At 64.0% G+C, this 45,038-nt stretch carries 37 protein-coding genes; 13 read left to right on the top strand and 24 right to left on the bottom strand.

Annotated elements, in window-relative coordinates:
* The 6 genes from DBZ45_RS13170 to DBZ45_RS13145 form a co-directional block, all read right to left on the bottom strand.
* A partial coding sequence (locus DBZ45_RS13170; RefSeq protein WP_111904348.1) for a urocanate hydratase occupies positions 1-1,562 on the bottom strand: 1,562 nt, incomplete at its 3' end.
* 26 nt (positions 1,563-1,588) lie between these two features.
* Positions 1,589-2,497 (bottom strand): ABC transporter substrate-binding protein, encoded by a 909-nt coding sequence (locus DBZ45_RS13165; protein WP_111904347.1) that lies wholly within the window; start codon positions 2,495-2,497, stop codon positions 1,589-1,591.
* Positions 2,498-2,579: 82 nt separating this feature from the next.
* Positions 2,580-3,305, bottom strand: a complete 726-nt coding sequence (locus DBZ45_RS13160; RefSeq protein WP_223257070.1) for an ABC transporter permease — start codon at positions 3,303-3,305, stop codon at positions 2,580-2,582.
* On the bottom strand, positions 3,302-3,952 hold the full coding sequence (locus DBZ45_RS13155; protein ID WP_111904346.1) for an ABC transporter permease: 651 nt from the start codon (positions 3,950-3,952) through the stop codon (positions 3,302-3,304). The genes DBZ45_RS13160 and DBZ45_RS13155 overlap by 4 nt, the downstream gene beginning before the upstream one ends.
* Positions 3,949-5,055, bottom strand: coding sequence for an ATP-binding cassette domain-containing protein (locus tag DBZ45_RS13150; RefSeq protein ID WP_111904345.1), 1,107 nt, complete (start codon positions 5,053-5,055; stop codon positions 3,949-3,951). Before DBZ45_RS13150 ends, DBZ45_RS13155 begins: the two co-directional genes overlap by 4 nt.
* A complete protein-coding gene (locus DBZ45_RS13145; protein WP_223257069.1) occupies positions 5,052-5,738 on the bottom strand; it encodes an IclR family transcriptional regulator in 687 nt (228 codons plus the stop codon). Before DBZ45_RS13145 ends, DBZ45_RS13150 begins: the two co-directional genes overlap by 4 nt.
* Positions 5,739-5,994: 256 nt before the next feature.
* Between DBZ45_RS13145 and DBZ45_RS13140 the strand changes: the two genes are divergently transcribed.
* Both DBZ45_RS13140 and DBZ45_RS13135 read left to right on the top strand, forming a co-directional pair.
* Positions 5,995-7,194, top strand: a complete 1,200-nt coding sequence (locus tag DBZ45_RS13140) for an allantoate amidohydrolase (RefSeq protein ID WP_111904343.1) — start codon at positions 5,995-5,997, stop codon at positions 7,192-7,194.
* A complete protein-coding gene (locus tag DBZ45_RS13135) occupies positions 7,191-8,552 on the top strand; it encodes a formimidoylglutamate deiminase (protein ID WP_111904342.1) in 1,362 nt (453 codons plus the stop codon). The genes DBZ45_RS13140 and DBZ45_RS13135 overlap by 4 nt, the downstream gene beginning before the upstream one ends.
* Positions 8,553-8,770: 218 nt before the next feature.
* On the opposite strand, the gene DBZ45_RS13130 is transcribed toward DBZ45_RS13135, so the two are convergent.
* The 5 genes from DBZ45_RS13130 to catA all read right to left on the bottom strand — a co-directional run bounded on the left by DBZ45_RS13130 (position 8,771) and on the right by catA (position 13,433).
* Entirely contained in the window at positions 8,771-9,403 is a 633-nt protein-coding gene (locus DBZ45_RS13130) for a DUF429 domain-containing protein (protein ID WP_317616961.1), read from the bottom strand.
* Positions 9,404-9,592: 189 nt separating this feature from the next.
* Entirely contained in the window at positions 9,593-10,903 is a 1,311-nt protein-coding gene (locus DBZ45_RS13125) for a benzoate/H(+) symporter BenE family transporter (RefSeq protein ID WP_111904341.1), read from the bottom strand.
* Positions 10,904-11,004: 101 nt separating this feature from the next.
* Positions 11,005-11,283, bottom strand: a complete 279-nt coding sequence (gene catC / locus DBZ45_RS13120; RefSeq protein WP_111904340.1) for a muconolactone Delta-isomerase — start codon at positions 11,281-11,283, stop codon at positions 11,005-11,007.
* Positions 11,284-11,307: 24 nt separating this feature from the next.
* Entirely contained in the window at positions 11,308-12,408 is a 1,101-nt protein-coding gene (locus tag DBZ45_RS13115) for an enolase C-terminal domain-like protein (RefSeq protein ID WP_111904339.1), read from the bottom strand.
* Positions 12,409-12,536: 128 nt separating this feature from the next.
* Positions 12,537-13,433 (bottom strand): catechol 1,2-dioxygenase, encoded by an 897-nt coding sequence (catA, locus tag DBZ45_RS13110; RefSeq protein ID WP_111904338.1) that lies wholly within the window; start codon positions 13,431-13,433, stop codon positions 12,537-12,539.
* A gap of 320 nt (positions 13,434-13,753) precedes the next feature.
* Here catA and benA point away from each other — a divergent pair, with 320 nt between their 5' ends.
* The 5 genes from benA to DBZ45_RS13085 all read left to right on the top strand — a co-directional run bounded on the left by benA (position 13,754) and on the right by DBZ45_RS13085 (position 21,140).
* Positions 13,754-15,136, top strand: coding sequence for a benzoate 1,2-dioxygenase large subunit (gene benA, locus DBZ45_RS13105; protein WP_111904337.1), 1,383 nt, complete (start codon positions 13,754-13,756; stop codon positions 15,134-15,136).
* Positions 15,137-15,173: 37 nt separating this feature from the next.
* Entirely contained in the window at positions 15,174-15,710 is a 537-nt protein-coding gene (gene benB, locus DBZ45_RS13100; RefSeq protein WP_111904336.1) for a benzoate 1,2-dioxygenase small subunit, read from the top strand.
* A gap of 135 nt (positions 15,711-15,845) precedes the next feature.
* On the top strand, positions 15,846-17,420 hold the full coding sequence (gene benC, locus DBZ45_RS13095; protein WP_111904335.1) for a benzoate 1,2-dioxygenase electron transfer component BenC: 1,575 nt from the start codon (positions 15,846-15,848) through the stop codon (positions 17,418-17,420).
* The gene (locus tag DBZ45_RS13090; protein ID WP_111904334.1) at positions 17,420-18,247 is read left to right on the top strand and encodes a 1,6-dihydroxycyclohexa-2,4-diene-1-carboxylate dehydrogenase; all 828 of its coding nucleotides are present in this window, start codon (positions 17,420-17,422) and stop codon (positions 18,245-18,247) included. Before benC ends, DBZ45_RS13090 begins: the two co-directional genes overlap by 1 nt.
* A gap of 61 nt (positions 18,248-18,308) precedes the next feature.
* Positions 18,309-21,140 (top strand): AAA family ATPase, encoded by a 2,832-nt coding sequence (locus DBZ45_RS13085; protein ID WP_111904350.1) that lies wholly within the window; start codon positions 18,309-18,311, stop codon positions 21,138-21,140.
* A gap of 34 nt (positions 21,141-21,174) precedes the next feature.
* Here the strand turns inward: DBZ45_RS13085 and DBZ45_RS13080 are convergent, their stop codons facing one another.
* Complete coding sequence (locus DBZ45_RS13080) at positions 21,175-22,095, bottom strand: LysR family transcriptional regulator (protein ID WP_111904333.1); 921 nt, start codon at positions 22,093-22,095, stop codon at positions 21,175-21,177.
* A 150-nt stretch (positions 22,096-22,245) separates the two neighbouring features.
* Positions 22,246-23,637 (bottom strand): MFS transporter, encoded by a 1,392-nt coding sequence (locus DBZ45_RS13075; RefSeq protein WP_111904332.1) that lies wholly within the window; start codon positions 23,635-23,637, stop codon positions 22,246-22,248.
* Between the two features lie 325 nt (positions 23,638-23,962).
* On the opposite strand from DBZ45_RS13075, the gene DBZ45_RS13070 reads away from it, so the two are divergent.
* Both DBZ45_RS13070 and DBZ45_RS13065 read left to right on the top strand, forming a co-directional pair.
* On the top strand, positions 23,963-24,661 hold the full coding sequence (locus DBZ45_RS13070) for a maleylpyruvate isomerase family mycothiol-dependent enzyme (protein WP_111904331.1): 699 nt from the start codon (positions 23,963-23,965) through the stop codon (positions 24,659-24,661).
* Between the two features lie 412 nt (positions 24,662-25,073).
* On the top strand, positions 25,074-25,349 hold the full coding sequence (locus DBZ45_RS13065; RefSeq protein ID WP_111904330.1) for a hypothetical protein: 276 nt from the start codon (positions 25,074-25,076) through the stop codon (positions 25,347-25,349).
* A gap of 972 nt (positions 25,350-26,321) precedes the next feature.
* Here DBZ45_RS13065 and DBZ45_RS13055 read toward each other — a convergent pair.
* The 5 genes from DBZ45_RS13055 to DBZ45_RS13030 form a co-directional block, all read right to left on the bottom strand.
* The gene (locus DBZ45_RS13055) at positions 26,322-27,464 is read right to left on the bottom strand and encodes a low temperature requirement protein A (RefSeq protein WP_223257068.1); all 1,143 of its coding nucleotides are present in this window, start codon (positions 27,462-27,464) and stop codon (positions 26,322-26,324) included.
* A 480-nt stretch (positions 27,465-27,944) separates the two neighbouring features.
* The gene (locus DBZ45_RS13045) at positions 27,945-30,308 is read right to left on the bottom strand and encodes a transketolase-like TK C-terminal-containing protein (RefSeq protein WP_111904328.1); all 2,364 of its coding nucleotides are present in this window, start codon (positions 30,306-30,308) and stop codon (positions 27,945-27,947) included.
* Between the two features lie 141 nt (positions 30,309-30,449).
* Positions 30,450-31,484, bottom strand: a complete 1,035-nt coding sequence (locus tag DBZ45_RS13040; RefSeq protein ID WP_317616960.1) for an NAD(P)-dependent alcohol dehydrogenase — start codon at positions 31,482-31,484, stop codon at positions 30,450-30,452.
* Positions 31,481-32,302 carry an iron-sulfur cluster assembly protein gene (locus tag DBZ45_RS13035; protein WP_111904327.1) on the bottom strand — a complete coding sequence of 274 codons (822 nt, stop codon included), beginning with the start codon at positions 32,300-32,302 and terminating at the stop codon, positions 31,481-31,483. The genes DBZ45_RS13040 and DBZ45_RS13035 overlap by 4 nt, the downstream gene beginning before the upstream one ends.
* A complete protein-coding gene (locus tag DBZ45_RS13030) occupies positions 32,299-33,345 on the bottom strand; it encodes an amidohydrolase family protein (RefSeq protein ID WP_111904326.1) in 1,047 nt (348 codons plus the stop codon). The genes DBZ45_RS13035 and DBZ45_RS13030 overlap by 4 nt, the downstream gene beginning before the upstream one ends.
* A gap of 162 nt (positions 33,346-33,507) precedes the next feature.
* On the opposite strand from DBZ45_RS13030, the gene DBZ45_RS13025 reads away from it, so the two are divergent.
* On the top strand, positions 33,508-35,013 hold the full coding sequence (locus DBZ45_RS13025) for a helix-turn-helix domain-containing protein (protein WP_111904325.1): 1,506 nt from the start codon (positions 33,508-33,510) through the stop codon (positions 35,011-35,013).
* A gap of 80 nt (positions 35,014-35,093) precedes the next feature.
* Here DBZ45_RS13025 and DBZ45_RS13020 read toward each other — a convergent pair whose 3' ends face one another.
* From DBZ45_RS13020 to DBZ45_RS12995, 6 genes are all read right to left on the bottom strand, one after another.
* Positions 35,094-36,188, bottom strand: a complete 1,095-nt coding sequence (locus tag DBZ45_RS13020; RefSeq protein ID WP_111904324.1) for a hypothetical protein — start codon at positions 36,186-36,188, stop codon at positions 35,094-35,096.
* Between the two features lie 228 nt (positions 36,189-36,416).
* Positions 36,417-38,132 (bottom strand): FAD-dependent oxidoreductase, encoded by a 1,716-nt coding sequence (locus tag DBZ45_RS13015; protein WP_223257067.1) that lies wholly within the window; start codon positions 38,130-38,132, stop codon positions 36,417-36,419.
* A 51-nt stretch (positions 38,133-38,183) separates the two neighbouring features.
* Positions 38,184-38,447, bottom strand: a complete 264-nt coding sequence (locus DBZ45_RS13010; protein WP_111904322.1) for a UBP-type zinc finger domain-containing protein — start codon at positions 38,445-38,447, stop codon at positions 38,184-38,186.
* Positions 38,448-38,483: 36 nt separating this feature from the next.
* Positions 38,484-39,056: an HdeD family acid-resistance protein gene (locus DBZ45_RS13005; protein ID WP_111904321.1), complete on the bottom strand. Its 573-nt coding sequence runs from the start codon at positions 39,054-39,056 to the stop codon at positions 38,484-38,486.
* A gap of 65 nt (positions 39,057-39,121) precedes the next feature.
* Complete coding sequence (locus DBZ45_RS13000) at positions 39,122-39,991, bottom strand: S1C family serine protease (RefSeq protein ID WP_111904320.1); 870 nt, start codon at positions 39,989-39,991, stop codon at positions 39,122-39,124.
* Positions 39,992-40,362: 371 nt separating this feature from the next.
* Positions 40,363-41,904 (bottom strand): PucR family transcriptional regulator, encoded by a 1,542-nt coding sequence (locus DBZ45_RS12995; RefSeq protein ID WP_223257065.1) that lies wholly within the window; start codon positions 41,902-41,904, stop codon positions 40,363-40,365.
* Between the two features lie 399 nt (positions 41,905-42,303).
* Here DBZ45_RS12995 and dnaK point away from each other — a divergent pair, with 399 nt between their 5' ends.
* The 3 genes from dnaK to DBZ45_RS12980 all read left to right on the top strand — a co-directional run.
* Positions 42,304-44,202, top strand: coding sequence for a molecular chaperone DnaK (dnaK, locus tag DBZ45_RS12990; protein WP_111904318.1), 1,899 nt, complete (start codon positions 42,304-42,306; stop codon positions 44,200-44,202).
* 8 nt (positions 44,203-44,210) lie between these two features.
* Positions 44,211-44,756 (top strand): nucleotide exchange factor GrpE, encoded by a 546-nt coding sequence (locus tag DBZ45_RS12985; RefSeq protein ID WP_111904317.1) that lies wholly within the window; start codon positions 44,211-44,213, stop codon positions 44,754-44,756.
* Positions 44,749-45,038 (top strand): DnaJ domain-containing protein (locus DBZ45_RS12980; protein ID WP_148667772.1); only part of this gene is annotated, 290 nt, incomplete at its 3' end. The genes DBZ45_RS12985 and DBZ45_RS12980, both read left to right, overlap by 8 nt.

Here is a 45,038-nt window from a genome sequence, read left to right as displayed (position 1 = left end):
GCGGCGAGATCGGTGCCGTCGGCAACGGAGACCTGGCCGGCGTGGATGGAGCGGCCGATGCCTACTCCGCCGCCGTGGTGGAGGGAGACCCAGGTGGCGCCGGAGGCGGTGTTGAGGAGGGCGTTGAGCATGGGCCAGTCGGCGATCGCGTCCGAGCCGTCGGCCATGGCTTCGGTCTCCCGGTACGGTGAGGCAACGGAGCCGGAGTCCAGGTGGTCGCGGCCGATCACGATGGGGGCCTTGACCTTGCCTTCCTTGACCAGTTGGTTGAAGAGCAGCCCGGCCTTGGCGCGTTCGCCGTAGCCCAGCCAGCAAATGCGGGCCGGCAGGCCTTCGAATTCGACGCGCTCGGCGGCGGCGTCGATCCAGCGGTGCAGGTGCTGGTTCTGCGGGAAGAGCTCCTTGATGGCTTTGTCGGTGACGGCGATGTCCTCGGGGTCACCGGAGAGGGCGACCCAGCGGAACGGGCCCAGGCCCTCGCAGAACAGCGGGCGGATGTAGGCCGGGACGAAGCCGGGGAATTCGAAGGCCCGGCTGTACCCGCCCTTGCGGGCCTCGTCGCGGATGGAGTTTCCGTAGTCGAACACCTCGGCGCCGGCGTCCTGGAACTCGACCATGGCCTGGACGTGGCGGGCCATCGATGCCTGGGCCTTTTTGGTGAAGCCCTCCGGGTCAGCCTCGGCTTCGCGGTGCCATTCGTCCACGGAGATGCCTTCGGGCAGGTAGGACAGGGGGTCGTGGGCGGAGGTCTGGTCGGTGACGATGTCGATGGTCAGCTCACCGGCCTTGTGCCGGCGAAGGAGTTCGGGGAAGACCTCGGCGGCGTTGCCCACATAGCCCACGGACCAGCCGCGGCGCTCCTCCTTGGCCTTGAGGACCTTGGCGATCGCGGCGTCGAGGTCGGTCTCCACCTCGTCCAGGTAGCGCTTGCCGGCCCGGCGGCGCAGGCGGGTCTCGTCGACGTCGATGATCAGGCAGGCGCCCTCGTTCAGGGTGACGGCGAGGGGCTGGGCGCCGCCCATGCCGCCGCAGCCGCCGGTCAGCGTCAGGGTGCCGGCGAGCGTGCCGTTGCTGTCCCCGGTGAGCTTCCGGGCGATCGCGGCGAAGGTTTCGAACGTGCCCTGCAGGATGCCCTGCGTGCCGATGTAGATCCAGGACCCGGCCGTCATCTGCCCGTACATCATCAGGCCCTCGGCCTCGAGCCGGCGGAACTCGGGCCACGTGGCCCAGTCGCCCACGAGGTTGGAGTTGGCCAAAAGCACCCGCGGCGCCCACTCGTTGGTGCGGAAAACACCCACCGGCTTGCCGGACTGGACCAGCAGGGTCTCGTCCTTCTCCATGGTTTCCAGGGTGTGGGTGATGGCATCGAACGCGGCCCACGAGCGCACCGCCCGGCCGGTACCGCCGTAGACCACCAGGTCATCCGGGCGTTCGGCGACCTCGGGATCGAGGTTGTTCATGAGCATGCGCAGCGGCGCCTCGGTCTGCCAGGACTTGGCGGTGAGCTCGGTGCCGCGGGCTGCTTTGACCGGGCGGGCACCGGTGGTGAAATCGGCTGTCATTGTGTACTCCTAATATCCGGCGCGGCCTAGGCCAGGTTCTTGGACTTGAGCCAGTCCTTGGCGATCTCTCCGACGTCCTCGAACTTCGCCGTGCGGCCGTTCATGTCGATCAGGTCTTCGGTGGTGAGCGCTGCCGAGACCTTGTCCAGGACCTCCTTGACCGTGTCCGTGGACTTCTTCGCGTTGATGACCGGGACGATGTTCTCGGAAAGGAACAGGTTCTTGTCGTCCTCCAGCGCAATCAGGTTGTTGGTCGCCAGCGCCGGGTCGGTGCTGAAGAGGTCGGCAACCTGTACCTGGCCGGAAAGGAGGGCGTTCAGCGTCAGCGGACCGCCGGCGTCGAGCGCCGAGAATTCCTTGAATTCCAGACCGTAGACGGACTTCAGGCCGGCAACACCGTTGACGCGTGTCTTCCACTCCGGCGGTCCGCCCAGGACGAGCTCCTTGGCCGCAGGCTTGAGGTCGCTGATGGACTTGAGGTTGTACTTGTCGGCAGTTTCTTTTTTGACCGCCAGCACGTCCTTGTCCTGTGCCTTGGATGCTGTCAACTGGGTCAGTCCGGCAGGAATCTTGGCGCCCAGTTCCTTGGTGACTTCCTCGGAGGTTACTGCCTTTGTCTTCGGGTCGAGATACTGCAGGAGGGCCCCGCCGTATTCGGGCATGAGGTCGATCGAGCCGTCCTTGAGCGCAGGGATTGTGACCTCGCGGCTGCCGATGCTGGGCTTTTCTGTCACTTGGACACCCTTGGCCTTGAGGGCTACGGCGTAGATCTTGGCGATCAGCTGGCTTTCCGGGAAGTCCGCGGAGCCCACGATGATGCTGTCGCCCGAGCCTGCGGCCTGGGTGTTGGAAGTGCTCATGGGGTCCCCGCCGCAGGCGCTGAGGGCGAGGGCGGCCACGGCCGCGACGGTGAAACCGGTCAGGTACTTTTTCATGTCAATGCTCTCTGGGAGGCTGGCGCGGGGCATGCAGCGGCCAGCTGGGGTGGATTAATACGTGGGGGATGCCGGCGGTGGTTCAGACCGTGATGGGGGCCGGTGGGACGTCCGCCGCCAAGGCCGGTGGGGCGGTCTTGAGGTTCCGCCGGGTCAGCCCTGGGGAGACCACCCGGCGGGTGACGAAGGCGAGCAGCTGGTCGAAGAACAAGGCCATCAGGGCCACCAGCACGGCACCGGCCACCATCTGGCCGTAGTCGTTTTGCGCCTTGCCGTCGATCAGCAGGCGGCCGAGGCCGCCGAGCGAAATGTACGCCGCGATGGTCGCCGTCGAGATGATCTGCAGCAGTGCGCTGCGGACGCCGGACAGCACCAGCGGAAGCGAGCAGGGAAGCTGGACATCCGTGAGGATCTTCATGGTGCGGAAGCCCATGCCTTTGGCGGCGTCGACGGCGGCGGCATCCACTGCCCGGATTCCGGCGTAGGTGTTGGTCAGGATGGGCGGCACCGCGAGGAGCACCAGGACGATGAGGCTCGGGAGGATGTAGCCCATCTTGGATGGGAAGGCGGGGGAGATCATCAGGACCAGCAGAATGAGCAGGCCCACGCTGGGAAGGGCACGGAGGGCGTTGGCCAGGCCGGCAATCATGAAGACGCCCTTGCCTGTGACGCCGATGTACACACCGAGCGGAACGGCGATGACGGCTGCTATTGCGAGGGCGATGAGCGAGTACAGGAGGTGCTCGCCGATCAGGCTGGGAATGCCGTCTGCACCGGTCCAGTGCGCGGGGTCGAACAAGTAGTTCACGATGCCACCACCTTGGGGGTCCACGGTGTCAGCCACCGGTTGAGAAGAATGATCAGCCCGTCCAGGACCATGGCCAGGACCACACAGAGGATGATGCCGGCAACGATCGGGGTGAAGAACCGCAGCTGGAAGCCTTGGGTGAAGAGGGAGCCGAGCTGGGGGATGCCCAGCAGTGCGGCCACGGACACCAGGCTGACGTTGGAAACGGCTGCCACGCGGAGGCCGGCGGAGATCACGGGGACGCCCACGGGGAGCTCCACCTTCAGCAGGCTCTGGTAGCCGCGGTAGCCCATCGCCTTCGCCGCCTGGACGGTGTCTTCGGGAACGGACTCCAGGGCGTCTGCCACTACGCGGACCAGCAGCGCCACCGTATAAATGGTCAGTGCGGCCACGATGTTAAGCGGGTCCAGGATCTTGGTGCCCAGGACCAGCGGCAGCAACACGAACAGCGCCAAGGAGGGGACGGTGTAGAGCAGGCCCGCTACCCCTACCAAAAGGGGGTAGATGCGGCGGCTGCGGTGAGCCCACCAGCCCAGGGGCAGTGCAATCAGCAGGCCCAAGACAAGCGGGGTGACGGCCAGCAGCACGTGCCAGCCGAGGAGGAAGACAATGTTGTCGAACTGGCGGCCCAGCCATTCGAGGTTCATCGGGCCGTCTCCAGGTGCGGTTCGGCCTCGATGGCCCTGACGATGTCGCTGGCAGTGACCGTGCCGATGAGCTCACCGTGGTCATTGACGACGACGCCGCGGCGGCTGGGCGAGGACAGTGCCGCGTCGAGCAGTTGCCGCATGGTTCCGGAGGCTGACGCTGACGTCCCGCTAAGGTTCAGGTGTTCTGTCTTCAGTTCACTGCCGATCAGCTCGGGCTGTGCCCAGCCCAGCGGCTTCCGTGCGCCGTCGAGGACCAGCACCCACGCGCCGGATGCCTTTGCCTGCGCTTCCGCGGCGGAGGCTCCGAGGTGAACCACGGGTTCTTCGCTGACCGAGACAGTGCCGGCGGCATTGGCGAACCCCAGGGAACGGTAGCCGCGGTCCCGGCCAACGAAGTCGGCCACGAATTCATCGGCGGGGGCGGTCAGGAGCTCCGACGGCGTGGCCATCTGGGCCAGCTTTCCGCCGACGCGCATCACAGCCACCTGGTCGCCCAGCTTGAGGGCCTCGTCGATGTCGTGGGTGACCATGATGATGGTCTTGCCGATTTCGCGCTGCAGGCGGAGGAACTCGTCCTGCAACTGTGCGCGGACCACGGGGTCCACGGCACTGAACGGTTCATCCATCAGCATGAAGGCCGGATCCGAGGCCAGCGCGCGGGCTACTCCAACACGCTGCTGCTGGCCGCCCGAGAGCTGCCAGGGGTAGCGGTTGGCAAAGTTCGCCGGCAGGCCCACCCGCTCCATCAGTTCGAGAGCCTTCGTGCGGGCTTTTTGCCTGCCCTCCCCAAGCAGCACCGGCATGGTTGCCACATTGTCCACGATGGTGCGGTGCGGGAACAGGCCGGCGTGCTGGATGACATAGCCGATCCGGCGGCGGAGCAACGCTGCATCCATGCCGGAGGTGGGCTGGTCGTCCAGGTAGATGGTTCCGCTGGTCGGTTCAATCAGGCGGTTGATCATCCGCAGGGAGGTGGTCTTGCCACAGCCGGACGGACCAACCAGGATTGTTAGTTTCCCGGTCGGCGCTTCAAGGTTCAGCCCGTCGACGGCGACTGTTCCGTCAGGATAGGTCTTGGTGACATTTTCAAACTTGATCATTTCTCTTCCATGCTTTCCTGGGGCATTTCATGGTTTCCGGAGGGCTCGGTGAGGACATTGCCAGCGACCTTCACCAGTTCCTCGCCAATCTTCAGAGCCTTGGCTTCGTCCAGCCGGTAGCTGGGTACGACGATGCTCAGCGCGGCAACAGTGCGGCCGCCGATCACGATGGGAGCGGCGACGGCTGTGATGTCGTCTTCCACTCCGCTGCGCACGATGGCGAAGCCGCGCTCGGGCTGGTGGCCGTTCAGGACCTGGCCGGCAGCAGATCCGTCCAGCGGTATGCTCCGACCGACCCAGCTGGCATGCCGGACCGAGCGGGTACCTTCGACTATTGCTATGTAGATTCCGGTGTCCCCAGGACCGGGAATGCTCAGATAGCAGGACTCACCCGTTTCGGCCACCAGCCGCTTCATGTGCGGGGTGCAGATCGAGACCAGTGATTCCTGGCTCAATGCCAGCGCGCCCAGCTGGATGACACTGGCGCCGGGGCGGAAGTTCCCGCCCGGGTCCCTCGATACAAAGCCGGCGCCCTCCAGAGTGCGGAGGAGGCGAAGTGCTGTGCTGGCGGACAGGTCAACAACACGTGCGGCGTCGCTGAGGGTGATGGAGCCGTCAGTACACACGGCGCTGAGCAGCGCCAGCGCCCTCTCCACCGTGCGTGTCGAAGAATCTGCAGCCACTGTCTGACCCGCTTTCAAGTGGTCCGAATCACTATGTCTTGCCACTAAGTAAAAACCTACTTTCATTTGATGGCAACCCCTTGAGCCAAAATTACGCAGGTTTTCGACCGGGCTGATGAGTGTTACGCCCTGTGGCAACGGCGTGTTTCCGCCGTGTTGCAGGGCGGTTAACTGTTCCGGGCGAGCCCTGAAACCCTTGTCATCCAGTGGAATCTAGTTTTTACTTGGTGGCAGTCCCTACTACCGGAGGTTCACTGTGGAAACCGTCAATCAGCTCCTTGACTCGATCAAGGGCGTGGGCCGGGACGCGGTTCGCGGAGGCTATTCCCGCGCTGTCTATTCGACCGCCGAGCTCGACCTGAGGGCATGGTTCATCGAACAGGCACTCCAGCGCGGCCTTTCCGTGGAGACCGACCGCAACGGCATCATCTGGGCATGGTGGGGCAAGCCCCAGGAGGGTGCCCTGGTCACGGGCAGCCACCTTGATTCCGTGCCGGGAGGAGGGGCCTTCGACGGCCCTCTCGGCGTTGCCTCGGCACTGGCCGCGGTCGACATTCTCAAAGCGCGCGGAACAGTGCCGGCGCGGTCCCTGGCCATCACGGTGTTCCCGGAGGAGGAAGGCTCACGCTTCGGCGTGGCCTGCCTCGGCTCCCGGCTTCTCGCGGGCGCCATCGCCGTCGATAAGGCCCGGAACCTGCGTGACGGCGACGGCAACACCTTCGCCGACGTGGCGCGGACCAACGGCCTTGACCCCAGCCATCTGGGCCCTGACGCCCAGGCCCTCGCGCGGATCGGTGACTTCGTGGAACTCCACGTCGAGCAGGGCAAGGGGCTCGGGGCGCACGGCCCGGCCATCGCCGTCGGAAGTTCCATACTCGGGCACGGACGCTGGAAGCTGAGCATCAGCGGCCAGGGCAACCACGCCGGGACCACCCTGATGGCGGACCGTGCGGACCCGATGGTCGCGGCTGCACAGATCATCGTTGCGGTCCGCGACACCGCCGCGGCGCAGCCCGATGCGCGTGCCACCGTCGGGCGCCTGATGCCGGTGCCGGGCGGAACCAACGTCATTGCCTCCCGGGTGGACATGTGGCTGGATGCACGTCATCCCGACGACGCCGTCACCGCCCGCCTGATCGAATCCATTCACGGCACCGCCCGCCACATTGCGGCCGGTGAAGGATGCTCTGTATCCCTCACCGAGGAGTCCTACAGTGACACCGTGCATTTCGACCCCGGACTGAGCCGGCGGATCAGCGGAATCCTCCCCGATGCACCCGTGCTGGCCACCGGCGCGGGCCATGACGCGGGGGTGCTCTCGGCGCACGTTCCGTCCGCAATGCTGTTTGTCCGCAATCCCAGCGGCATATCGCACTCCCCTGAGGAGTATGTTGCGGACGAGGACGCGAACGCCGGTGCTGTCGCGTTGGCTGATGTTTTGGAGGGCCTGCTGTGAACCGGTTTTGGTGCGAGGCGGCACTGATAGAGGCCGACGGCGGGCCAACGGTCGCCACCGGCGTGCGGCTGGAAACGCACGATGGACGGATTGCAGGCATCACGTCCGGCGTCAACGCTGCACCGGGTGACCCGGTGCTGAAAGGCGTCGTCTTCCCGGCTGCCGCCAATGCCCATTCCCACGCCTTCCACAGGATTCTCCGCGGCCGCACACATGACGGGCGCGGCGACTTCTGGGTTTGGCGGGAGCAGATGTATCGCAGTGCCGGCGAACTGACCCCGGAAAAGTACGAAAAGCTTGCCACGGCGGTCTTCGCAGAAATGGTGGTGGCCGGCTTCAGCAGCGTGGCGGAGTTCCATTACGTCCACCATCAGCCGGACGGCCGCCCATATGCCGAGCGCCATGCGATGGAACTGGCGCTGGCCCGGGCGGCAACAGCGGCCGGCATCAGGCTGACCCTGCTGGACACCCTGTATCTGGCCGGCGGCGTGAAAGCGGACGGCGTCGCCGCACCGCTCAGCGCAGAACAGGTCCGGTTCGGCGACGCCGACGCCCACCGGTGGCTGGAAAGACTCAGCTCGCTTCGGGCCGAAGTGAGCCGCGCCTTTCCCGCGGAAATGGTCAGCGTGGGAGCCGCGCTGCATTCTGTGCGGGGCGTTCCCGAGCAGGAACTCAAGACTGTCGCCGAACATCTCCCTGCCGACATTCCCCTTCACATCCACCTCAGCGAACAGCCCGCGGAGAACGACGCCTGCCAGCGGGCATACGGGGTCACCCCGGCGGGTCTGCTGGCACGGCACGGACTGCTCACCCGGCGCCTGTCCGCAGTCCACGCCACGCACCTAACGCCGGAGGATATCCGGCTGCTTGGCGAGGCCGGTTCCACAGTGGTGATGTGCCCGAGTACCGAGGCGGATCTCGCAGACGGCATCGGGCCCGCCCGGGCATTGTCCGACGCCGGAGCGAACATTGCGCTCGGAACTGATCAGCACGCCGTGATCGACCCCTGGACCGAGATGCGCGCACTGGAACACGGCGAGCGGCTTCGCTCCGGCCAACGTGGCAGATTCACGCCAGGGGAACTGCTGGCCGCGGCCACGGGCGGGGCGGCGGCCGCCATGGCCACGCCGGTCATGCCGGCGGCCCTCCGGACCGGCGCCGTATGTGACCTGATGGCCGTGGCACCGGATTCGGTTCGCACCGCGGGATCGCAGGCGCAGCAGTTCCCATTCAGCGCGACGGCCAGCGACGTCACCGACGTGGTAATAAACGGCGAAATGGTGGCGTCCAACGGGTCCCACCTACGCCTGGGAGAGCCGGGCGGCCTCGTCACCGAGGCCCTTATGAATTTCTCGTAAGCCCATTTTCTAGTTCCGCAGGTAGTTGTCATCGACACGCTGAGCGACGGCATCATGCGGGCAGTGGTTCGCTGCCTGTCATAAGCAGCCCCGTTGACCCTGATTGTTCAGCTCGGTGAGCGGCCGGGTTGGCAGGTGGATCCAGCCCTCTTCACGCGCTGCAAGGCTCTGGTCTGGGTCGGGGAGCAGGGTCGCTTGGAGTGCGGTGGCGCGGGCTGTCAGTGATGCGATGACGGAATCGAGTAGATCGTCCGAGGCGGTCGCTGGTCGCGGTAGGTATCAAGGTCCAGCCAGGGTGCCGCGGCGGTGAGCTGGCCCAGAATGTTGTTGCGGACTTCGGACTCAGGTGTCCCTCGGCCCTTGTACCGGCGGGCCGAGATGCCCCATATCTTCAAGGAAGCGGCAGGGTAGACCTCGACAAGATGTCCCGTGCCGTCCCTGGGCTGAACGCCGCAGGCCCGGGCTATTTTGGCCTGGATGACGGCGCAGCGCATGGCCGGATGCGCCAACCGGTCCGCCGACACGCTCAACGGGATCAGGCCCGTTCTGCCAGTGACGAATCGGTCGCTGGTCCGGTAGGCAAGCTCACGGCGCCCCGCCAACCCGTCATGACAGAGGACGGCACCGGGTTCCTCCCGGGAATGACCGAGGAGGAATGAGAGGAAGGGCGCCGGCCAGCCAAGAGGACAGTCGATGCCGGTCACATCGGAGTCTCGGAAAAGCTCGACGACGGTTTCGTCCGTGACGCCGAGAGACAAGTGGACAAGCCGCGCCTGCCCGTCGCGCCACTCAATGATCGCAGCAGCCGTTCTCTTCGGATCAGCGGCCAGGTCGATCCCCAGAGTCTTCACGCTGTCACTCTCGAAGGTTTCGCGGACGGGGACGACCTCGCAGCTCACCGATCCGCTGCCCGCGGAGGAAGACGTCGAGGCTCTTCCGGGCGCTCACGGGCGGACCTGGAGTTTCGAGAAGCGCGGTACCAGGGCGACGTCGCGCCCCAAGATCCTGATGGCCTGCATGACGACCAATATGTGCGACATCTAATCCTTCGGCCCAGGCACAGCGGCATCAGTTGTAGCGTGGTCCTGGCGCTCGAGCAGGCGGGATGCGCCGTAGCCGATGACCACTCCCCAGAACGCGGCATGGATGTTGAAGAGGTCCAGACCGGAAACCGTGACAACAAAAGTTACCAGTGATCCCAGGGTGAAGTTCGTGGCGAAGGCGGTGATGAAAGCCTGCTGGAGGGCCCGCAGCATTGCGATGCCGCCCAAGGCCAGAATGAATGCATCGGGGGTGGCGAGCATGAAGCGGGTGAGTGTGGGGGCCAGCAGGGCGCAGACCAGGGACAGCAGACCGTAGACCACCGCTGCGGTGTACTGGCGTTTTTTCTGCCCGGAGGAGGCCAGTAATGCGTTGGTCGGCCCGGTGACACAGGCGGAGACGGCGCCGAATGCCGCATTGAGCAGGGAGAACAGGCCCGAACTCACCGCGAAGACGGTGATCGGAGGGTGATGGCCCGCGGTCCGGAGGACAGCCGCACCCTGCCCGTTCTGCACAACCAGTACCGTGAGCGCCAAGGGTATCACCAGCTCCAGTTGGGCGGCCCAAGTGAACTCGGGAACAGTAAACACAGGGGCGGCGAGGATCGGGCCGCCCTCCTTAATGGTGAACCGGCCGCTGAGCGCGACGGCGACGACGCCCACCGCCAGGGCGCCGAGTACCGGAGGGAGATGCCTGCCCAGGGCGGGCACGGCGGCCAGCAGGAGAAATGCCACCACCATCGGTGCCGCCACGGCGGGGTCGGTCCGGGTGGAGGAGACGATGTCCGTCCCAAACCGGAGGAACACGGCTGCAACCATGGCCATGACAATCGGCACGGGAATCGCGGCCATGCTTGGGCGCACTACGCCGGTGGCACCCAGGGCGAGGATCAGCACGCCGGCGGAGAAAAACGCCCCGACCACTTCCGGGAAGGACAGGTGCTGCAGGGAGGGCCCCAGCAGGACCGTCCCCGGAATGGACCAGGCGAAGCCCAGTGGCTGGCGATAGATCATTGACATGAGCAGGGTCGCCGCGCCTGCCGAGAGGAAAATGGCGAAGACCCACGACGCGAGCTGGGCCTGTGTCAGTCCGCCAAGGGACCCGACGGCAAGGGTGACTGCGATCGGACCGGAGGCGGAAAACGCCAGTCCGACGACCCCGTTCGAGGCGTAATGTGGGCCGATGTCCCGCAGAAAGTCGCGTACCCCAGCCGGACGGGCCCCGGGCCGCTCGAAGAGCGGTTGGGCTCCGTGGTTAAGGCCTGGTCCTGCCTTGTCAGTCGTGGACTGGGCCTTCGAGGGGTGGGGCATCGTTTGCTCCTGAGGCGATGACGGGTGCGGAAGGATGGCAAAGCATTAGGGGAGCAGGTTCATGCAATGTCAAGAGCCCCTGAAGATCCGGCTAAGATGCGTTAGTGAATCGAGTTGGGATGTTTGGCCAGCGGTGTGACCTTGATTTTCATGTAGGGGTACATCGGGAAGCCGCTGAGGATCTGCTGCAGCTCGTCGTTGGATCCGACGTCGAAGACCGAATAGTTTGCGTACTCGCCGACCACCCGCCAGATTGAGGCAAGACGGCCTTCCTGTTGCAGCGCCTGGGAGTACTCCTTCTCCAACCCCTGCATGCGGGTAACGTCCTCGGGGGAGAGATGCGATGGGAACTGCACGTCCATCCGGGCCAAAAACAACACTACTTTTCTCCTTTGTGGTCGGGGCTAGGACAGCCTGTAGGTAGCGAGCTTGTCGTCGTCGATTTCGGCTCCGACCCCGGGCAGATCGCGCACCGAAATCGTGCCACCGATGATTCGGAGAGGGTCGGCCAGCAGGTCGTCGGCCATGTCGAGGAAGTTTGACAGTTCGCCAGCGCGGCGGCTGGTGGCCTCGTGGGCGGCACCGAAGGCGATGGTCGCAAGCGAGCCAACCTGTGTGTCGATCTGGTTGCCCATGGTCACGTCCACGCCGAGCCCGGTGCAGAGCCCGAGGATCTCCGTGGCCTCCGTGAAGCCAGAGCGCGCGGTCTTGATGCAGATGGCATTGCAGCCGCCGGAGAGCAGTTCCCGTGACGCATCGCCGGCCGTGGGGACGGATTCGTCGCCCACTACCGGAATTGGGGATTTGTCGACCAGGCGGCGGCGACTCATTGCTTCCTTTGCGTCACAGGGCTCCTCGAGCAGGGTCAGTCCCAATCCCTCGGTCCGCCGCAGCACCTCAAGGGCTTCGTTTGCGGTCCATCCGCGGTTCGCGTCCAGGTAGATCTCCACATCGTCACCCAACCCCTCGCGCAGCACGCGGCAAGCCTCCACGTCCAGTGACAGCGGCCTGCGGCCCACCTTCAGTTTGAAGGTGGTGATGCCGTATTCCTCTCCAAAGCCCAAGGCTTCGTCGAGGAGTTCCTGCGCGGGCCGGAAGCCGAGCATATGGCTGACCCGCATATGGTCCGTGTACCCTCCGAGCAGCTTATGCACCGGAGTGCCGAGTGTCTTGCCGATCGCGTCCCACACTGCAATGTCAACGGCACCCTTCGCGACCTGATTGTGAATGGTGCGGCGCAGTACCGCCTGGATCTGCTCGCGGTCCAATATCTCGAGGCCGATCAGCTGCGGGGCAAAGGTCTTCTCGATGATCGTTCCGATCGACTCCTGCGTCTCCCCGTAGGTATATGGGCGGGGAGGTGCGTCTGCAACTCCCACGACGCCGTCGTCCGTGTACAGGCGCACCAGTACATGGTCAGCATTCGCCACCTCGCCGCTGGCGAACTTCAGGGGATGCGTGTAGGGGATCGAGTAGGGAATCACTTCAATCCGTTCGATTTTCAACGGCGCGTTTCCTTTCGGGTCAGACGAGGCGAGCGTGGTGGCGGAAGAGGTGAGAAACGCCCAGAGCCTTTGCTCCGGGACGCTTCATTGGCCGTGGCCGCCCTGGCCAAGGCATGCGGGGGAGTCCGCTACTTGGACTGGCCAACCTTGGCGAGGACGTAGTCGTAAACGGCTTCCTCTCCGGCCCCGCCATCGGTGCGCGGCTTGGGGTCAAGCATCAGTTCAGGCTTGACCGCCGAAGCGATGTCATCGGCGTTGTGCGGGTCTCCGGGGAAGTAAAGCTGCTGAGTCACCGGCTGGTATCCGGGCGCGGAGACCTTGATGTGTATGTGGGCGGGGCGCCACGCGTGCCACCCAGCAGCACTGATCAGCTGCCCGCAGGCTCCGTCGGTCGGGATCTGGTAGGGGGCCGGGCGCATGGTGTGGAGCACGAATTGGCCATCGCTGTCAGCCTTCACGGTGGCGCGGAAGAGCCACTCCGGGAGCCCGGGAGCGTACTGGGAGTAGAACCCGGCCGCGTCCGCATGCCAAATTTCCAGCTGTGCACCCTGGATCGGGTTGCCGTCAGTGTCGGTGAAGTGGCCGCTGAAGCGCAGGGGAGTACCCTCTTCGCCCTCACGCATTTCTACCGTGGCGGGGGACTCGAGCGCCGGCGAGTTCGGCACGTAGTAGGGGCCCTCGATGGTGCCCCGGGTACCAGGGCGTTCTTGGGAGTTGACGTCCTCCACTGTGTGTTCGAGCCACACGTCGAGGAACAGCGGCCATTCCCCATCGGTGCCGACCTTGATCAGCCAGGCCTTGAGCGCGTTGTACTCCTCATAGGTGACTTGGTGCTCAACGACGATGTCATTAGCAGCCTTGATCAGGGCTCCGGCGAGCAGGCTCACGCGCTCCTTGGATACGCCCAGGCCGGCGATCTTGCCCGAGGCGGCGAAGCGCTCGGTGGCCTTTGAGCCGGCCTCTACGGCAGTACCCTCATTCTCTTTGCGGATGTCCGCCTGAGTATCAGTCATGGTGATCTCCATTCATCCTTGAATCCGGGACAGGAGGGGCTCCTATCCCGCCGCGACGTGCCGGGCACAGGCTGGGCCCGTGGGGCCATCGGCTTCACGTGACGTCCATCTCAGGTTAGGTGCAGGATAAGGACGAAACAAGTATCTATTAGGGCGGCTTTCGGTATCTAAACGTACATAAAAGCACCCTTGGTCGAACCTAGGGTTTTGCCTGATGTGAAAGCGATCACGCTGGGCAAGAATGGCTCACATACCTTTTCCTCAATGGGCAGAAACGTTGTTCCCCCCGGACGCTGCTCGCCCGCCCCCAATCTCCGAAGAAGGAGCACGTGATGACCGAGAACCTGACCCGTGTCCGTGAGGTCCTTGCCGACGCCGTGATCGATGATCGTGAGAACGGTGTCATCCGGGCAAAACGCGAAATTTTCACTGACCAGGAAATATTCGAACTCGAGATGAAGCACATCTTCGAGGGCAACTGGGTCTACCTCGCGCATGAGTCCCAGGTTCCCAACGTGGGCGACTACTTCACTACCTCTATTGGGCGGACCCCGGTGATGATCACCCGGGACAAGGACGAGAAGATCAACTGCATCGTCAATGCTTGCTCGCACCGGGGCGCGATGCTGTGCCGCCGCAAAACCGACAACAGAACCACGTTCACCTGCCCGTTCCACGGCTGGACGTTCAAGAACTCAGGTGAGCTGCTGAAGGTTAAGGACTCCCGCAATGCCGGATATCCGGAGACCTTCAACAAGGAGGGCTCGCACGACCTCACCAAGGTCGCCCGCTTTGACTCGTACCGCGGTTTCCTGTTCGGCTCCTTGAATGCAGACGTCCTCCCGCTCGAGGAACACCTGGGTGACGCGACTAAGGTGATCGACTCAATCGTGGACCAGTCCCCGGAGGGGCTCGAAGTACTGCGCGGGTCTTCCACTTACACATACGACGGCAACTGGAAGGTGCAGGCAGAAAACGGCGCCGACGGCTACCATGTCACCGCCGTGCACTGGAACTACGCCGCGACCACCGCCCGCCGCAGCGCCGGCGATTCCGCCAACAAGACCAAAGCCATGGACGCAGGCAAATGGGGGAAGGTCAAAGGCGGCTTCTATTCATACGATCACGGACACCTGCTGCTGTGGCAGGAGTGGACCAACCCCCAGGACCGTCCGCTGTGGGACCGCCGCGACGAGCTGGTCGAGAAGTACGGCGAGGAGATGGCTAACTTCATGATCAACATCTCGCGCAACCTTTGCCTGTACCCCAACGTCTACATCATGGACCAGTTCTCCTCGCAAATCCGCCACTTCCGGCCAATCTCCGCTGACCAGACCGAAGTCACGATCTACTGCATTGCCCCCAAGGGGGAGTCCCGGGAGAACCGCTCTAAGCGCATTCGCCAGTACGAGGACTTCTTCAACGCGACCGGCATGGCCACGCCGGACGACCTCGAAGAGTTCCGCTCCTGCAACAAGACGTACTGGGCCACGTCGGCGCCGTGGAACGATATGACGCGCGGCTCCACCCACGAGATCGCCGGCCCTGACGAACAGGCTACGGCGCTGGGCATGACGCGGGTAATTGCCTCTGGCGTTCGCACTGAGGACGAGGGGCTCTACCCGATCCAGCACGGGTACTGGAAGGAAGTTATGGACAAGGCTCTCACGGAGACGGAAGCCTCAACCAACGAAACCGTGTCCGTCACTGTCTGACCAAGCGCCCCGACTCACAGAGAGATTGCACACATAAATGGTCAACGTACTTAACCCCTTGCCCGCGCTGAAAAGCTCGGAGGAAATCGCGACCCTCGAGACCGTGCGCGCCTTCCTCTATAGGGAAGCCCGCTTGCTGGACGACCGCCAGTTCGACGAATGGCTCCAGTGCTATCACCCGGACTCCGAATTCTGGATGCCGGCATGGGACGTCGACGACCAGCTCACTGAGGATCCCCAGAACGAGATCTCGCTGATCTACTACGAAAACCGTGGCGGCATCGAGGACCGGGTGTTCCGGATCAAGACCGACCGTTCCTCCGCCACGTCCCTGCCGGAGCCCCGTACGGGGCACAACATCACTGACGTCGAGGTTCTGGAGCACGACGGCGACCAGGTGAAGGTCCGTTTCAACTGGTTCACCCTGTACTTCCGCTACAACACCAGCGACACATATTTCGGCACGAGCTACTACACCATCGATCTCTCGGGCAACGGGCCCATGATCCTGAAGAAGAAGGTCGTACTGAAGAACGACTACATCCACCATGTGGTGGATGTCTACATGATCTGACGGAATCCGGCGTCGGCCGTGGTTTGCGCGGCCGGTCACGCTCAAGAGCATCCAGCCGTTACATCTCCGCTCACACGAAACATTCGCACGCACTACTTATTCGGGTCGCGAAGGCGCGACCCCACAGGAGGAAACATGGGCCATCAGGTAGCCCTCAGCTTCGAGGATGGCGTCACCAAGGTCATCAAGGTCGGTGACTATGAGACTGTCATGGACGCGGCGTACAAGGCGCGCATCAACATCCCGTCGGACTGCCGTGACGGTGCCTGCGGCACGTGTAAGGCTTTTTGCGACTCAGGCTCCTTCGACCCCGGGGACTTCATCGACGACGCGATGACCGAGGAGGAGCTCGAAAAGGGCTACCTGCTTACCTGCCAGGCAGTCCCGGAGACGGACCTCGCCATCCAGATCCCGGCCACTTCGGAATCCGCCAAGACCTCTGCAGTCACGTTCACCTCCACCCTTAAAGAGCTCGACAAGCACTCGGAGTCCACAATCTCCTTCGCCCTGGACGTGCAGAACCGGGACGCTCTGGCGTTCCTGCCCGGCCAATACGTCAACATCAAGGTCCCGGGCACCGACGCCGAGCGCTCGTACTCCTTCAGCAACGGCCCCGAAGTGGAGGACGCGTCCTTCATGGTGCGCATAACCCCGCAGGGCGCCATGTCTGAGTACCTGCGTGACCGGGCCGCAGTTGGGGACACTATCGAGTTCACCGGCCCCTACGGCTCATTCTTCCTCCGCGAACCAAAGCGGCCCCTCCTTTTGCTTGCAGGCGGCACCGGGCTTGCGCCCCTCCTGTCAATCCTGGAAAAGCTCTCCGAGAACCCGCCGGCCACCGCGGTCCACCTGATTTACGGCGTCTCCCGTGAAGCCGACATCGTCGGGCTCGACTGGCTGCGCACTTACGAAGCAAAGCTGCCGAGTTTCACCTGGGACTACATCGCCTCCGAGGCCGGTACCTCCGCCCCGCACACGGGATATGTCACACAGATCATTCAGCCGTCCCACCTGAACAACGGTGATGTCGACATTTACCTGTGCGGTCCGCCGCCCATGGTGAACGCCGTTTCCAAGTGGCTGGACACGGAGGACATTCAGCCCGCCAACTTCTATTTCGAGCGTTTCGCCCCAAAGGAGACCACCGGAGGGGACACCGAGACAGGTGCGCCGGCCCCGGTGGAGAAGCTGGAGACCGAGGGAGACGCGGTCAGTCGCGTCCAGGCCATTTCTTCACTGGAGACCGGCCGGCTTGAGTTCCGCAAGGAGGACAGCTTCGCCCATCTGGAGGCCCGCATGGGCCTTGAACTTGCAGTGACCGAACTCATGGTGGGCCGCCTTAGCGAGGAGCAGCTGAACCAGTTCCGCCGCCTCGCCGAAGCGACCACACGCGCCGTCGACTTGGGCAGTGTCCTCGACCCGGAACAGTACGTAAGGACCAACGAAGAGTTCCACGAGTACCTCTTCACGGTCTGCGACAACCCGATGCTGCTGGAGTCATACCGACTGCTCGACGTCCATGCCCAGATGGCAGCTACCTTCGTGGAGGGCACGGAAATCTTCGAGCGGGTCGCCCAGGACCACCTCGAAGTCGTGGCCGCATTCGAGCACCAGGACAAGGAGCGCGCCCGGGAAGTCATTATGGCTCACGCCCGTGACGCCAAGCGCACCATGTCCCGCGCTATCGACGCCAAAGACAAAGTCTCCTGATGGTTACGACATACGCTGGGCAGTTCGTCACGCCCGGCCGCTTCGCCGGCAAGGTGGCGGTGGTAACGGGTTCAGCCCAAGGTATCGGCCAAAAGGTCGCCGAGCGGATCGGGGCCGAAGGGGGCGCGGTGGTCCTTGTGGACCGCGCCGACATCGTTCACGAGGTCGCCCGGGAGATCCAGGAAGCCGCGAAGAGGTCAGGAACCGGAGGGTCCGCCGTCGCCGTGACCGCGGACCTGGAAACCTTCACGGGCGCACAACAGGCCGTGAGTGCGGCGCTGGATCTTCACGGCATGGTTGACGTTCTCGTTAACAACGTTGGGGGAACCATCTGGGCCCGCCCCTACGAAGAGTACGACGAGGAGAAGATCGAGCGGGAGATCCGCCGTTCACTCTTCCCGACCCTGTGGTCCTGCCGCGCCGTACTTCCGGCAATGATCGAGCAGGGGTCGGGCACCATCGTCAACGTCTCCTCAGTCGCCACGCGCGGGATGCACCGCGTCCCCTACGCGGCGGCGAAGGGTGGCGTCAACGCCCTTACCCAGTCCTTGGCCATGGAGGTCGCCGCGCACGGTATCCGCGTTGTCGCTACCGCCCCCGGTGGCACCGAAGCCCCGCCCAGAAAAGTCAAGCGGGGACCGGAAGCGCAGTCGGCGGCCGAAAAGGCGTGGTACCAGACCATCGTGGATCAGACCGTGGAGTCCTCCCTTTTGAAGCGATACGGCACCCTGGACGAACAGGCTGCGCCGATCGTGTTCATGGCATCCGACGAGGCGTCGTATGTGACGGGCAGCATCCTCCCGGTGGCAGGCGGAGACCTCGGTTGAGTATGCCGTGACGGAAACTCGCTGGCGGGGGCAAATGGCGCGCTCGAGTAAGCTTGCCAGCATGATCCCTGGCCCCCACCACGGCGACAGCGAGGAAGATCTGGAGCTCCTCGGCAGGGCTGAGGTCTTCGAGGAGTTGCTGGAGACGCTGCGGACCGTGCGCAAGGGGACCGTACGTTCAGTGGTGCTCAGCGGCCCACAGGGATCCGGCAAGACTGCTGTGCTGGATCTCTTCCTGGAGCGCTGCCGCGCCGTGGCACGCGGTGTGCGGGTGCTGTCCGCTACCGGCGACGAGTGGGAGGCGCAGTTCCCCCTCGCTGGCTACTCCCAGCTCATGGTCACCCCGCCGCTGCGCTCGGCGAAGGACCATGATCGAGCCGCGGCGCCGGCCGCGGACCTGGCCGGCGCTCTCCGCCCTGCCCAAGTGGCCAACTACGCCTCGACTCTTAACGCGCACCTCGAAGGGCTTCAATCGCACGGGACCGTGGTCGTAGCCGTCGACGACATCCAGCACCTGGATGCAGAAAGCCTGCACGTCCTCGTGTTCGTTATGCGACGGCTCCGCGACAAGAGAATCCTTTTCGTCGTCACTCTCGACCCCACTCAAGCACAGCTCGTACCCGCTGGCGTGCTCGCCTTCCTCACCGGACATCAGGTTTCCCGCCTTCCGCTGGAACCACTGTCACCAGAGCAGGTTCAGGAGCTCGCCCGGCGCCGGTTCGGCATCGACATGAGCGCGACGGCGGCCCACGGCGTAGTGCAGCATACCGGTGGTTTGCCCCAGTCGATTGTGGAACTCCTGGCTGAGCTTCCGCCGGAAACCTGGCAGACGTGGTTTTCGTCCCTACCGCCGAGTTCCCGCGTGCGCGGACGGGTGCGGAGCCTCCTCCACGCCGCGTCTCCGGAGCTGGTCGCCGTGGCGGAGGCCGCGTCTGTGCTAAGAAGCAGCGCTGGCATAGCTGAGGTAACCTCCGTCAGCGGAGTCGCATCAGTCATGGATGCACTCGACGAGGGCCATCGAGCCGGACTGCTGGGCCTTTCAGTGGAACAGTCACGCTCGGTAGTGACATTCTTTGAGGCTGGCATCACAGAGTCCGTCTATGAGCAGATCGTCCCCTCCCGGCGCATTGAGCTGCACCGACGGGCTGCGCAAACCGTGCAGCTTGAGGGCGATCGTCTGGAGCACCGCGTGTCCGCGACACCAGGCGCTGACGAAGAATTGGCCGCGGAGCTGGAAGAGTACGCCCGCCAACAGGCACTCGTGGGAGCCTGGCGCGATGTCTCGACCGCGCTGTTCTCCGCGTCAAGGCTCTCCGCGGACCCCCGCACCATGAATGATCGGCTCCTTAGAGCAATCGACGCCCTCGTGGGTTCCGGCAACATGGCCCAGGCGCAGATGTGGGCCGCGGCAGTAGACGCCATGGCGCCCTCACCGCTGCGCTCCTCCGTGCTCGGCTACCTCTCCACGGCGTCGGGACAGAACCACAGTGCCCAAACCCAGTTGGAAATGGCTTGGAGAACGAGCAACCCGGAGCGGGATCCGGTGGACGCCGCGCAGGTGGCCCAACGCCTGGTTCTCCACGGGGTGGCGTCGTGGGATGGCCGGCTCATCACCCGTTGGGCGGAGCAGGCAATGACCCTCACGAAACCAGGCACCCCGGCCCACATCGAATCTGAGGCCATCTACGGGCTGGGCCTTTACGCCCAGGGCAGGCTGTCCGAAGCAGAGGGTTCCTACCGCAGGGCCTTCGAGCACGCCTCCGAGAATGCCCAGAAGCAGCGTGTGCAGATGGGTGCCGGCTGGCTGGCCCTGCGCCTGGACGACGCCGAGACGGCGCTTGTAAACTTCGAAGCCGCTGCACCGACTGAATTCCGGGGCGGATCATTGCGGATCTCCCTGTGGGCCGAAGCGTGGTTGGCCCGCACCCACCTCGTGCTCGGTAACTGGGATGCGGCCGCCGCCACGGTTGCCCGCGCTTCGGTGCGGCTCGAGACCTCGAGGATGCCGCTGATCCGCCCTTTGTTGTACTGGACCGCCGCTGAGCTGTGGTCCATGCGCGGGGATTGGGACCGGGCGCGATACTACGTCTCCCAAGCGGCCGTGCAGCCGGGCACCTACCGCGCCATGCAGGTACCGGCCAGTCTCGCCCGGGCGCGTTTCCATGAAGCACGCGCTGACTACGAAAGCGCTCTGGCCGTACTGCAGCCCCTGACGGAGCTGGACCCTTGGACAGAGGATCGGGTGTCCTTCTGGCCCTGGCAAGATACCTACGTCAACGCCCTGGTCATGACAGACCAGCTTGACCTCGCCGACAAGTTCCTCACAGCCTTCGAGCAGGTGCGGCGGGAGCGGGCAGTACCCTCAGACCTGGCACGAATGGCGTGGGCAAGGGGCCGCCTCGTCGCCGCCCAAGGTGATCCCGACACGGCCCGGGAGCACTTCGAGGCGGCACTGGGACACTTGCGCGGGCTTAACCGGCCGTACCTGCGCGCAAGGGTGAGCTTTGCCTTCGGGCAGAGCATGCGACGGGCCGGCAAAAGACGCCTGGCATCCTCGGTGCTTCGCGTGGCAAGGGATCTCTACGATTCCCTGGGCGCCGTCACGTATGTGGACAGATGCGACCGGGAGCTGAAGGCCACGGGGCTTGATGCCGGCAACCTGCCCGACCCTTCTGACGCCGTGCTCGCCGCCGTGGCCCGGCCGCAGGTCCAGCTCACCGCCCAAGAGCAGGCAGTGGCCGAGCTGGTGGCCGCCGGCGCCACCAACAAGGAGGCAGCCCGTAGCCTGTTTCTGGCCGAGAAGACCGTGCAGTACCACCTGACGCGCATCTACGGGAAGCTGGGGATCCGCTCCCGGAGTGAACTGGCGGCACGGTTCCGGGCTGCGGACTGAGGACGTCTCCTCATGTCCATGGCGGCCCTATCGTTTATCGCGTTGTTGCGGGAGGGGAAGGAACATGAATACTGGGAAGTCCTGTCGTGGCGGCGCGGACGACGCCGAGAAAATTGTGGAGCAGCGCGGATCGGTCCTCACGCCGCCAAGCGACGGCCAGTTCAACTTCGGGGGCTTCGTCAATGTCGCGATAGACCACGCCCTCAAGCTGGAGGGCACGGATGCTTGCGGGAATGATGGCTACACCACCACCGGCGGCCACCAGGGAGAGCATCGTGGAGGTCTCACTGATCACTTGGGTGATGCGCGGCTGGAAACCGGCCTTCCGGCAAATGCCTGCGGTGGTCCGGTAGAGAACAGAATCCGGTGGATAGGCAATGAACGCTTGGTCTTGTAGTTCGCGCACCGACACTGGCCGGTCCACCGCAAGGGGACTGAAGGAGGGCAGCGCCACGATTAGCGGCTCACGCGTCACCACGTGGTAGTCAATCTCTTGCGAGGCGACGGGTGGACGCAACAGCGCCGCATCGAGGGTGCCATCCCGTAGCCCTTCCTCCATTGCAGGAGTCAGCATCTCGCCATGCAGGGTGAGCGACAGTCCCGGGAGTTCCTGCTTGGCGCGGCGGACGATCGGGGGCATAACCCCATAGGTCGCCGAGCCGGAGAAGCCCACGCGCAGCACCCCGGCAGCACCCTGTCCGACCTGGTACACGTCCGCCCGGAGCGTTCCGACGGCGTTGACAATCTGCCGCCCCCGGGTCAGCAGCTCCTGCCCAGCCGCCGTAAGCTCGACCCTACGGGTAGTGCGGTTAAACAGGCGCACCCCCAATTGCTCCTCCAGCTGGCGGATTTGCTGCGACAAGGGCGGCTGAGCCATGTGGAGGCGTTCAGCGGCACGGCCAAAGTGGCGCTCCTCCGCTACAGCGATGAAGTAGTTCAGCTGCCGTATCTCCATTGTGGGTGCCTTCCCTCCGCCCGGTGTATCCGGTCCAGGACCGAACACCATTGATTCACAGAGTAACCATAAAATGGACGACTAGTACATGCGTCAGACCCAATAGCGGTGTGGGTCGCGCACCCGGGCGGGAGCTGCCGGGCGGTGCGGTCAGCGACGGGTTGTGGAAGTAGCGGCGAGGTGGTCTTTTGATGGGTGCTCGGTCATCTCCCCGACTCTGTGCTCGGCCTCTTCCAGCTTCCGCTGGTGGGGAACCAGAACCGTCACGACGGCCCCCACCAGGGCCACGCCACCAAAGATGTAGAACGCGGTAGCCCCTCCGATGCCTGCAACAGCCAGCCAGCCACCGATGATCGGTCCCAGTATGCCGCCGCAGCGGCCTACGCTTGCGCACCATGCGACGCCGGCAGCCCGGGCATTGGTGGTGTAGTAGTTGGACTGGAACCCGTAAACCAGCACCTGGGTGCCCAGCGTACCTAGTCCGGCGATGGCGATGCACAGGAACAGCACGGGCAGCGGGAAACCAAAGGTCATCAGAACCAAGGAGATGGTGGCCACGACGAAGGTGAAGGCTATGACTCGCTGTGGACCGCGCTTATCGGCCAAACGTGAGAGCAGCAGGCCTCCCACCACAGCCCCGAGGTTCAGCGCCAGCGGGAAGAACAGGGCGTACGTTCGCCCGTAGCCGTAACCCTCCATGATCTTCGGCAGCCACGTGTTCAAGCCGTAGGTCAGCAGCAGGCCGGAAAAAGACATCATGCCCAACAGGATCGAGGGCAGGGCGAACTGGCTGGAGAACACAGCCGCGAAGCCGGCCTTCTGGGGGGCCGCACCCAATTGCCGAATAACCCGCTCTTCGATAAGCGGAACGCCCGTCCGTCTGGCGGCTGCCTGAGCCTCCTCCTCGCGGCCGCGCGCCAGCAACCAGCGCGGGGATTCGGGAAGCCTGAACGACGCGATGGGCACGAGCAGGACCAGGGGGAGGGCGCCGATCATGAACAGTCCTCGCCAACCGATGTTGTTGAGGAACAGGATGCCCATGATGGAAGCGAAGACGCCACCGGCCGGGATGCCCGAGTAGACGATAGCGTTGTAAAACTGGCGCCTGCCCGCCGGTGCGAACTCCGCCATGGTCGCACCGGCGCTGGCAAGAACAATGCCGAGTCCCACCCCGGTTATGAACCGCATGGCACCGAAGGCCGTTACGGTCGTGGTTAGCGCCGTGATGAACATGCCTACCGAGAACCAGGCGATACCCAAAAGCATGGGCCGGCGGCGGCCAAAGAAGTCGCCGACTGCGCCGCAGATCAGCGACCCGACCAGCACCCCAATAAGTGCCCACGAGCCCAGGAGGCCGGCTGCGGCGGCATCGAAGGCGCCAATCTGGGTTGGGTCGGCGAGCAGCCCCGGCAGGACGGTGCCGTACACGACGAGGTCGTACCCATCGAATAAGAGTGCGGCGCAGATGACGAACGCCACCCAGTTTGCAGTGCGCGCCTCTGTGCGCGGATTTTGGGCGACGACGGTGGGCGACTTTGCCATATGCCTGTCCTCTCTGACGGAGCATGGAAGTAATGCGGTAGGGGTACGCCGGGGCACCCGTCGTCCAGTGTGGCAGGGCTGTGACGCGCGCCATATGAGGAAAATACCCGGGTTCGGGCCGGGGGGTGATCTATACATTGGCCATATCAATGAAAAGGGCACGACAGCCACAGCATAAAAGTACGAGCGAGGTGGCGTACCCTGAGGGCCTGGGGGGCATGCGGCTTCCACAAGTACCCGACCCGTCCCAATCGGGACGAATTCAGTATGGATAAGACGCGTGGACAGCTGGTTGGCGCGCCGTGCCGGTCGATAGGGTGAATAGATGATCAACCCCGCACGCCTGCACTCGGACCTGTCCCGCCTCGGCAGGGAGACCGACATGCTAATGGCCACCGTCGAGTCACTGTCCGCCGATGAAATGACTGCCCCTTCCCTGTGCGAGGGATGGACGCGGGCCCACGTCATTGCCCACCTCGCCTCGAACGGCCGCGCCTTGGTCCGGCTCATTAACTGGGCGCTCACTGGCGAAGAGCAGCAGCTCTACGCCTCGAAGGAGGCGCGCGGCCAGGAAATTTCGGACCTCGCCAATTTGCCTCGTGAGGAACTGCTTGGCATGCTGCGCGAGTCCGCTCAATACTTTGCGGAGCAGGCGCGGCGGCTGGGAGGGGGGCTCGCGGTCGAGGAGGTGCACCTGCACGGTAAGCAGATCCCCGCGACATCAATCGTGGCGTTGCGAATCGCAGAGGTCGTCGTCCACCATCACGACCTCGGCACCGCCTGGACTATCGAAGAGGCTGACCCGGACTCGGTGCTTAACGCCATTGAGGCTGCCGTTCGCACGATGCGCGCCAAGGGAGCACCGGGAATGACCCTGGTGACGGAGGAACGCGACGAGTGGGTGATTGGCGATGGTGCTCTTCGTGTCTCGTCGGACCGTGAAGGATTGCTCGAGTGGTTGGCTCGAGGTGCTCTTGACAATGTGGAGGCTAGCGGCCCCCTACCGACGTTGCCGTCCTGGTAGCGGGGCAAGTAAGGGCGACAGAAGCCGCGAAGCTTCTCTGAGTCCTCCTTTGGAGACCCGTCCGATGACTTCCTTTCCCAAGGCATGTAACCCCGAACCGAGCATCCTGTTCAGGCACTTCGTCGTCGCACTGGCCGACCACTGCAACTAGTCGGACGGCTCCTCGCCGAAGGCACGAGCTCACCCCCTGGCTGCCCCAGCAGGCCTGCCACCACAGCGTGAGTCTACCCACGTTATTTTGAGTAGCTATCAATAAGGCGATAGAGTTGGATGTAGGCCAGAGTAGCCCTCGAGTACCGCACCGGTGAACATCCCCGGGCCGGCAGGGCAGGCGACACAACCCGCAACGCCCTTCTGCTTGAGCGGCACTGGAACCTGAACTGGCCCTGATCCTGAACCCCGAGGAGTACCCATGACTTTGCTCGCCGAACGCCCCGCAACGACCCATTCCGCCCCTAAGACCGCTGCCGGCACCACTGTCGTTGGCCCCGCGCTGCGCGGCGGCAGCTATGTAACTCTGCCCGGTGGCAGCGCCCCGGCCGGTGTCGAAGGCACCTATGTCACCGTCCCCGGCAGCCGAAACATGTCTCCCGTCACGCGTGGAAGCTATGTCGCGGTGGCCGGCGCTCCCGCAGTTGCCGCCGGCCTCGTCGAGGGCAGCTACGTAACGCTTCCGACTGCAGCCTAAAGCCCCAGCGTCTTTGGTGGATGGCACCGTGCGGCGTAGAAAGGAGGCCGACGGCGACACTGCGTGTCGTCGTCGGCCTCCTTTTATAATGCTGACTTCGGAGTCGGACGGTGTTCCATGTGCAGGGCCCCTGAGCCACACGAGGGCTTGCCAGCGTCATTGAGCATGGGAGCGTTGTCGGGGAGCTTCACGTTGCCGTCCATTTCCCCGTCGCAGTTGCCGGCCAGCCAGGTGTCTGTCCTAGGCGCGCGCAGCGTGGGCCCCGTCCCGCGGACCGAGCGGTCTTACAGCCCGCTGACCATGACCAGCCGGGTTAATTCGGTGCCGCTAACGACGGTGAAGTTCCGGCCGGCGGCGTGGACCAGAATGTCATTAACCCAGCTGATGGCCTCGGACACCTCCCAGTGCTGAGCTTCATCATGGAAAAGCCCTCGGCCGCCGCCTCTTTACTCAGACGCACCAGCTTCTCGTCGCTGTACCCTGGCCATCCGGGTGAGGTGGTGTACGCCGGGAACCGTCGGCTTTGAGCGGGGCAATCATCGCCCTTCCCGCGCTGGCCGGCAGGCAGGATCTCCAGTGCTTGCTCGGGGCTGAGGGCGTCGCGGATGTGGGTGAAATCGGCGACGCTGAGCAGCTCTTCGGGAGTCATTTCGCTGCGCCTGGGCGCCTCCGGAATGCTCGCGAGACGGCTCGCGCTGGATGTGATCGCAGTCCACTGAGCTAGGCTGGCTGGCTGGTCAAGGGGCGGAAGCTGTCGGAACCCACGTTACGAAGGACTTGTCGTCCTGCCTGTATCAGCGATGGCCTGCCGCCTGATCGGTCCCGCTGACAACACCCCCTCACCCTGCAACGGGACTCGGGCTGCGAAACATGCAGCGGTCCAGCGCGGGATCGTGGGGGTAGGGACAGGCAGAAGCCTTCTTAGACTGTCAAAGCCGGCGCAGGATACGTTCCCGGGCATCCAATAGGCCGTCAGCGGGCTCCCAGTTGCGTTCTGCGGCGGCGGCCCACGGCGTCGGAAACTGCTACGCCTACGAGTGGAAGAACGGCCCCAATAGCGGCAACGAAGGTCGGAAGCAGAAAGGTCAAATTCGCCAGCACGACCAAGGCTCCGAGGCCGGCGAGATCAGATGGTTGGCGTTGGCCCAGTACCTGCCGAATAAAAAAGCCCCGGCCGGCAAGGAAGAGAGCCGGTCCACCAAAAAGAAGCAGAACGGTGGCCAGATCGGGGCGGACGGCCGGATCGCTGATCACGAGCTGATCACCAACCGCCACCAGGATAAGGCCTGCCAGTAACATGACCAAGGTGTTGCCCGCCAGGATGCCGGGCCTGAACTTATCATCGACAGAAGCAAGCTTTTCCAGAATGTCCTGTTCGAGGCCATGGAAGTAGCACCACCAGATCGCGACGCTTCCGGCCAAACTTACGGTCCCGGTCAGAAATATCAAGGGGTTCTCCAGATTGCCTGCAATCGCCAGGCCCGTTGAGAGGATCGTCTCGCCGAGCGCGATCAGGTAGAACAACCCGAACCGCTCGAAGATCCTTTCTCCCGGGAGTGGGACCCGCCTTCCTTCGGTTTTCCGGCCGGGCAGCCTGTGCGCCAGCATATGGCCGCCCAGGTCGATCGCGGCAGCGACACCCCAGAACATCAAACGCGGACCTTGACCGAAAAAGACGCCGGCAATCCAAAACGGCGCGCTCATGCACCCCCAGACCAGCGTGCGCACGAAGTGGTCGTGGGTGGTCCGGTCAAGCCCGACAGTGAGCATCCACGCACCCCGGCCCAGCTGGACGAGGAGATAGCTAGCAGCAAAGAGCCAGCCGAAGGCGCCAAACGCTGAGCCGATTGAGGCGTTCATGAACAATGTGACAAGCATGACGATCAGCAGCATCCACTGCACCTCTAGCCGCGAAGTGTCCAGCAATGTAGCAGCCCAGGTCGTGTACACCCACACCTTGTAGACCGCGAGAAGAAGCACAAATGTCTCACCAGCCCCCACCCACGAGGGATGCTCCAGCAAATGATGGGATAGCTGCGATAGCGCGAAGACAAAAACCAGATCGAAGAATAGCTCAAGGCTTGTAACCCGGTCTCCGGAGGTCGCGGAACGCATCAGCGACCTTGCACGAACCATCAGTATCCTCCACCGGGCTAGGAGCGGACGGATGCCCCCCTCCTGTTGTCGAAAGACTGACGGCGGTCAGCAGAGAAGTCAAGGGGGAAAACTCGAGGGTCAATGGCCCCGGATTGACTTCGGCCTTGACGCGGCGATTCGCCAGCAGCCCGTCTTCCTTCGTGCCGAACGTACGGTTACCCCGGGCCAGCGTCCGCACAGTAGCGCCCCCTTGAGCCGCAGACGCAGATACAGGCTATGCAGCGGCGGGGAGTCGTAGCCGGCGAGCATCATGTCCGTGACAATCACCGTTCCAGTTCGTAGTCCTCCTTGAGCTGCTCCTTGACCCTGGCGTTCGCAGAGTCGCGGCGCACGTGGTCCGAGACCCGCGGCAGGTCGGATGGTGTGCCGGAGCAGACCAACTTGATTCCTGACCCGACAGACGAATATCTCCCACCCCGTATCGTTAGACGGCCGATGCTAGCGGACGAGGTTCAGCGCTGCGTTTACGATGGATGCTTCGTCGATGCCGTGGATCCGGTATGCGTCCTGCAGATCAGAGGACTGCCCGAAGTCCTTCACTCCCAGGGAGACTGTGCGGTCGCCTCGGGCCCCGGCGAGGAAGGACAAAGTGTGGGGGTGTCCGTCCTGGACCGTGACGAGGGGCGCGGGTGCGTGTCGTGGAAAGAGGCCGTCTATGATGTCGAATCCGGTTCCTTGGTTAAGCGAGTTGCGGCGCTGGAGGGATTCAAAGACCAGGTCAGGGGAGGTGAGGCAGACTACGCCGGCCACGACGCCAAGTGCCTTCAGCCGTGTGGCCGAGGCGATGACTTCGGGCATGATCGCTCCGACGCCGACCAGAGTGACCCTGTCCTCGACCGGGTCGTGGTCGGTCAGCCGGTAACCGCCGGCAACCGCGTGCCTGCGACGCCGCTCCAGCAGCAGCGCGTCCGTCGGCAAGGCGGCCAGAGCCTGATCCAGTGGACGGGTGGTGAGCCGGAAGTAGGCTGAGCGTCCTCCGGGGATGCCGATCCGGCTCATGGCTTCGAGCATGCACCATTCCAGATCCTGGGCGAAGGCTGGCTCCCAGGCTGTGCACTCTGGTTGTTCCAAGCCGATGGACGGAGTGGTGAGGGACTGGTGCGCGCCGCCCTCCGGTGCCAGGGTCACCCCTGACGGTGTCCCGATCAGGATGGACTGGCCCCCGGCGTACATGCCAAAGGACCACGGTTCGAGGGCGCGCGCCACGAACGGGTCGTAGATGGTGGCGAGAGGAATCAGCGGCTGGCCCCAGCGGCTCCAGGTCGTTCCGAGTTCGGACAGGAGGCCTACGAGGTTGGTTTCGGCGATGCCGAGTTCAATGTGTTGGCCGTGGGAATTTTCAATCCAGCGGAGGACCCGTTCCGGGTCGTCCGCGAACCAGTCCTGGCGCTCGCCGACGGACCAGACTCCGGTCTTGTTGATCCAGCCGCCGAGGTTGGTGGAGGAGGCAACGTCGGGGCTGCAGGTGACGACACGGTGGGCCACCTCAGGCGCTGCCCTTTTCAGGTCGGACAGGAACCGTCCCAGAGCGGCTTGGGTGGAAATTCTGTCGCCGTAGCCCCATGGCAGGGAAGCGGGGATCTGGAGGGACGGTGCCAGTGCGGGTTGCCTGCGCTTGAGGCGGAGGGATGCCTGGGCGCAGGCCTGTTCTTCAACGGTGCCCGGCTGAAATTTGCGCCATGGATCGTCAAGGTCCATCCCGGAGATCCCCGCCAGTGTTTCCATCTGATCTTTGGACAGCAGCGCTGCGTGGTTGTTCGGATGTCCTTCGGTGGCAAGGCCGCGGCCCTTAATCGTGTAGGCAAAGATGACGGTGGGCCGGGTGGGGTCGACGTGGTTGTAAGTGTCGAGCAGCAGTCCGATGTCGTGTCCGCCGAGATCACGTACCGCCACAGCTTGTTCTCTGGCGGTGAGCGAACTGAGCAGGGTTTCCATGGCCGGGGTTGAACCGCTGGCGCGCAGACGGTCGAAGATCTCCGAGTCGGGGGAGCGGAGCAGCCGCTGGTATTCCTCGTTGGGCATGGTCTCCAGCCGGCGGCGTAGATCCACACCGCCGGGACGAGTGAAGAGTTCCTGCACACGGGTTCCCCACTTCCGGGTTAGGACCTGCCAGCCGGCGGCTTCAAACATGCCCCGTAGGCGCATGATCTGGGAATCGGGTACCACCCGGTCCAATGACTGCCGGTTCAGATCGACGATCCAGAGCAATTCGCCGAGTTGCGCCACCGCCGGGTCGGCGACAGCTTCCCAGATGGCGCCTTCGTCCAGTTCGGCGTCACCCAGAAGTCCGATAAAGCGGCCGGACTTGCGGGATTCAGCGTACCTGTCGCTGACGAAGCGGTGTGACATGGCCGCCCAGATGGTGGCCGTGGCCCCGATACCCACACTCCCGGTGGAAAAGTCCACCGTGTCAGGATCCTTTGACCGGCTGGGGTAACTCTGCAGGCCGCCCTTCTGCCGAAGTGTGCTGAGTTTGTTTTCGTCCAAGTCGCCCAGGAGGTAATTGATGGCGTGCAGGACAGGGGAGGCGTGGGGTTTGACTGATACACGGTCCGCCTCGGTCAGCTCCGAGAACCAGAGGGAGGTCATAATTTCAACCATGGAGGCGCTGGAGGCCTGATGGCCGCCGACCTTGATGCCGCTGGTGTTGGCCCGTCCGCGGTTGGCGGCGTCCACGATTGCGGCGGCTGTCCAGCGCACCCGCCGGGCGATACTCTCCAGGACTGCTGTCCCGAACGCTGCATCCTCAGGGCACGCGGTGCCCGGGCGCTCTGCTGTGGTCTGAAAATCTTCCACCCTCATGATGGTCTCCTGTACAAGTAAGCGTTCCACGCCGAATTTTGGACCGTCGGTGATGGCCAGGGAACACGGTCTGCAGTTTCCGATGGATTGTGTTCTTCGCCCACGGACGGGGCGGTGTGGGTCGTCGCCTCCGGATGTTCCTTAGGGCACCAGGATGGCGCGGCCGCGCACTTTGCCCGCCTCGAGGTCGCCGATCGCCTGCTGGAAGTCGTCGAGGGCGTATTTCTGGGTATGAAGGGTGACGGCACCCCGCGCCGCCAAGGCCATCAGGTCCTGAAGGTCATTGTAGGAGCCGACGAGGTTGCCGATGATGTTGATCTCGGCTGAGACGATGTCGATGGTAGGGACGTCGATGTTCTCGCCGTAGCCCACCACGTAGTAATCCCCTGCCTGGCGCAGCATGGCGATGCCTTGGGCGGTCGCGCCGCCTTCGCCAACGAAGTCGATGAGGGCCTCCGCCCCATGGCCGCCGGTGAGGGCAAGTACCTGCTCGACCTGTGACCCGTCAGCCAGGACGCCCTCATGTGCTCCGATCTTCTTGGCCAGGTCCAAGGCGGCAGGGTTACGGTCTACAACGATGATGCGGGCCGGTGTTAGCGCTGTGAGCACTTGGATTCCGATGTGGCCGAGCCCTCCGGCGCCGATAACAACGCATGTGTCCCTAGCGGTCAGCCGCTTGGCTGCCTTAGCGGCCGCGTGATAGGCGGTAAGGCCGGCATCGGCCAGGGCTGCGACGTCTGCGGGTTCCAGCGAGTCGTCGATTTTGACGACGGAGCGGGCGGATGTCAGGAGGTATTCGGCGTATCCGCCGCTGGTGTCGATCCCAGGGAACTTGCTCTGCTCGCAGTGCACGTCGTCCCCCGAACGGCAGGCACGGCACAGGCCGCACGTGATGAGGGGGTGCAGGATGACTTTGTCGCCTTCCTTCACATTGGTAACGGCGCTACCGACCGCGTGCACCCACCCGGCGTTCTCGTGGCCGATGGTGTACGGCAGGTGCACCTGCGATTTTTCCGCCCACTGGCCCTCGAGAATGTGCAGGTCGGTTCGGCAGACCCCGGCTCCCCCGATTCTGACGACGACATCAAAGGGGCCTGTGACTTCGGGGACCGGCACTTCTGCCATTTTCAGGCCCTTGTGGTAGCCAACAACCTGGACGGCTCGCATGGTGCTCACGGGTGAATCTCCTTGACTCGTAACGGAAGTAGTTCTTGGTGGTCTGCGGGCTCTGCGCCATCGGGCCGCGCGCTCTGGTCCGCGCCGGAGCCGGCGTAGCGTGTCCGCAGCAGGCCGCGGCAGAAGTGCGCATTGCCGTCAATGGAAATGCGGGTGGAACGGGCCCGACGCAGGGCCATCGGGACGTTGTCGGGCGGGTAGGGTATGCCGTTATGGTCAACGAGGACGACGGCGGAAGGTTGCGTCGGCAGCCCAAGCGCCGTCCGCCGTCGTACTAGAGCGTCTTTGGTCCGGCCGGCGGGCAGGTCACCAAGCCGTACCGCCCCGGCGCTCTCTTCTGCCAGTGTGGGATCGGCCCGCAGCAGTTCGGTGAGGCAGCGCTCCATCGCGGCGGTGTGCGCTTTGCGGCGGAAGGTCCACCGCAACTCCTCCAGGCTGTGCTCGGCTTCCTGTCCGAACGTGCCCCGGTACCCAGCGTCGGCCGCAAGACCAGCGTTGATGATGGCAGAGTCGTGGTGGTCATCGAGCTCAACCACCACCCTCGCCACCCCGGGCAGCGCCGAGATTACGTCCTTGCTGTCGGAGGCCATCAGGTAGGCGAAGTTCGGCGAGCAGAACGACGTGGGCAGCCGCAGGTGCACGGTCACCACGGCACCGGCCAGGGAGCCGGTGATCTCGAGGGAACGGACGAAGCCCAGATCCGTGATGGGCTCGTCCAGCTCCGGATCCAGCACGGCCCCCAGTGCCTGGCGGACGTCCTTGGCGCTCACCGCCACATCCCTGTGCCGGAGGGTGCGCTCCGTCAGTGCCGCCGTCATACCGCCGCCGCCAGGTCGGCGCGTTCCGGCTGCCGCGGTCCCGTCTTCGTCTCGTCCGCGTTGGGGAGCTGGAGCTCTGCGGGCACCGGGATGTCGTACATCTTCGCGGCGTTCAGTCCCAGGATCTTCTTCTTCTGGTTCACGGTGAGCGGTGCGTACTCGGTCATGTCTTCCGGGATCTGGAAGTCAACGAAGCGCTCGATCAGCCAGCGGGGCGACCAGATGGCGTAGTCGCTGGAGAACTGGATCCGGTCCTCGCCAATCCAGTAGATGAGCTCGCCGATGATCTGGGCGAAATACCGTGGCCGGGTGTGCATGAAGGGCATCGCGACGGCCAGGCCGCCATGAACGTTGGGTTCTTGGGTGGCGATCCAGCAAAAGTCTTCCAGCCGGGGCAGACCGACGTGCTCCACCACAAAGTTCAGGTCGGTGAAGTCGGAAGCGGCGTGGTCGACGTCGGCGACATCGAAAGCGTCCCGGTCCAGCGGGCGGACGGTAGGGCCCTTGTGGATGTGGATGTTCTTGATGCCAAGCTTGCGGCACTCCTCGAAATACCGGTAGGACCAGGGATCAGAGAGCTTGTACCCGCGGGACTCGCCGCGCCATTCGGCGGTGTAGAGCTTGACTCCCTTGAACTTCATCTTCTCGTGGTCGGCGCGGAGCCGGTCCAGGCCGGCCTCGCCTTGGCGCGGGTCATAACAGTGGTTGTAAGTGAGCTTGCCCGGATTTGCCGCGGCCAGGCCGTACGCCTCCTCGACCTGCGCGAATCCGTTCTTGTAGAACGCGCCGAGATAGGCCGGCTGAAAGATCGCATGGTCCACGTAGCCGTCCTCGAACAGATCCTTCATGAGGCGCTCGCCGCCCTGGTAAAGGAATTCCTCGTAGGACCAGTGTTCCTCGTCCGGACCGAGGTTGCGGTGGTAGTCGTAGAAGCAATCGATGAACTGCTTACCCTGGATATTCCGCTGGTTTTCCGGGCGGGCGTCCCACAAAGCGATGTGGGCGTCGACAATGAAGTAGCTTTCGCCGTCTTTGCTGTACATGTCCGGTCTCCTTCTGGCGACTGCCGTAGTCGCCACATCATCGAGACTAGGCTGGAGGAACAGCTGTCAACATGTGGCGTGTGTCTCATTTTGAGACGGCTCTCCTCCCGCTGGGATCGCGGGACAAAGTAACCTCGAAGTATGGAGATGAGGAGGACGGCGATGATGCCGAACAAGGATGAGGGGATTGTCAGCCCGGCGCACGATTACGCCGGCCAGCTCGCCACTCCGGACAAACGCCTCCTCGCTTCCTGGCAGCGGAGCGAGGAATACGGCGTTTCCGCCGAAGTAGTGGATCCGACGTGGGCTGGCTCCGCAGGGACTGACTCCCTGTTTTTCCAGTGCGGTCAGGAAGTGCTCACCGGCCTCTACGGCACTCTGGCGAACGAACCCTTAAGCCTCATGCTTACCGATGCCAACGGCTTGCTCCTCAACCGCTTCAGCGGAGACACTTCCCTCTTGCGGGCGCTCGACAAGGTCCATCTGGCGCCAGGGTTCGCATTCTCCGAAAGGGACGCCGGGACCAACGGCATGGGATTAGCGCTGGCGGACCGCATCCCGACCCTTGTCCGCGCTGAAGAACACTACAGTGCCAGCCTCCGGACTTACACCTGCGCGGCAGTCCCTGTCTTCGATCCGGTTAGCGGATTGCTGGAAGGGAGCGTCAACATCACCACATGGTCCCGCTCATCTCCGCAATTGCTCCTGGCGTTGGCAGAATCAGCTGCGGGCAATACCTCCGCACTAATGCTCGCAAGGTCACAGGGCCGCAAAGGAAGGACCGGACCAAAGGGCGGCGTCTTCCGTATCCAGAGAAGCAAACTCGAGCCAGCAGCCGGAACAGTGCGGAAAATGTCGTCAGCCTGGACAACCGCCCTGGATCAGGCGACTCAGGCCTTGGCGGCCGGACGGGTTGTTGCGGCCGTAGGCGAGCAGGGTTCGGGGCGCGCAACTCTGCTGGCGCAGGCCTTGCGCCAAATTCAACCCGGGAGCCGCATCATTTCAGCTGCCGCTCCCGCCCCCGGCGACGTCGACGCCTGGCTGTCCTTGTGGGCCCCCGAACTGTGCAAGCCAGCAACCGCCGTCGTGGTCGAAAACGTAGACCTGTTGCCCGCGTGGGCAGCGCAGGAACTTCACGCCCAAGCCCGCAGCGCAGTTCGGGCCCTTCCCGTCTCCCAGAGCGGGAGCGCGCCAACGCTCGCGTGGGCCGTTACAGCTGCGACGCACGACGGCATCCCGCAGCCCTTGGCAGGCATGGTCGATACGGTGATTTCCGTTCCCGCCCTGCGGGAACGCGGCGAGGATGTCCTGCACTTGGCCAGATACGCTGCCCGCCAAACCCGCCTGCGGGAAATCAACTTCACTGCTGCCGCAGAAAAAGCACTGATCGCCCATAGCTGGCCGGACAACATTGACGAGCTTTTCACCGTCATCAACGCCGCCGCTGTCCAGACGGAGACCATCGACGTCTGCCATCTGCCTGCCTACCTTCTGGGCGGGGGGAGCAGCGTGCACCTGAGCCGGATCGAGGCGGTGGAACGTGACGAGATCGTCCGTTGTCTCTCCAAGCAGGGGGCAACAGTAAGCGGGGCGGCAGCAGAACTGGGCATCAGCAGGGCGACCATCTACCGCCGCATGGCCAGACTGGGGATCACAATCCCGAAGTAGGCAGTCCCGGCACGGACCCTTGGGACCTGCTAGCTTCTAGTGCATCAAAATGATCCCGCGGGTGGAAAGGCCCTGCCGGATTATTCGCCTTCGGCGACCGACTGGCGCCGATGACGTTCCCGTTGGCCGTACGCCGCCCGAAGAATGTCGTCCTTTGACTCGAATCCCGAGCCCAGCGCTCCACCGATGAGCGCCGCCGATGTCGTCATCCAGGCAACTTCCGCAAAATCCCAAACAGCCACGGGATGTTGCAGGGTCTGCGCCAACAGGCCGTCGTCGATAGTGAACGCCGCGGCCAGCATCACGGCCACCAACAGCAGGAGGTAGCTGATCAGGACGCCGATGATCAATGACCACACCGTAGAGCTGTTGTATAAGGAAGCCTTGTATCGTTCGATGGGATCGTTGCGCCTGGGACTTTCCCACAGGTCGTGTTGGGTGATAATCCAGAACACCATCGAACTGATCGAAAGGACCATCAACAATGCCAGCCTCGGCGCACCCAGCAGGTCTGCGAGTTGCCAGATTGTGTTCGTGACAAGCGCGAAGGCGCCTGTAGCGATCGCGGCGGCCATTGCGCTTCTTAATCCGAAGACCAGCCGCCACGGACGGTTCGCCCGAAGCATGCCCGCCAGCAACCGTCCGCGGCCGAGGCGGGTTGCCGAGACGTAGCGGAACCCAATTGGCCCGTCGTCAATTACCGCGGTCTCGATACGTCGCGATTGGTGCAGTGAGGGCGGACCGAATTCGCTGATGTCATCGTCCGGATCGAAGTGGCGGTGTATCGCCCACGCGAGGTCGGCGACGGCAGTGCGGACCCGGCGGTCGATGTTGACGGCGCCGAGCGCGGGCACGGAAACCAGGGAAATCGACTCCCCGAGCGCGACTTCCGCGACCACAGTGCGGCCTTCGAGACGAATCGGAAGATCGGTTAGGCACACCATGACATCCCATGCTCGGCGGATCCGGTGTGCTGCCAAGGAGTCCAGCATCGGCGCCAAGCCATTGCCAGCAGTAAAATCCTGGTACTCGATGATCACGGACCAGTCGTGGCGCTCATCGGCAAGGTTGAGCAGATGGCCCACTTCGCGGCCGTTACGCTCGGCAAACTCGGCGGTGACCTCCGGTTCGGCGAGCACGCCCAGCGTACGTGCACCGGTGGAAATTTTCGGCATGCCAAGCCTCCTATGGTTCAGTGTGTGCGGCCAGCAAACTGGATTTCACCGTCGCTCTGGAGAGAGGTTCCCGATGCCTGATTCCGTGGGGTCTGATCCGGGTCGCCGCCGCTCGTGCCCTGCAGGTCCCGTGCTCGTTTGGGAAGCTATGTCGACCTTGATCAGCGTCCCTCCCCGATGCCAGGGCTTGTCGGTTTCTTAGGGGATAGGGACTGTCTTGCTGGACTTTCAATGTCCTTTGCCCTGACGCGCGATGGCCGGTCCATCCCGAAGGAGGCGCAGGTGCTCGTGGATCATTGCCACGGCTGTTGAGCCTTCACCGGCGGCAGCCGTTACGCGTTTCACCGACCCATGCCGAACATCACCGGCAGCGAACATCCCCGGGATGCTGGTTTCCAAGGGCAGCCGGCTGCGGCCCAGATGGCTGAACTCAGGAGGAAGGTCCTGGAGGTCAGCCCCGGTGAGAACAAATCCGTGGCCATCCAAGGCGAGCGTGCCCTGCAGCCATTCTGTGTGCGGCTTGGCCCCGATGAAAATGAAGAGATATCGGGAGTCGAAGATGCGCTGTTCGCCTGTGGCCGCCAACTGGACGACGATCCGTTCAAGGGCGCCTGAACCGTCCACGCCGACGATGTTGGCCCCCAGCAGCACCTCTATGCCCGGGTGTTCTTCGATTCGTTCCGCGAGGTACCCGGACATGTCCGCGCGGAGGTCTGCCCCGCGCACCACCAGCCGCACTGGTGCTCCTATTCCGGCCAGGAAAAGGGCGGCCTGTGCTGCGGAGTTTCCACCCCCGACGACGGCCACCGGCTGCATTCCGCAGAGCCTGGCTTCATGGACAGTGGCGGCGTAGAAGACACTGATCCCCTCGAATTTCTCCAGCCCGGGGACTGGCAGCCGGCGGTAGTGAACACCGGTTGCGAGCAGCGCTGCCCGTGAGGAGGCAGGGCCGCTCTCGTGGAACTCGGCTCGGATCTGGCCGTCTTTCAACTCGATGGTGCGTGCCCGGCAGGCGACGTTGATCTGGACTCTGAACTTGCGGGCCTGAATGATTGCTCTTTCAGTGAGTTCACCGCCCGAGATTCCGGCGGGAAAGCCGAGAAAGTTCTCGATCCGCGGCGACGTGCCGGCCTGCCCACCTATCGCGAAGCCCTCCTTAAGGACGACCGACAACCCGTCCGACGCCGCGTAGACGGCTGCCGCCAGGCCGGCGGGGCCGGCTCCGATCACCATGAGATCGTATGAAGCCGAGTGCTCTTTCACCGCGCGTAGGCCCATGGCAAGGGCCAGGTCTGCGTTTGACGGGTTCTTGAGGACCTGCGAGGCGTTTAGCACCACCACCGGCAGCTCATCCGCGAGTATCCCGGCCCTGTCCAGGATGCCCTGCGCCTGCTTATCATCCTCCAGATCAACCAGGCGGTGAGGCAGGCGGTTGGCGGCTGCAAATTCCAGGAGCCGAAGGGTGTCACGGCTGAAGCGGGATCCAACGATGCGGGTGCCCGCGCCCGCACTGATCAGCAGGATCCGGCGCTGAAGGAATGCCCGCAGGATGGTCTCGCCCACCGCGGCGTCCGTCAGCACGGCACGACGCAGGTCGTCCCCGCTGATTTGAAGCACTTCACCCGCCTCGGCGGACACAGCGCTGACAAAGGCCGGTTGCCCCTCGACCAGGCCCAGTTCCCCGAGGAAGCGTCCGGGACCGTGAACTTCGAGGATCCGGGTGCCGGGGCCAAGCTCCGCAGGCTGTCTACCGTCGCCGGCGTGTAGCCCCTCGACGACCACTACCGTGCCCTGCAGTACGACGAAGAAATCAGCCCCAACCGTCCCCTCCTGGATGAGGACTTCTCCGGCCGCGGTAGCCCGGCTGGTGCCGGCGCGGCCCAACAACTCGATCTGGGCTCGGCCGAGGCGTGGATAGGCGCCGGCAATATCCGGCGTTTCCATGTGCGTCGATCCTGCGACAGGTTCCATCAGCTGGTTGCGTCTCCCCGTAGCCTAGACGAATGCCTCATGGGGATAACACCAGCGCCAGTCCTCGCCGGGTTCCAGAGAACGAACGATTGGATGCAACTCGGTGGCGTGGGCCCGGGCGTGCCGCATGGGTGAGGAGTCACAACACCCGACATGGCCGCAGGTGAGACATAAACGCAAGTGGACCCATGCCGTGCCCAACGACAGGCACTCCTCGCAGCCCTGCGGTGTGCGCACCCGAACGGGACGTATCCGCGCCAGATGCGGATCACGAATTCCAAGAATCATGTTGGCTCCTATGTCAGGCCGGCCGTTGGCAGGCTGTTATCCCATCGAGAACCTTGCATCCGGGCTTTCGCCCATCCTGCGCAGTCCGGCTCCGGAGGCGATCAGAAGTATTCCGAAGAGAACTGCGAAGGACGAGAGCAGACCCAGAAGGCTCAGTATGCCCGGGCCGGGAAAGAAGACTAGGAAGAGGCCGAAAAGAGTGGTGACGATGCCTGTGATCAGCCACAGCCACCACAGCCCGACGGTCTTTTTGGCTTCAAAGGCGAGAGCCATCTGGGAGATACCGAGAATAACCGCCCATGCACCGATTACGAGCGTCAGCGACAGGGCGGTGGTGCCCGGCCAGACGAACGCGACGAGACCCGCCAGTACGGAGATGATGCCGCCAACCAGTTGCCAGGCGGAGCGCCGCCTCTTGCGCCTGACGTAGTGCACGATGTTAGTGACGCCGTCAAAGACGGCGTACATTCCGAAGAGGATCACCAGTGCGAGTACGGACACGCCGGGCCAGACGACAACTAGGATGCCGAACAGGATGGCCGCTACGCCCCGGATAATCAGCGCGGTTCCTGATCCCTTAAACAGTTGTTGTGGCAGTGTTTCAGACATAGCCAGACCTCTGATTCTTGAAATTGTTCGTTGCAACCTTGCCGGCCGGGGCTTCTGAGCAGGCTCTAGCCCTTTGTGGTGCTCCCCAGTGTGACTTTCGTTGATTTCGTGTCTTGCCCGCGCTGGAACCCGACATCGGACTGCTGTCCTGGCTCCTTCTTGCGGATAGCGGCCAGGAGGTCGGTCACACTCGCAATCTTCTGCCCGTCGAACTGCGTGATGATGTCTCCTGGTTGCAGTCCCGCTTTGGCTGCCGGTCCTTCGCGGGCCACTTCGATGACCAGCGCGCCTGACGTTGTGGGGAGGCCAAAGCGGCTTGCGACCTCAGGAGAGATGTCGGTCGGAATAATCCCAAGAACCGCGTGCGCGGCCACACCGCTCTTCAGTATTTGGTCCGCTACGTCGATCACGGTCGCCGCGGGAGTCACGAATCCGATGGACACGGCCCCCGAGCTGGGCGGCAGATACGCTTCTGAGAGCCCGATGACCTCAGAGTTGCTGTTGACCACGGCTCCACCGGAATTCCCCGGGGAGATCGGCGCGTCCGTCTGGATGAGGTCGATCAGTCCCTGCGGCGATCCCTCTGACGGTGGCATATTACGGTGAAGCGCGGAAACGATGCCTGCCGTGACGGTCTGCTCCAGCCCCAGCGGACTGCCAAGGACAACCGCGAGCTGCCCAACTTCGGGAAGCGTAGTCGAGAACTTGGCGGCCGGAAGGTTGCCCCGGTCAGCCTTCACCACTGCCACGTCGGTTGGGTCGTCAACACCGACGACGGTGGCCGGCGCCTGGGATCCGTCCGCGAAGTGGATCCGGACGCTCTTGAACGGCTTCTTTTGCTCGTCCTCCACCACGTGGGCGTCCGTGACGATGGTGCCGTCGCTGCGGTAGACCACTCCGCTGCCGATGCCCCCTGACGTCTGGATCGTGACCACGGAGGGCTCGACTTCTCTGACGATTCCAGGGACGGCTGAAAGGTCCCCTGTGGACCTGGAATCCCCTGCCTTTGGGGATTGCGACTCCGGAGCCGGAGACGTCGCTGTGCACGCTGATCCGCATATGAGTAACCCCGCGCCGAGAAGGGCTGTCCACGCCCTCCTGAGTCCTGGCGCTGGGTGCGAGGCCTTGCCCTCGGCGGCTATTGGTCTGCTCATACTCATTGGATTCCCGTTGCCTTCTCTGGACGTCTACGGCGACATGTACCAGTCCGAGTCTCCTCCGCCGGCATCGCGCCCGCATGGCCCCGGTACGCCTAAAAACCGCTCGGGTTTGAGTCCCCCAGGTCAAACTCAATGCAGCTGGACGGTCAGCGCTGCCGTGCCGACCGTAGGCGCCAGGCACGCGTGGCAACGTGCAGGTTGAGGCGGGTCTCGGGGTCAGCAAGGTCTAAGCCGGTGATCTGCCGGATGGACTTCAGCCGGTATCGCAGCGTGCTCCGGTGAACGGCAAGGCTGTCGGCCGTGTCGTTGTAGTTGCCGCCATGATCCAGATACTGCGCCAAGGTGTGCACCAGATCGGATCCCCTGCGGTCGTCGTTACTCTGCAGTGCACCTAGCCATTCCGTGACGTAGCTGGAGAGGTCCGTTTCGCTGCCGGGCATGTCAAGGATGCGGTAGATCCCCAACTGGTCGTAGCGCGTGAGCCCGTAGGGGTCGATGGAATGTACCCGGATCTGCAGCGCTCGCAGAGCCTGCGCGTAGGAGCGTGGGAGCTGCGTGACATCATGGCTCGGACCTCCGATGCCCACGGCTCCGGTGGCGCTGCGCAGAGTCCTTGCCACAACGGTAAAGAGCTGTGTATCGAGCGGATCTCCCGTAACCACCGCAAGTATTATGTCCGAACGCCGTGAAACGAGCGCAGGTGTCTGCAGGTCCCGCAGCGCCCTGCGCAGGGCGACCACGACCGTATCGTCGGTCCTTGGCGGTTGCCACTGAGCAACGATGACGTGCTGCGGGCCCGTGACGTCATACCCCATCGCCTCAGCACGCACGGCTGCGGTCTCTTCGTCCATTCCCGACACCAGGTCATACACCAAGTCGCGCCCCAGTTTCAGTTCCAGCTGGGCAATGCTGCGGCGGTGCGACAACTCGACCTGCAAGAGCCGCGTTGCACACTCCAAGGCAAAGACGTCGTCGGCCGTGTAGGGCCTGCCGTTTTCAAGCAAGCACATTGCCCCGAGCACGTCCCTGTCCGGCAGAACCAGCGCCACGAGCCCTCGGCGTTCGTGGACCGGCAATCCGAAGGCGTGCCAGAGCTGCACCAGCCGCGACCTCTCGGCCGCACTGGGCCGGGGATACGGACGCCCGGATTTGGTGCCGGCCGCCGCTCGGATGTTGCCGAATCCGTCCTCCGTGCAGACCGGGCGCCCCGTCAGCACTGAGAGTACTTCCGCCAGAAGGGACTCCCGGGAGCTCATTTGTCCGAGGGGGGCTGTGAGGGCGCCATTGAGGGCGTGCTGGATCGACGTTCGGGTTTCGAGCTGAAGTACCGTTGCCGTGAGGATACGCAGGCGATCGTCCACGTCGGGGGCATTGGAGAGCGGGGCCACGTGCTCCTGCTGGTGTGCTCCTGCTGCTTCCTCGACTGTGCCGGGGGCAGCTGTTCCGGCCATTGCGTGTAGCTCGATCATCTGCGCCGGACTCGGAGCCGCGCGGGCACGCAGGACAAGGCACCCGTTCAGTTCTCCGCTGTCGCCAAAGGTCGAGAGCGCGTACCGCCAACCCGGCCCTGTGGTGGGAAGTTCGGCAGCGCTGCCTTCGAGCTGGCGGACATCGGGGTCCTGGGCGGGCGGCGCCCGGTTCGGGCCCGGAAGCAGATGACCGTCCACCACTAGATAGAAAGCGGCCACATGGCAGAATCCCAGTGCAGAAACAGACTGTAGGGTCTTGCCGAGAGTCTCCTCGGCCCTTAGTCGATCGAACATCCAGGTTACCTGCCAGTTCTCTCTTTCCGCGGCTGAGGGCCACGTCCGTGGGCGAGATGCGTGGCGGCGGATCCCCAGTCATCCCAGGTCTTCGACACTACGCCTGCGGACCCTATCCTGCTAGGTCAATGCCCTGGAGCATATTTGGACCCTCGAGGGCCATGCCGTCGCTCCCCTCCACGGGGCAGACTCAACCTGTAAGGCACCATGACACAGCCCTTTGAGCCTCACGGCCCATCAGGACAGGGGGTGGAATCATGCGGTGCAATTTCGGGCGGACGTCGCCGCAGGACAGGAACGCGCCCTCTAGGACCGGAGCGAGTCATGGCCAAAGCAGTAGGAATTGATCTTGGAACAACCAACTCGGTGATCGCCGTCTGGGAAGGCGGGGAAGCCCGCGTCATACCCAACGCTGAAGGAGCCAGGACCACTCCGTCAGTTGTGGCGTACACGGACAGCGGTGAACGCCTTGTGGGGCAACTGGCCCGGCGGCAGGCGATTCTGAACCCCAAGGGAACCATCACGTCGGCCAAGCGGTTTATCGGCCGGCACTATGATGAGATCTCGGATGAAGCCAAGGCCGTGAGTTTCGACGTCGTGGCGGACGACAACGGCGTGGCGCGTTTTCAGGTCCAGGGCAAGAAGGTCGCACCCGAAGAGGTGAGCGCGCTCGTCCTCCGCAAGCTAGTGGACGACGCCGCGAAGCAGTTGGGCGAAAAGGTAACGGAGGCCGTTATTACGGTTCCCGCGTACTTTAACGACGCACAGCGCACCGCGACCAAGGACGCGGGCAGGATTGCCGGGCTGGAAGTCCTGCGCATCATCAACGAACCCACTGCCGCGGCCCTGGCCTACGGCATTGACAAGCGTGAGCATGAGACGGTGCTGGTGTTCGACCTGGGCGGCGGAACCTTCGATGTGAGCCTCTTGGACGTTGGCGACGGGGTAGTGGAGGTCCGCTCGACCGCGGGCGACTCACACCTCGGTGGCGACGATTTTGACCGCCGGCTTGTCGACTACCTCGCCGATGACTTCCAGAAGGAGTCCGGCATCGATCTCCGAACGGACCCCCAGGCATTGCAGCGCCTGTTCGAAGCGGCCGAGAAGGCCAAGGTTGAACTCAGTTCGGTCGCCCAGACGCAGGTCAATCTTCCCTTTGTTACGGCCGACGCGACGGGCCCCAAGCACCTGACCAGCACCATCCGGCGGTCCGTCTTCGAGGACCTTACCCACGACCTCGTCGAGCGCACGATGGGGCCGGTGCAGCAGGCGATGACGGACGCCAAAGTCTCGGCCAATGACATCGACGAAGTGATTCTGGTGGGCGGCTCCACCCGCATTCCTGCGGTACAGAACCTCGTGCGGCGGCTGACGGGCGGCAAAGAGCCGAATATGAGCGTCAATCCGGACGAAGTGGTGGCCATCGGTGCGGCGATCCAGGCCGGCGTGCTCAAGGGCGAGGTGTCCGACGTCCTGCTGCTGGATGTTGTACCGCTTTCCCTGGGTGTGGAGACCCGCGGCGGCGTCATGACCAAGATCATCGAACGCAACACGACCATCCCCGCCCGGCGCAGTGAGGTCTTCTCCACAGCGGAGGACAACCAGCCCGCCGTTGACGTAGTGGTCCTTCAGGGCGAGCGTGAGCTGGCGGCGGATAACCGGGTGCTGGGACGGTTCCAGCTGAGTGATATCCGGCCGGCGCCTCGCGGGGAACCGCAAGTGGAGGTCACGTTCGACGTCGATGCCAACGGCATCCTGAACGTCACCGCGCGCGACAAGGACACGGGCAAGGAGCAGGGCATCACCATCAGTGAAGGCTCCAACCTCGACGCCAAGGAAGTCGAGCGCATGATTGCAGAGGCCGAGTCCCACAGGAACGAGGATGTGCAGAACCGGGAGCGGATCGATACCCTCAACGAGCTCGATGCGGTGGCCTACCGCGTTGAGCGGGCTGTCAACGAACTCGGTGACGCACTCCAGGCGCACGACAAAGCCCGGGCGGAACTGCTGATCGGACAGGCACGCGATGCGGTCAGCAACCAGGCGGAGGTGTCCACGGCGAGGGAACTCATCTCCGAGCTTCAGCAACTGCAGGCAGCGCTGAGTGCCTCGGCTGCCTCCGCGGCCACTGCAGGGCCGGCCCAGGGAGCCGCATCTCAATCCGGAGCGTCGAACGCCGTAGATGACGATGACATAGTCGATGCAGAATTCGATCGTGGCTAGGAGGGGCCATGAGCGACCAGGCAGGGCCGGCTGAACAGGCCCGTCCAGGAAGTGACGCGGCAGCCGCGGCCGCACCCGATGAAAAGGAAACCGAAGCGGCAGCCCAGGCGGAAGCGCTGGCCAAGATGGAGGACCAGTGGCGTCGCGCGTTGGCCGACAACGACAACCTGCGGAAGCGCGCCGTCCGCGACGGCACCCAGCAACGGGCCCAGGAGCGCGCCGCGGTTGCCTTGGCATGGTTACCGATTTTGGACAATCTCGAACTGGCCCTGGCCCACGCACCGGCGGGGGCGGAGGACCCGCTCGTGGAGGGCATAGCCTCCATCCGGAAACAGGCCATCGATACCTTGGCTCGTTTGGGCTACCCCCGGATCGACGCGGAGAACGTCCCCTTCGATCCGCGCGTCCATGAGGTTGTCAGCGTGGTGGAAACTGACGACGTTCCCCCCGGGACCCTGGTAAGCGTACTGCGTCCTGGCTACGGAGGCCCTGAGAACGCTCTCCGGCCAGCCGCCGTCGTGGTGAGCCGGGCGGTGACCCCGGACCGTGGCTAAGGATCATTACTCGGTTCTCGGAGTCCCGCGCACAGCGAAGCCCGACGAAATCCAGCGCGCCTACCGCAAACTGGCAAGGAAATACCATCCGGACGTCAACCGCGAGCCGGATGCCGCCGATAAGTTTAAGGAGATAGGCGAGGCCTACGACACCTTGTCGGATCCCGAGACCAGGACGCGTTATGACCGGTTCGGCGCCGACTACCGGCAGTACGCCGGCAGCGGCGCCGGCCAGGGGGGCAGCGGCGGGCAGTGGGGTTCCGGCGGCCCGCGGCCCGGCCC

It is taken from the genome of Arthrobacter globiformis (assembly GCF_003261175.1).
Classification (GTDB): domain Bacteria; phylum Actinomycetota; class Actinomycetes; order Actinomycetales; family Micrococcaceae; genus Arthrobacter; species Arthrobacter globiformis_A.
Note: the sequence above shows the minus strand (reverse complement) of the source record. Positions and strands in the feature narration are given on the sequence as shown.

Excerpts from the sequence above, each read along its gene's own strand:
- DBZ45_RS13165 (WP_111904347.1), bottom strand. The coding sequence starts at position 2,497 with ATGAAAAAGTACCTGACCGGTTTCACCGTCGCGGCCGTGGCCGCCCTC.
- DBZ45_RS13155 (WP_111904346.1), bottom strand. The coding sequence starts at position 3,952 with ATGAACCTCGAATGGCTGGGCCGCCAGTTCGACAACATTGTCTTCCTC.
- DBZ45_RS13150 (WP_111904345.1), bottom strand. The coding sequence starts at position 5,055 with ATGATCAAGTTTGAAAATGTCACCAAGACCTATCCTGACGGAACAGTC.
- DBZ45_RS13125 (WP_111904341.1), bottom strand. The coding sequence starts at position 10,903 with ATGCCCCACCCCTCGAAGGCCCAGTCCACGACTGACAAGGCAGGACCA.
- catA (WP_111904338.1), bottom strand. The coding sequence starts at position 13,433 with ATGGAGATCACCATGACTGATACTCAGGCGGACATCCGCAAAGAGAAT.
- benA (WP_111904337.1), top strand. The coding sequence starts at position 13,754 with ATGACCGAGAACCTGACCCGTGTCCGTGAGGTCCTTGCCGACGCCGTG.
- benB (WP_111904336.1), top strand. The coding sequence starts at position 15,174 with ATGGTCAACGTACTTAACCCCTTGCCCGCGCTGAAAAGCTCGGAGGAA.
- benC (WP_111904335.1), top strand. The coding sequence starts at position 15,846 with ATGGGCCATCAGGTAGCCCTCAGCTTCGAGGATGGCGTCACCAAGGTC.
- DBZ45_RS13090 (WP_111904334.1), top strand. The coding sequence starts at position 17,420 with ATGGTTACGACATACGCTGGGCAGTTCGTCACGCCCGGCCGCTTCGCC.
- DBZ45_RS13085 (WP_111904350.1), top strand. The coding sequence starts at position 18,309 with ATGATCCCTGGCCCCCACCACGGCGACAGCGAGGAAGATCTGGAGCTC.
- DBZ45_RS13080 (WP_111904333.1), bottom strand. The coding sequence starts at position 22,095 with ATGGAGATACGGCAGCTGAACTACTTCATCGCTGTAGCGGAGGAGCGC.
- DBZ45_RS13075 (WP_111904332.1), bottom strand. The coding sequence starts at position 23,637 with ATGGCAAAGTCGCCCACCGTCGTCGCCCAAAATCCGCGCACAGAGGCG.
- DBZ45_RS13070 (WP_111904331.1), top strand. The coding sequence starts at position 23,963 with ATGATCAACCCCGCACGCCTGCACTCGGACCTGTCCCGCCTCGGCAGG.
- DBZ45_RS13065 (WP_111904330.1), top strand. The coding sequence starts at position 25,074 with ATGACTTTGCTCGCCGAACGCCCCGCAACGACCCATTCCGCCCCTAAG.
- DBZ45_RS13055 (WP_223257068.1), bottom strand. The coding sequence starts at position 27,464 with ATGCGTTCCGCGACCTCCGGAGACCGGGTTACAAGCCTTGAGCTATTC.
- DBZ45_RS13045 (WP_111904328.1), bottom strand. The coding sequence starts at position 30,308 with ATGAGGGTGGAAGATTTTCAGACCACAGCAGAGCGCCCGGGCACCGCG.
- DBZ45_RS13035 (WP_111904327.1), bottom strand. The coding sequence starts at position 32,302 with ATGACGGCGGCACTGACGGAGCGCACCCTCCGGCACAGGGATGTGGCG.
- DBZ45_RS13030 (WP_111904326.1), bottom strand. The coding sequence starts at position 33,345 with ATGTACAGCAAAGACGGCGAAAGCTACTTCATTGTCGACGCCCACATC.
- DBZ45_RS13025 (WP_111904325.1), top strand. The coding sequence starts at position 33,508 with ATGATGCCGAACAAGGATGAGGGGATTGTCAGCCCGGCGCACGATTAC.
- DBZ45_RS13020 (WP_111904324.1), bottom strand. The coding sequence starts at position 36,188 with ATGCCGAAAATTTCCACCGGTGCACGTACGCTGGGCGTGCTCGCCGAA.
- DBZ45_RS13015 (WP_223257067.1), bottom strand. The coding sequence starts at position 38,132 with ATGGAAACGCCGGATATTGCCGGCGCCTATCCACGCCTCGGCCGAGCC.
- DBZ45_RS13010 (WP_111904322.1), bottom strand. The coding sequence starts at position 38,447 with ATGATTCTTGGAATTCGTGATCCGCATCTGGCGCGGATACGTCCCGTT.
- DBZ45_RS13005 (WP_111904321.1), bottom strand. The coding sequence starts at position 39,056 with ATGTCTGAAACACTGCCACAACAACTGTTTAAGGGATCAGGAACCGCG.
- dnaK (WP_111904318.1), top strand. The coding sequence starts at position 42,304 with ATGGCCAAAGCAGTAGGAATTGATCTTGGAACAACCAACTCGGTGATC.
- DBZ45_RS12985 (WP_111904317.1), top strand. The coding sequence starts at position 44,211 with ATGAGCGACCAGGCAGGGCCGGCTGAACAGGCCCGTCCAGGAAGTGAC.